The sequence below is a fragment of the Arthrobacter sp. Y3221160 genome (assembly GCF_059092585.1).
In genome coordinates this window covers 56,064-113,054 of sequence record NZ_JBNHHU010000002.1, presented here as the reverse complement: position 1 = coordinate 113,054, position 56,991 = coordinate 56,064, and the positions used below count along the sequence as shown (strand labels likewise).

At 69.6% G+C, this 56,991-nt stretch carries 55 protein-coding genes (2 of these 55 running past the window's edge); 43 read left to right on the top strand and 12 right to left on the bottom strand.

Features of this window, described 5'->3' with window-relative positions; all coding sequences use genetic code 11:
• Positions 1–844 carry the 5' portion of a sensor histidine kinase gene (locus tag AC5RWG_RS13550; RefSeq protein ID WP_494002460.1) on the bottom strand. Its footprint begins 374 nt before the window's first position, so 844 of the gene's 1,218 nt are visible here — the first part of the coding sequence; it begins with the start codon at positions 842–844; its stop codon lies off the left edge, out of view.
• A 178-nt stretch (positions 845–1,022) separates the two neighbouring features.
• On the opposite strand from AC5RWG_RS13550, the gene AC5RWG_RS13545 reads away from it, so the two are divergent.
• Entirely contained in the window at positions 1,023–1,391 is a 369-nt protein-coding gene (locus AC5RWG_RS13545) for a DUF485 domain-containing protein (RefSeq protein WP_494002459.1), read from the top strand.
• The gene (locus AC5RWG_RS13540) at positions 1,388–3,013 is read left to right on the top strand and encodes a monocarboxylic acid transporter (protein WP_494014212.1); all 1,626 of its coding nucleotides are present in this window, start codon (positions 1,388–1,390) and stop codon (positions 3,011–3,013) included. The genes AC5RWG_RS13545 and AC5RWG_RS13540 overlap by 4 nt, the downstream gene beginning before the upstream one ends.
• A 188-nt stretch (positions 3,014–3,201) precedes the next feature.
• Here AC5RWG_RS13540 and AC5RWG_RS13535 read toward each other — a convergent pair whose 3' ends face one another.
• Positions 3,202–3,678, bottom strand: coding sequence for an Lrp/AsnC family transcriptional regulator (locus tag AC5RWG_RS13535; protein WP_494023783.1), 477 nt, complete (start codon positions 3,676–3,678; stop codon positions 3,202–3,204).
• Positions 3,679–3,869: 191 nt separating this feature from the next.
• Here AC5RWG_RS13535 and pdhA point away from each other — a divergent pair, with 191 nt between their 5' ends.
• Genes pdhA through AC5RWG_RS13520 form a run of 3 tightly spaced genes read left to right on the top strand, consistent with a single transcriptional unit; the run spans position 3,870 to position 7,439 of the window.
• Complete coding sequence (gene pdhA / locus AC5RWG_RS13530; protein ID WP_494167148.1) at positions 3,870–4,991, top strand: pyruvate dehydrogenase (acetyl-transferring) E1 component subunit alpha; 1,122 nt, start codon at positions 3,870–3,872, stop codon at positions 4,989–4,991.
• Entirely contained in the window at positions 4,991–5,998 is a 1,008-nt protein-coding gene (locus AC5RWG_RS13525; protein WP_494026384.1) for an alpha-ketoacid dehydrogenase subunit beta, read from the top strand. Before pdhA ends, AC5RWG_RS13525 begins: the two co-directional genes overlap by 1 nt.
• 4 nt (positions 5,999–6,002) lie before the next feature.
• The gene (locus AC5RWG_RS13520) at positions 6,003–7,439 is read left to right on the top strand and encodes a dihydrolipoamide acetyltransferase family protein (RefSeq protein WP_494026383.1); all 1,437 of its coding nucleotides are present in this window, start codon (positions 6,003–6,005) and stop codon (positions 7,437–7,439) included.
• A gap of 50 nt (positions 7,440–7,489) precedes the next feature.
• Here AC5RWG_RS13520 and AC5RWG_RS13515 read toward each other — a convergent pair whose 3' ends face one another.
• Both AC5RWG_RS13515 and AC5RWG_RS13510 read right to left on the bottom strand, forming a co-directional pair.
• Positions 7,490–7,957 carry a GNAT family N-acetyltransferase gene (locus AC5RWG_RS13515; RefSeq protein WP_494002453.1) on the bottom strand — a complete coding sequence of 156 codons (468 nt, stop codon included), beginning with the start codon at positions 7,955–7,957 and terminating at the stop codon, positions 7,490–7,492.
• Positions 7,958–7,992: 35 nt separating this feature from the next.
• Entirely contained in the window at positions 7,993–8,613 is a 621-nt protein-coding gene (locus AC5RWG_RS13510; RefSeq protein ID WP_494014208.1) for an SACE_7040 family transcriptional regulator, read from the bottom strand.
• 167 nt (positions 8,614–8,780) lie between these two features.
• On the opposite strand from AC5RWG_RS13510, the gene AC5RWG_RS13505 reads away from it, so the two are divergent.
• The 7 genes from AC5RWG_RS13505 to AC5RWG_RS13475 are packed head-to-tail and all read left to right on the top strand — an operon-like array spanning position 8,781 to position 16,492.
• A complete protein-coding gene (locus AC5RWG_RS13505; RefSeq protein WP_494026382.1) occupies positions 8,781–10,385 on the top strand; it encodes a carboxyl transferase domain-containing protein in 1,605 nt (534 codons plus the stop codon).
• Positions 10,386–10,391: 6 nt separating this feature from the next.
• The gene (locus tag AC5RWG_RS13500; RefSeq protein WP_494026381.1) at positions 10,392–12,455 is read left to right on the top strand and encodes an acetyl/propionyl/methylcrotonyl-CoA carboxylase subunit alpha; all 2,064 of its coding nucleotides are present in this window, start codon (positions 10,392–10,394) and stop codon (positions 12,453–12,455) included.
• Positions 12,456–12,457: 2 nt separating this feature from the next.
• Complete coding sequence (locus AC5RWG_RS13495; protein WP_494014205.1) at positions 12,458–13,621, top strand: acyl-CoA dehydrogenase family protein; 1,164 nt, start codon at positions 12,458–12,460, stop codon at positions 13,619–13,621.
• Between the two features lie 25 nt (positions 13,622–13,646).
• Positions 13,647–14,423: a CoA transferase subunit A gene (locus tag AC5RWG_RS13490; protein ID WP_494026380.1), complete on the top strand. Its 777-nt coding sequence runs from the start codon at positions 13,647–13,649 to the stop codon at positions 14,421–14,423.
• 10 nt (positions 14,424–14,433) lie between these two features.
• Positions 14,434–15,087 carry a CoA transferase subunit B gene (locus AC5RWG_RS13485; protein WP_494026379.1) on the top strand — a complete coding sequence of 218 codons (654 nt, stop codon included), beginning with the start codon at positions 14,434–14,436 and terminating at the stop codon, positions 15,085–15,087.
• Positions 15,084–15,677 carry a MaoC family dehydratase gene (locus AC5RWG_RS13480; RefSeq protein WP_494002446.1) on the top strand — a complete coding sequence of 198 codons (594 nt, stop codon included), beginning with the start codon at positions 15,084–15,086 and terminating at the stop codon, positions 15,675–15,677. Before AC5RWG_RS13485 ends, AC5RWG_RS13480 begins: the two co-directional genes overlap by 4 nt.
• Positions 15,674–16,492, top strand: coding sequence for an HpcH/HpaI aldolase/citrate lyase family protein (locus tag AC5RWG_RS13475; RefSeq protein WP_494026378.1), 819 nt, complete (start codon positions 15,674–15,676; stop codon positions 16,490–16,492). The genes AC5RWG_RS13480 and AC5RWG_RS13475 overlap by 4 nt, the downstream gene beginning before the upstream one ends.
• Positions 16,493–16,548: 56 nt before the next feature.
• On the opposite strand, the gene AC5RWG_RS13470 is transcribed toward AC5RWG_RS13475, so the two are convergent.
• Positions 16,549–17,400, bottom strand: coding sequence for a response regulator (locus tag AC5RWG_RS13470; RefSeq protein WP_494026377.1), 852 nt, complete (start codon positions 17,398–17,400; stop codon positions 16,549–16,551).
• Complete coding sequence (locus AC5RWG_RS13465) at positions 17,397–18,992, bottom strand: ATP-binding protein (protein WP_494002443.1); 1,596 nt, start codon at positions 18,990–18,992, stop codon at positions 17,397–17,399. Before AC5RWG_RS13465 ends, AC5RWG_RS13470 begins: the two co-directional genes overlap by 4 nt.
• 195 nt (positions 18,993–19,187) lie before the next feature.
• Between AC5RWG_RS13465 and AC5RWG_RS13460 the strand changes: the two genes are divergently transcribed.
• From AC5RWG_RS13460 to AC5RWG_RS13415, 10 genes are all read left to right on the top strand, one after another.
• A complete protein-coding gene (locus tag AC5RWG_RS13460; RefSeq protein WP_494023794.1) occupies positions 19,188–20,195 on the top strand; it encodes a Bug family tripartite tricarboxylate transporter substrate binding protein in 1,008 nt (335 codons plus the stop codon).
• A 2-nt stretch (positions 20,196–20,197) separates the two neighbouring features.
• A complete protein-coding gene (locus tag AC5RWG_RS13455; RefSeq protein WP_494002441.1) occupies positions 20,198–20,737 on the top strand; it encodes a tripartite tricarboxylate transporter TctB family protein in 540 nt (179 codons plus the stop codon).
• Positions 20,730–22,280 (top strand): tripartite tricarboxylate transporter permease, encoded by a 1,551-nt coding sequence (locus AC5RWG_RS13450; RefSeq protein WP_494002440.1) that lies wholly within the window; start codon positions 20,730–20,732, stop codon positions 22,278–22,280. Before AC5RWG_RS13455 ends, AC5RWG_RS13450 begins: the two co-directional genes overlap by 8 nt.
• Positions 22,277–22,672, top strand: coding sequence for a universal stress protein (locus tag AC5RWG_RS13445; RefSeq protein WP_494023796.1), 396 nt, complete (start codon positions 22,277–22,279; stop codon positions 22,670–22,672). The genes AC5RWG_RS13450 and AC5RWG_RS13445 overlap by 4 nt, the downstream gene beginning before the upstream one ends.
• A 349-nt stretch (positions 22,673–23,021) precedes the next feature.
• Positions 23,022–24,236 carry a 1-deoxy-D-xylulose-5-phosphate reductoisomerase gene (dxr, locus tag AC5RWG_RS13440; RefSeq protein WP_494023797.1) on the top strand — a complete coding sequence of 405 codons (1,215 nt, stop codon included), beginning with the start codon at positions 23,022–23,024 and terminating at the stop codon, positions 24,234–24,236.
• Complete coding sequence (locus tag AC5RWG_RS13435; protein ID WP_494074796.1) at positions 24,233–25,645, top strand: M50 family metallopeptidase; 1,413 nt, start codon at positions 24,233–24,235, stop codon at positions 25,643–25,645. The genes dxr and AC5RWG_RS13435 overlap by 4 nt, the downstream gene beginning before the upstream one ends.
• 170 nt (positions 25,646–25,815) lie before the next feature.
• Positions 25,816–27,588, top strand: a complete 1,773-nt coding sequence (locus AC5RWG_RS13430; protein WP_494074797.1) for a hypothetical protein — start codon at positions 25,816–25,818, stop codon at positions 27,586–27,588.
• Between the two features lie 129 nt (positions 27,589–27,717).
• Entirely contained in the window at positions 27,718–28,008 is a 291-nt protein-coding gene (locus tag AC5RWG_RS13425) for a YciI family protein (protein WP_494014196.1), read from the top strand.
• Positions 28,009–28,100: 92 nt separating this feature from the next.
• The gene (gene ispG, locus AC5RWG_RS13420) at positions 28,101–29,267 is read left to right on the top strand and encodes a flavodoxin-dependent (E)-4-hydroxy-3-methylbut-2-enyl-diphosphate synthase (RefSeq protein ID WP_494002538.1); all 1,167 of its coding nucleotides are present in this window, start codon (positions 28,101–28,103) and stop codon (positions 29,265–29,267) included.
• Positions 29,268–29,295: 28 nt separating this feature from the next.
• Positions 29,296–30,144: a GNAT family N-acetyltransferase gene (locus AC5RWG_RS13415; protein ID WP_494026373.1), complete on the top strand. Its 849-nt coding sequence runs from the start codon at positions 29,296–29,298 to the stop codon at positions 30,142–30,144.
• 37 nt (positions 30,145–30,181) lie between these two features.
• On the opposite strand, the gene AC5RWG_RS13410 is transcribed toward AC5RWG_RS13415, so the two are convergent.
• Together AC5RWG_RS13410 and AC5RWG_RS13405 are read right to left on the bottom strand one after the other, a co-directional pair.
• Complete coding sequence (locus tag AC5RWG_RS13410; protein ID WP_494026372.1) at positions 30,182–30,937, bottom strand: ABC transporter permease; 756 nt, start codon at positions 30,935–30,937, stop codon at positions 30,182–30,184.
• On the bottom strand, positions 30,934–31,692 hold the full coding sequence (locus AC5RWG_RS13405; protein WP_494026371.1) for an ABC transporter ATP-binding protein: 759 nt from the start codon (positions 31,690–31,692) through the stop codon (positions 30,934–30,936). The genes AC5RWG_RS13410 and AC5RWG_RS13405 overlap by 4 nt, the downstream gene beginning before the upstream one ends.
• A 178-nt stretch (positions 31,693–31,870) precedes the next feature.
• On the opposite strand from AC5RWG_RS13405, the gene AC5RWG_RS13400 reads away from it, so the two are divergent.
• Entirely contained in the window at positions 31,871–33,670 is a 1,800-nt protein-coding gene (locus tag AC5RWG_RS13400; RefSeq protein WP_494002432.1) for a proline--tRNA ligase, read from the top strand.
• On the top strand, positions 33,667–34,467 hold the full coding sequence (locus AC5RWG_RS13395) for a sulfite exporter TauE/SafE family protein (RefSeq protein ID WP_494002431.1): 801 nt from the start codon (positions 33,667–33,669) through the stop codon (positions 34,465–34,467). Before AC5RWG_RS13400 ends, AC5RWG_RS13395 begins: the two co-directional genes overlap by 4 nt.
• Before the next feature lie 34 nt (positions 34,468–34,501).
• Here AC5RWG_RS13395 and AC5RWG_RS13390 read toward each other — a convergent pair whose 3' ends face one another.
• On the bottom strand, positions 34,502–35,563 hold the full coding sequence (locus AC5RWG_RS13390) for a DUF4439 domain-containing protein (RefSeq protein ID WP_494026370.1): 1,062 nt from the start codon (positions 35,561–35,563) through the stop codon (positions 34,502–34,504).
• Positions 35,564–35,692: 129 nt separating this feature from the next.
• On the opposite strand from AC5RWG_RS13390, the gene rimP reads away from it, so the two are divergent.
• The 5 genes from rimP (at position 35,693) to rbfA (ending at position 41,248) form a co-directional block, all read left to right on the top strand.
• Positions 35,693–36,307, top strand: coding sequence for a ribosome maturation factor RimP (gene rimP, locus AC5RWG_RS13385; protein ID WP_494014190.1), 615 nt, complete (start codon positions 35,693–35,695; stop codon positions 36,305–36,307).
• A 1-nt stretch (position 36,308) separates the two neighbouring features.
• Complete coding sequence (nusA, locus tag AC5RWG_RS13380) at positions 36,309–37,283, top strand: transcription termination factor NusA (protein WP_494014189.1); 975 nt, start codon at positions 36,309–36,311, stop codon at positions 37,281–37,283.
• Between the two features lie 85 nt (positions 37,284–37,368).
• A complete protein-coding gene (locus tag AC5RWG_RS13375; RefSeq protein WP_494002427.1) occupies positions 37,369–37,743 on the top strand; it encodes a YlxR family protein in 375 nt (124 codons plus the stop codon).
• Positions 37,744–37,886: 143 nt separating this feature from the next.
• Positions 37,887–40,703 (top strand): translation initiation factor IF-2, encoded by a 2,817-nt coding sequence (infB, locus tag AC5RWG_RS13370; protein WP_494109962.1) that lies wholly within the window; start codon positions 37,887–37,889, stop codon positions 40,701–40,703.
• Positions 40,704–40,786: 83 nt separating this feature from the next.
• Positions 40,787–41,248, top strand: coding sequence for a 30S ribosome-binding factor RbfA (gene rbfA, locus AC5RWG_RS13365; RefSeq protein WP_494074799.1), 462 nt, complete (start codon positions 40,787–40,789; stop codon positions 41,246–41,248).
• Between the two features lie 167 nt (positions 41,249–41,415).
• On the opposite strand, the gene AC5RWG_RS13360 is transcribed toward rbfA, so the two are convergent.
• Positions 41,416–42,543 carry a ScyD/ScyE family protein gene (locus AC5RWG_RS13360; RefSeq protein WP_494167147.1) on the bottom strand — a complete coding sequence of 376 codons (1,128 nt, stop codon included), beginning with the start codon at positions 42,541–42,543 and terminating at the stop codon, positions 41,416–41,418.
• A 241-nt stretch (positions 42,544–42,784) separates the two neighbouring features.
• Here AC5RWG_RS13360 and truB point away from each other — a divergent pair, with 241 nt between their 5' ends.
• The 7 genes from truB to AC5RWG_RS13325 all read left to right on the top strand — a co-directional run bounded on the left by truB (position 42,785) and on the right by AC5RWG_RS13325 (position 49,940).
• On the top strand, positions 42,785–43,693 hold the full coding sequence (gene truB, locus AC5RWG_RS13355; protein WP_494014185.1) for a tRNA pseudouridine(55) synthase TruB: 909 nt from the start codon (positions 42,785–42,787) through the stop codon (positions 43,691–43,693).
• Between the two features lie 2 nt (positions 43,694–43,695).
• Complete coding sequence (locus tag AC5RWG_RS13350; protein ID WP_494014384.1) at positions 43,696–44,064, top strand: hypothetical protein; 369 nt, start codon at positions 43,696–43,698, stop codon at positions 44,062–44,064.
• Positions 44,061–44,534 (top strand): hypothetical protein, encoded by a 474-nt coding sequence (locus tag AC5RWG_RS13345; protein ID WP_494167146.1) that lies wholly within the window; start codon positions 44,061–44,063, stop codon positions 44,532–44,534. The genes AC5RWG_RS13350 and AC5RWG_RS13345 overlap by 4 nt, the downstream gene beginning before the upstream one ends.
• 62 nt (positions 44,535–44,596) lie before the next feature.
• Positions 44,597–45,586, top strand: coding sequence for a bifunctional riboflavin kinase/FAD synthetase (locus tag AC5RWG_RS13340; RefSeq protein WP_494002536.1), 990 nt, complete (start codon positions 44,597–44,599; stop codon positions 45,584–45,586).
• A 148-nt stretch (positions 45,587–45,734) separates the two neighbouring features.
• A complete protein-coding gene (rpsO, locus tag AC5RWG_RS13335; protein WP_494002421.1) occupies positions 45,735–46,004 on the top strand; it encodes a 30S ribosomal protein S15 in 270 nt (89 codons plus the stop codon).
• A 316-nt stretch (positions 46,005–46,320) separates the two neighbouring features.
• On the top strand, positions 46,321–48,564 hold the full coding sequence (locus AC5RWG_RS13330; protein WP_494023859.1) for a polyribonucleotide nucleotidyltransferase: 2,244 nt from the start codon (positions 46,321–46,323) through the stop codon (positions 48,562–48,564).
• Between the two features lie 2 nt (positions 48,565–48,566).
• The gene (locus tag AC5RWG_RS13325; protein ID WP_494002420.1) at positions 48,567–49,940 is read left to right on the top strand and encodes a M16 family metallopeptidase; all 1,374 of its coding nucleotides are present in this window, start codon (positions 48,567–48,569) and stop codon (positions 49,938–49,940) included.
• 69 nt (positions 49,941–50,009) lie between these two features.
• Here the strand turns inward: AC5RWG_RS13325 and AC5RWG_RS13320 are convergent, their stop codons facing one another.
• Positions 50,010–50,354: a MoaD/ThiS family protein gene (locus tag AC5RWG_RS13320; protein ID WP_494050265.1), complete on the bottom strand. Its 345-nt coding sequence runs from the start codon at positions 50,352–50,354 to the stop codon at positions 50,010–50,012.
• A complete protein-coding gene (moaA, locus tag AC5RWG_RS13315) occupies positions 50,355–51,458 on the bottom strand; it encodes a GTP 3',8-cyclase MoaA (RefSeq protein WP_494167145.1) in 1,104 nt (367 codons plus the stop codon). It lies immediately after the preceding gene.
• 113 nt (positions 51,459–51,571) lie between these two features.
• Here moaA and AC5RWG_RS13310 point away from each other — a divergent pair, with 113 nt between their 5' ends.
• The 7 genes from AC5RWG_RS13310 to AC5RWG_RS13280 form a co-directional block, all read left to right on the top strand.
• Entirely contained in the window at positions 51,572–51,976 is a 405-nt protein-coding gene (locus AC5RWG_RS13310; protein WP_494002417.1) for a TOBE domain-containing protein, read from the top strand.
• Position 51,977: 1 nt separating this feature from the next.
• Positions 51,978–52,778: a molybdate ABC transporter substrate-binding protein gene (gene modA / locus AC5RWG_RS13305; RefSeq protein ID WP_494167144.1), complete on the top strand. Its 801-nt coding sequence runs from the start codon at positions 51,978–51,980 to the stop codon at positions 52,776–52,778.
• Positions 52,779–52,852: 74 nt separating this feature from the next.
• The gene (locus AC5RWG_RS13300; protein WP_494167143.1) at positions 52,853–53,665 is read left to right on the top strand and encodes an ABC transporter permease; all 813 of its coding nucleotides are present in this window, start codon (positions 52,853–52,855) and stop codon (positions 53,663–53,665) included.
• Complete coding sequence (locus AC5RWG_RS13295) at positions 53,662–54,714, top strand: sulfate/molybdate ABC transporter ATP-binding protein (protein WP_494023812.1); 1,053 nt, start codon at positions 53,662–53,664, stop codon at positions 54,712–54,714. The genes AC5RWG_RS13300 and AC5RWG_RS13295 overlap by 4 nt, the downstream gene beginning before the upstream one ends.
• Before the next feature lie 123 nt (positions 54,715–54,837).
• Positions 54,838–56,049, top strand: a complete 1,212-nt coding sequence (locus AC5RWG_RS13290; RefSeq protein ID WP_494167142.1) for a molybdopterin molybdotransferase MoeA — start codon at positions 54,838–54,840, stop codon at positions 56,047–56,049.
• Positions 56,046–56,522, top strand: a complete 477-nt coding sequence (gene moaC, locus AC5RWG_RS13285) for a cyclic pyranopterin monophosphate synthase MoaC (protein WP_494167141.1) — start codon at positions 56,046–56,048, stop codon at positions 56,520–56,522. Before AC5RWG_RS13290 ends, moaC begins: the two co-directional genes overlap by 4 nt.
• A protein-coding gene (locus AC5RWG_RS13280; RefSeq protein WP_494002411.1) for a MogA/MoaB family molybdenum cofactor biosynthesis protein crosses the window boundary here: on the top strand, positions 56,519–56,991 show its 5' portion. The gene runs 19 nt beyond the window's last position; only the first 473 of its 492 coding nucleotides appear in the window; it begins with the start codon at positions 56,519–56,521; its stop codon lies off the right edge, out of view. The genes moaC and AC5RWG_RS13280 overlap by 4 nt, the downstream gene beginning before the upstream one ends.

Here is a 56,991-nt window from a genome sequence, read left to right as displayed (position 1 = left end):
TGACCCTGAGCCGGTCGCCGAACCGGGCCCGTTCCAACAGCAGGTAGCGGTCGATCGATTTCAGTTCCTCCGCCAGGGTGGTGAAATCTCCGTGCCGTCGGAAGGAGTAGCGGGTGAAGTCGGCGAACTCGATCACCAGCTCCCGTGCCCGCGCCGGGTCGGTGAGGATGTAGGAGGCGATGGCGTTCAGGGCGTTGTAGATGAAGTGCGGGCTGATTTGGGCCCGGAGCGCGCGCACCTCGGCCTCCATCAGCAACGTCCGCGAAGTGTCCAGTTCGGCCAGTTCGATCTGCGTGGCCACCCAGGCCGCAACCTCGTTGGTGGCCCGCACGAGCGACGCCGCTACGTGTCCGGTGTAGGCGCCGACGGTGCCGACCACCCGGTCCCGGATCCGGATCGGGGCGAAGACCGCTTCCGTCGGGCCGCCGTCCCGGGCGGCGGCCCCCCGCGGGACCCGGCCCTCCGGCAGCAACTGGTCGCCGCGGAAAACCTGGGTGCGGCCCGATCCGATGGTCTTGCCAGCCAGGCGCAGGGCCGACTCCGGCGGCTGGCCGGCGCCGTCCCAGCCGAGCACGTCCTCCAACCCGGTCAACACCAGCACCTCGGAGCCCAACAGGCCGCGCAGGTGCTTGCTCGCCTTGCCCGCGCCGGCCGGCGTCAGGCCGGCACGCAGGTACTGGCCCGCGAGCCCCGCGGTATGCAGCGTGGCGTAGGTTGCGCGGTCGGCCTCGGAGCCAAGGTCCCGGTAGGACCGGGTCAGTTTGAAGCCCACCAGCGCGATCACCGCCACCGCCGCCGCGGCCAGGGCGGCGATGAGCGCGATGTCCACGGCCGGGCTGAGCATGCCCTCCAGCCTAGCCTCCGGGCCGACCGGCCGGGTGCAGCTCGGCGCAGGGGAGCGCCGTTCACCGCAGCCGGTGGACCGTTGGGCGACCCGACCCGCCCGGCTGCTGGCCTCCGTAACCGCGAGCTAGCAGAGTGATCGCAGTCACACCCCGCGTGTGCCCGATGAGGAGGAAAAAATGGGTAACGACCCCAACCCGGACGCCGGCACCGCCGCGGCCGTGGACTTCCAGGTGGTCCAGAGCAGTCCGGAGTTCACCGAACTCCGCAGGCGCCACCGTTCGTTCGTGTTCCCGATGGCAGTGGCCTTCCTGCTGTGGTACTTCGCCTATGTGCTGTTGGCCGACTATGCGCACGCATTCATGTCCACCAAGCTGTGGGGCAACATCAACGTCGGCCTGGTGCTGGGCCTGCTGCAGTTCGTGAGCACTTTCGCCATCACCACCTGGTACGTCCGCTACGCGAACAAGAAGCTGGACCCGATCGCCACTGACATCCGCCACAGCCTCGAAAACGAGGGCGTAGGCCTACCGGAGGACACCAAATGAGGCACGCCGTGAACATTCCGCTGGCCGTCACGGCGGACGACATCAAGGATTCCACCTGGATCAACATCCTGATCTTCGCCCTGTTTGTCGGCGTGACCTTGGTGGTGGTGCTGCGGGCCAGCCGGAACAACAAGACCGCGGCCGACTACTATGCGGCGGGCCGGTCCTTCAGCGGCGGTCAGAACGGTACCGCCATTGCCGGCGACTACCTCTCCGCGGCGTCGTTCCTGGGCATCTGCGGCGCGATCGCGATCAACGGGTACGACGGCTTCCTGTACTCGATCGGCTTCCTGGTGGCCTGGCTGGTGGCCTTGCTGCTGGTGGCCGAGCTGTTGCGCAACACCGGCAAGTTCACCATGGCCGATGTCCTGTCCTTCCGGCTGCGGCAGCGCCCGGTGCGGATTGCCGCGGCCATCACCACACTGGCCGTGTGCTTTTTCTACCTGCTGGCGCAGATGGCCGGAGCCGGCGCCCTGGTCTCGCTGCTGATCGGCATTGACTCCAGGCTGGGACAGTCTCTGGTGATCACCGTCGTCGGTGCACTGATGATCCTCTACGTACTCGTTGGCGGCATGAAGGGCACCACCTGGGTCCAGATCATCAAGGCCTGCCTGCTGATCGCCGGTGCGTTCATCATGACCGTGTGGGTGCTGGCACTGCACGGCTTCAACCTGTCCGAACTGCTGGGTGCCGCCGTGGAAACCGCCGGCAACCCCGAGCTGCTCAACCCGGGCCTGCAGTACGGCGTCTCGGAGGCGTCCAAGCTGGACTTCATCTCGCTGGCGCTGGCCCTGGTGCTGGGCACCGCGGCCCTGCCGCACGTTTTGATGCGCTTTTACACCGTGCCGACGGCCAAGGAGGCCCGCCGGTCCGTGGTCTGGGCCATTTGGCTGATCGGCGCGTTCTACCTGTTCACCCTGGTGCTGGGCTACGGCGCCGCGGCGCTGATCGGCCCGGAAGCCATCAAGAGCGCTCCGGGCGGGGTCAACTCCGCCGCACCGTTGCTGGCCTTCGCGCTCGGCGGCCCTGTGCTGCTGGGGCTGATCTCCGCAGTCGCCTTCGCCACCATCCTGGCGGTGGTGGCCGGCCTGACCATCACCGCGGCCGCCTCCTTCGCGCACGATATCTACGCGAACGTGGTGCGCAAGGGACAGGTCGACTCGGCCGGCGAGGTCAGGGTGGCCCGCCGCACCGTGGTGGTCATCGGCGTCGTGTCCATCCTCGGCGGCATCGGCGCCCAGGGCCAGAACGTGGCCTTCCTGGTGGCGCTGGCGTTCGCCGTGGCCGCCTCGGCCAACCTGCCCACCATCGTCTACTCGCTGTTCTGGAAGCGCTTTACCACCCAGGGTGCGGTCTGGAGCATGTACGGCGGCTTGGGCGCGGCCATCGTCCTGATCGTGTTCTCCCCGGTGGTCTCCGGAAAGGAGACGTCGATGATCCCCGGCGCGGACTTTGCCATCTTCGGCCTGAACAACCCGGGCATCGTCTCCATCCCGCTCGCGTTCTTCCTGGGCTGGCTGGGAACCGTGCTGGACAAGAACCGCGAGGACGCGTCCAAGCAGGCCGAAATGGAGGTCCGCTCGCTCACCGGCGTCGGCGCGGAGAAGGCCACGGTTCACTGAGACGACGACGGCGGCGCGCGCCTGCTGCAACGCGCCGCCACAGATAACACTGCGGGCCCGGCAGAAGGATGCCGGGCCCGCACTGTTGCGGGCGCTCGGGATCAGCGGGCATGAGCCAGGCGCACGGGTCCGGAAATGATCTTCCCATCCCGGGTGCTCAGCGCGGGCAGCAGCACCCGAGCTGACAGCTAGCCGGTCGCCCCGGCACCGCGGGAGAGCAGCGGTTCCATCCGGAACGGGATCAGTTCGTGCATGGCCAGCGACGTGTCGGTCCGCTCCACGCCGTCGATCGCCAGAATCTTGCCATTGACGCGGAACAGGTCCTCGGCGCCCTCGGAGACGACGCGGGCAAGGATATCCGCCTGGCCGGTGATGCCGATCGCTTCGAGTACTTCCGGAATGCGGGCCAGCTCGTCGGTGATCTGTTGCAGTTTCGGCTGGTGCACGTGGATGTGGATGAAGGCCGCGAGCGGATATCCCACGGCGGCGGGATTGATCCGCCGGTCGAAGGACAGGAACACCTGGTCCTTTTCCAGCCGGGCCATGCGCGCCTGCACCGTGTTGCGGGACAGGCCCAGGATCTGCGCCAGGGCCACGACCGTCCGGCGCGGATCCTGCGTCAGGGCTGCCAGTAACCGCAGGTCGGTGCCGTCCAGATTCCGCATAATGCGCAGACTAGCACGACCTGCCCGGCCCCGACAGGGCATTCTGCTCAGTTTTTGTCCGGATCATTGCGCCACTTGCCGGATGTGAGTAGTGTCACAATCAACCGCGGGCAAAGGTGCAGGCGGGGCTGTCCGGCGCCGGGAGGTCCACAAGAGTTCCCGGCCCTGAAGACGCAAAGGGAGTGTCGCAAGTGTCCTTACCAGGCACGGACCCGGCCGGTCCGCATAACCAGGAAAGCTACATCCAACTGCTCGCGCCGGACGGCACGCGGGCCCCCAGCGGGGAGTTCGACCCCTGGCTGGAGGATATCGACGGCGACCGACTCGCCGGCCTCTACCAGGACATGGTGGTGGTCCGCCGCCTGGACCAGGAAGCCACCGCCTTGCAGCGGCAGGGGGAGCTCGCCTTGTGGCCGCCTCTGCTGGGGCAGGAAGCGGCCCAGATCGGTTCCGGCCGCGCCCTGCGCAAGGACGACTTCGTCTTCTCCAGCTACCGGGAAAACGGCGTCGCGTACTGCCGCGGCGTGGACCTGACCGACATGATCCGCGTTTGGCGCGGCAACAGGCCCTCCGGCTGGGACCCCTACGAGATCAACATGGCCACCCCGCAGGTCATCATCGGCGCGCAAACGCTGCACGCCACCGGCTACGCCATGGCGGTCAAGTTCGACGGCGACGACGCCGTGGCGGTGACGTATTTCGGCGACGGCGCCACCAGCCAGGGCGACGTGAACGAGGCCATGGTGTTTGCCGCCAGCTTCCAGGCGCCGGTGATCTTCTTCTGCCAGAACAACCAGTGGGCGATCTCCGAACCGGTGTCACTGCAGGCCCAGGGCAAACTCTCCGACCGGGCGCCCGGATTCGGCATTCCCAGTTACCGGGTGGACGGCAACGATGTCCTGGCCTGCCTGGCGGTGACCCGCCGGGCGCTGGAGCACGCGCGCAGCGGCGGCGGCCCGTCCTTCATCGAAGCGGTCACCTACCGGATGGGACCGCACACGACGGCGGACGATCCCACCCGCTACCGCGACGCGAACGAGCTGGAGGACTGGAAGAGCCGGGATCCGATCGGCCGGCTGGCCGCCCACCTGGCGGCCGAGGGCTTGTTGGACGAGGGCCTGCAACAGCGGGTCCGGGACGCGGCCGACCAGGCAGCGGCCGAGATGCGGGCCGGGTGCACGAGCATGGCCGACCCGGCGGACTTGGAACTGTTCGAGAACGTCTACGTGGCGCCGCACCCCGTGCTGGCAGAACAGCGCGCGCACTACGAGCGCTATCTTGATTCGTTCGACGCTGCCGAGGGAGGCCGCTGATGACCACCATGACGTTTGGACGCGCCATCAACACCGGGCTGCGCAAGGCCCTGGAAAACGATCCCAGGGTGGTGATCATCGGCGAGGACATCGGAGCCTTGGGCGGGGTGTTCCGCATTACCGACGAACTGCAAAAGGACTTCGGCGCCCACCGGGTGATCGATGCCCCGCTGGCCGAGTCCGCGATCCTGGGCACCGCCGTCGGGATGGCCTACCGGGGCTACCGGCCCGTGTGCGAAATCCAGTTCGACGGCTTCATCTACCCGGCGTTCGACCAGATTGTCAGCCAGGTAGCCAAGCTGCACTACCGCACCCGCGGCCGGGTCAAGATGCCGCTGACCATCCGGGTGCCCTTCGGCGGCGGCATCGGCGCGGCCGAACACCACTCCGAATCCCCGGAGGCGTATTTCACCCACACGTCCGGTCTGCGGGTGGTGGCAGTGTCCAACCCGCAGGACGCCTGCACGATGATCCAGCAGGCCATCGCCGCCGACGATCCGGTGGTCTACTTCGAGCCGAAGCGGCGGTACCACACCAAGGGCGACGTGGACGAGAATGCGCTGGAGTCCGCGCTGCCGCTGGGCAGCGCCCGGGTGGAGGTGCCCGGGTCGGACGTGACCCTGGTGGCCTACGGCGCGCTGGTGCAGACGGCACGCGAGGCCGCGCAGGCCGCCGAGGACGACGGCGTGTCGGTGGAAGTCATTGACTTGCGCTCGCTGTCGCCGCTGGACTTTCCCACCGTGGAGGCCTCCGTGCGGAAAACGGGCCGACTGGTGGTCACCCACGAGGCGGCCCGGACCGGCGGGCTCGGTGCAGAGATCGCGGCCAGCCTGACCGAACGCTGCTTCTATCATCTGGAACACGCGCCGGTGCGGATCACCGGGATGGACATTCCGTACCCGCCGGCCAAGATGGAGCGGCATCATCTGCCGGACCTGGACCGCATCCTTGACGGCGTGGACCGGGTGCTCGGCCGGCCCAACTCCCTGACCGGACTGGAGGACTGAACCCGTGGGGATCAAGGTATTCAAACTGCCGGACCTGGGCGAAGGGCTCACCGAGTCGGAGATTGTCAGCTGGAGCGTGGCCGAGGGCGACGCGGTCCAGCTCAACCAGATCCTGGGCGAGGTGGAAACCGCCAAGGCCGTGGTCGAGCTGCCCTCGCCGTTCGCCGGCGTGGTCCGGACCCTGCATGAGGTACCCGGCACCACGGTCAGCGTGGGCGAGCCGATCGTCTCCATCGAGGTGGAAGACGCGGGGCAGGGCGACGACGGCGTCAAGGCCGCGGGAAGCCCGCCGGAACCGCGCCGCGAGGCGAACCTGGTGGGGTACGGTGCGGCGGCCGAAGGGAACGGGCGGCCGGCCCGGCGCCCGCGCAAGACCGGAGGGGCGGCCACCGCGGCGGTGCCGGCCACCTATCCGGCGACCCTGGACGGGCGCGCGCCGGACACGGAGCCCGCCGGAGCCGCGGATGTTGCGGCCGCCGGCCGGCCGGCCGGGGCGCCCGGTCAGGCCTTGGCCGAACCGTCCGGGACGATCCCGGAGCGGCCACGCTCCACCCCGCCGGTCCGCAAGCTGGCGAAGGACCTCGGAGTCGATCTGGCCCAGGTGGCCGGGACCGGAGAACGGGGCCTGATCACCCGCGACGACGTCCTCGCCGTCCACGAGGCGGCCGCAGCGGCCCCGGCGGTCGCGGCCCCGGACGCCGTGTCCGGGACGGCCGGCGGCTGGCTCGGCGGCGCCGCGGAGGCCGAGACGCGGATCCCGGTCAGGGGCGTACGGAAGCACACCGCCGCCGCCATGGTGGCCAGTGCTTTCACCGCCCCGCATGCGTCCTCGTTCCTTACCGTCGACGCGACGGAGAGCATGGAGTTGATCCGGCGGCTCAAGGCGGGCAAGGCGTTCGCCGCCCTGAAACTCACGCCGCTGACCATCACCGCCAAAGCCCTGTGCCTGGCGCTGGAGCGCCGCCCCGAGCTGAACTCCCGCTGGGACGGGGACGCCGGCGAGATCGTGCAGCAGAACTACGTGAACCTGGGCATCGCCGCGGCGACCCCGCGCGGACTGACCGTGCCGAACATCAAGGACGCGCACCGGATGGACCTGCACCGGCTGGCCGAGGCCCTGGGGGAGCTGACCGAGACGGCACGCGCCGGCAGGACCGCCCCGGCCGATCTGCGCGGGGGGACCATCTCCATCACCAACATCGGGGTGTTTGGCATCGACGCCGGAACGCCGATCCTGAACCCGGGGGAGTCGGCCATCCTTGCCCTCGGCGCGGTGCGCCGGCAGCCGTGGGAATACCGGGGGGAGGTGGCGCTGCGCGATGTGGTGACGCTCAGCCTGTCCTTCGACCACCGCGTGGTGGACGGGGAGCAGGCGGGACGCTTCCTCGCCGACGTGGGCACGATCCTGTCGGACCCGGCCATGGTGCTGGCCATGGTGTGATCAGCCCGGCCATGGTGCTGGCCATGGTGTGATCAGGGTGCAGAGGCGGCTCAGGCCAGTTCGAGGATCTCCTCGGTCACCACGGCGCCGCGGGCGTTGGCGAAGCCCTGGGCCTCGCCGACGGTCCGGAAGCCGAGCTTGTGCAGGACCTTGACCGACCCAAGGTTGTCCTTGACCACCCGCGCCCGGATGGGACGCGCGGAAAATTCCCGCAGGAAGGCCTCGACGGCCGCGGTGGTGACGCCCTTGCCCCACTGCGACTTCGCCGTCCAGTAGCTCAGTTCCGGGTACCCCTCGTTGGGGTAGGCCAGCACGCTGCCCACCACCTCGCCGTCGACGGTGACGGTGCGCACGGTGATGGACTCGTCGTTGAGCAGGCTCTGCCAGTGGAGATCAAACACGCCGCGGTCAGACGGATTCCGGGCGGCAAACGCCGCCATATGGTTGGCGTCGGGATCCTGCTGGTACTCGAAGAACTCGTCGAGGTCGGCAGGTTCTACAGGACGAAGCTCAATCACAGCAGACCTTTCGGCTAGTTGGTGTCTGATACACCCTACTCGGCTTTCAACGCGGCCCAAGCCATTTGTTCCAGCAGATTGCGGCGCCAGGCTTCCCGCGGCTGCCGGCTCCGGTGGGTCGAGTGCGGCGTGGAGTTGATCAGTCCGAAGACGGCGTGTGCGCGGACCCGCAACTGCGCCGCGTCCGCCTCCGGCAGCAGCCGCGCCAGCACGGAAACCCACACCTCCACATAGGTGCGCTGCAGCGTCCGGACCAGCGCCGAGTCCTCGGCGGGGAGGCTGTCCAGGTCCCTGTCGTGGACCCGGATGACGTCGGGATTCTTCAAGGCAAAGTCCACGTGGAAGGCGACCAGGCCGCGCAGCGCCTCCTCGGCGTCCTGCTGGCCGGCCGCCACGTCCTGGCCGCCGTCGAGCAGGTCCTGGCTGACGCCCGTGAGCAGTGCCGCCAGCACCGCATGTTTGCTCTCGAAATGCCGGTAGACGGCCGGCCCGCTGACGCCGGCCGCCGAGCCGAGGTCTTCGATGGACACGCCGTTGAAGCCGCGCTCGGCGAAGAGGCGGGCAGCGGCGTCCAGCAGTGCGGCCCTCCGGGTGGCCTTGGCCAGGCTGCGGCCGGTCTGGCGCGTCACGGCGGCGGCATGCGGTGCTGCGGGCATGGATCGGTTCCTTCGAGAAGGTGCCGAATAAGTGCTGGACAAGACACTTAACGGCCACTAGCCTGATTTCAGTTAGTACAGACTAACCAAAATGCGTCCTTCAGGCCAGTTGCCCCCCAGCGGGCGGCGGGCGTGGGCGCGCGACGGCTTCGGCCAGGAAGGTGTCGATGGAGACACTGGCTTCCCGGGTGGACACTACCAGTGACAGCTTCCGGGCCAACGACGAGCAGCAGCGCCGGCTGGCTGCCGAACTGCACGCCCGCCTGGCCTCGGTGGCGGCGGGCGGGCCGGAGGGCTCGCGCCGGCGCCACCTGGAGCGGGGCAAGCTGTTGCCGCGGGACAGGGTCGACACGCTGCTGGACGAGGGCAGCCCGTTCCTGGAAATCGCGCCGCTGGCCGCAGAGGGAATGTACGACGGCGATTCGCCGGGGGCGGGGATGATCGCCGGCATCGGCCTGGTGCACGGTCGCCACGTGCTGGTGGTCTGCAACGATGCGACCGTCAAGGGCGGCACCTACTATCCAATGACGGTTAAGAAACACCTGCGCGCCCAGGAGGTGGCGCTGGAGAACAACCTGCCGTGCATCTACCTGGTGGACTCGGGCGGCGCGTTCCTCCCCAAGCAGGACGACGTCTTCCCGGACCGCGAGCACTTCGGCCGCATCTTCTACAACCAGGCGCGGATGTCGGCGGCTAAAATCCCGCAGATCGCCGCGGTGCTCGGTTCCTGCACGGCCGGCGGCGCCTACGTTCCGGCGATGAGCGACGAAACCGTGATCGTTCGCGGCCAGGGCACCATCTTCCTGGGCGGCCCGCCGCTGGTGAAGGCGGCCATCGGCGAAGTTGTCACCGCGGAGGAACTCGGCGGCGGCGAACTGCATGCGCGGACCTCGGGGGTTACCGACCACCTGGCCGAGAACGATGTGCACGCGCTGGAGATTGTCCGCGACATCGTGGCCACGCTCCCGTGCCGGACACCGGCCTGGGAGACAGCGCCCGTGGAGGCTCCGGCGGCCGAACCGCAGGAAATTTACGGAGCCGTTCCGGTGGACGTCAACGCCGCCTACGACGTCCGCGAGGTCATCGCCCGGTTGGTGGACGGCAGCCGCTTCCACGAGTTCAAGCGGGAGTACGGCACCACGCTGGTCACCGGGTTCGCCCGGCTCCACGGGCATCAGGTGGGCATCGTGGCGAACAACGGGGTGCTCTTTTCCGAATCTGCCCTCAAGGGCGCGCACTTCATTGAACTCTGCGACCAGCGCGGCATCCCGCTGGTCTTCCTGCAGAACCTTTCCGGCTTCATGGTCGGCCGCGACTACGAGGCCGGCGGCATCGCCAAGCACGGCGCCAAGATGGTGACCGCCGTCGCGACCGCCCGGGTGCCGAAGCTGACCGTGGTGATCGGCGGGTCCTTCGGCGCCGGCAACTACTCCATGTGCGGCCGCGCCTACTCGCCGCGCTTCCTCTGGATGTGGCCGGCCGCTCGCATTTCGGTGATGGGCGGCAACCAGGCCTCCTCGGTCCTGGCCACCGTCAAACGCGACCAGTTGGAAGCCCGCGGGGAGGAGTGGAGCGCCGAGGCCGAGGAGGCGTTCAAGGCCCCCATCCGGGAGCAGTACGAAGCGCAGGGCAACCCGTATTACTCCACCGCCCGGCTCTGGGACGACGGGATCATCGACCCGGCGCAGACCCGGACCGTGCTCGGCCTCGCCCTTGACGTCTGCGCCAACAGTCCCTTGCCCGAGACCGCCTTCGGCCTGTTCAGGATGTGATCCAGAGTGTTTGAAACCGTCCTGGTTGCCAACCGCGGCGAAATCGCCTGCCGGGTCATCCGCACGCTGCGCGCCATGGGCATCCGGGCCGCGGCCGTCTATTCGGATGCCGACGCCGGGGCCCGCCACGTGCGCGAGGCCGACATCGCGGTGCGGATCGGGCCCGCCCCGGCCACCGAGAGCTACCTGCGCATCGACGCGGTGATCGAAGCCTGCAAGGCCACGGGCGCCGAGGCCGTCCACCCCGGCTACGGCTTTCTCAGCGAGAACGTGGCGTTCGCCCAAGCGCTGGAGGCGGCCGGCATCGTGTTCATCGGACCCAATGTCGGGGCGATCGGGATCATGGGGGACAAGATCCGCTCCAAGAACCACGTGGCATCGCATGGGGTCCCGGTCATTCCCGGGATCGCGGAACCGGGGCTGGACGACGACGGGCTGGTCCGGGCCGCCGAAGAGGTCGGCTACCCGCTGTTGATCAAGCCGTCGGCCGGCGGCGGCGGCAAGGGGATGATGGCCGTGCAGCGGCCCGGGGAACTGCGCGCCGCGCTCGCCGCCGGGCGCCGGGTGGCCGCCTCCGCCTTCGGCGACGACACGCTCTTCCTCGAGCGGCTGATCGCCCGGCCGCGGCACATCGAGGTTCAGGTGCTGTGCGACCGGCACGGCAACGCGATCCACCTGGGGGAGCGCGAATGCTCGCTGCAGCGCCGGCACCAGAAAGTCATCGAGGAGGCTCCGTCGTCGCTGCTCGACGCCGCCACCCGCGGCAGGATCGGCGAGGCCGCCTGCAATGCCGCCCGCTCGGTGGACTACACCGGGGCCGGAACGGTGGAGTTCCTGGTCTCCGACGACGCCCCCGACGAGTTTTTCTTCATGGAGATGAACACCCGGCTGCAGGTGGAACACCCGGTCACCGAGCTGGTGACCGGCCTGGACCTGGTGGAGTGGCAGGTGCGCATCGCCGCCGGTGAGGTGCTCGCGCCGGCGCAGTCCGACGTCGTACTCACGGGACATGCGGTGGAGGCGCGCGTCTATGCGGAGGATCCCTCGCAGCAGTTCCTGCCCTCGGCGGGCACGGTGCTGGCGCTGGAGGAAGCCGCCGGGGAGGGCATCCGGGTGGACAGTTCGCTGCTGCCCGGACTGGTCATCCCCTCCGACTACGACCCGCTGCTGTCCAAGGTCATCGCCTGGGGCGAAGACCGGCAGCAGGCCCTGGCACGGCTGGACGGTGCGCTCGCCGACACCATGGTGCTGGGCATCCATACCAACATCGAGCACCTCCGCAGCCTGCTGGCCGACGAGGACGTGCGGGCCGGGCGGCTGGACACCACGCTGATCGACCGAAAGATCGAACACCAGCAGTTCCGCCGGCCCGGTGACGCCGAACTGTGCGTGGCCGCCGTGGACTGGCTGCTCCGGCAACGGGACGCGCGCATCCAGGCATGTGCCGCCGGCGGCGCGGGGTCCGCCTGGCGGAGCGAGGGCTGGCGGTTGAGCGGGCCGCGCCCGGGCACGGTCAGCTTCGACCTCGGCGGCGGAGAACACCGCGACGTGACGGTGGCCTGGACGGGCGACGCGGCCGCCGACGCGCCCGCCGGCGCCCTGGTGACGGCCGGCGGCGGCAGCTACGCCGTCGTGCTGGACCGGACCGGGCACGCGGCGGAGGTCGACGGACTCCGCCGGCCGCTGCGCCACGCGTTCGGCGCAGACGGCACGATCTGGCTGGGCGACGCCGGCTGGTCGGCCCGGGTGACCGTCCGCGGCCGGGAGCGGCGGCTCGCCGACGCCCTCGCGGGGGTCCGCCAGGCCGAGGGGGAGACATCACCCGAGGTGCGCTCGCCGATGCCCGGGACGGTGACATCCGTGGCGGTGGCCAACGGTGAGCGGGTGGTGGCCGGCCAGCCGCTGTTGACGGTGGAAGCGATGAAGATGGAACACCAGCTGAGCGCCGCGATCGCCGGCGAGGCCAGCATCAACCTCAAACCCGGCGACCTGGTCAAGGCCGGCCAGATCGTCGCCGTCGTGCGGGCAGCGGATCCTGTCCCCGAAGAACCTGAACAGAAAGGGGCATGACCATGCCTGACTTTTCACTGAGCGAGGACTATCAGGACCTGGTGGGGACCGTGCGGGAATTTGCCCGCGAGGTGGTGGCCCCGGTGTCCGCCAAGCACGACGAGGAGCACAGCTTCCCGTACAAAGTGGTGGCACAGATGGGCGAGATGGGACTGTTCGGCCTCCCGTTCCCCGAGGAGTACGGCGGCATGGGCGGCGATTACTTTGCGCTCGCCCTGGCGCTGGAAGAACTCGGTGCGGTGGACCAATCGGTGGCGATCACCCTGGAGGCGGGGGTCTCCCTGGGGGCCATGCCCATCTACCGCTTCGGCAGCGAGGACCAGAAACAACAGTGGCTGCCCATGCTGGCCAGCGGCGAGGCGCTCGCCGGCTTCGGCCTGACCGAACCCGAAGCGGGCTCGGACGCGGGCGGCACGAAGACCCGGGCCGAGCTCGTGGACGGGCAGTGGGTGGTCAACGGGCACAAGGAATTCATCACGAATTCCGGCACCGACATCTCCCGGCTGGTCACCGTCACCGCGGTCACCGGCACCTCCGAGCGCGACGACGGCTCGCTGAAGAAGGAGATTTCCACCATCCTGGTTCCCACCGACACCCCGGGCTTCACCGCCGAGAAGGCGTACAACAAGGTGGGCTGGAATGCCTCCGACACGCATCCGCTCACCCTGGACAACGTCCGGGTCCCGGAGGAGAACCTGCTGGGCCGCCGCGGCCGGGGGTATGCCAACTTCCTGCAAATCCTGGACGAGGGCCGGATCGCCATCGCCGCGCTGGCCACGGGCGCGGCGCAGGGCTGCGTGGACGAGGCGGTGCGCTACGCCAAGGAGCGCCAGGCCTTCGGCACCAGCATCGGCTCCTTCCAGGCCATCCAGTTCAAGATCGCCCGGATGCAGGCCCGCGCGCACACGGCGCGGCTGGCGTATTACGACGCCGCCGCCCGGATGCTCGCCGGCCAACACTTCAAAACCCAGTCCGCGATTGCCAAGATGGTGGCAGGCGAAGCCGCCATGGACAACGCCCGCGACGCCACCCAGATTTTCGGCGGCTTCGGCTTCATCAACGAATTCCGGGTGGCCCGCCACTACCGCGACTCGAAGATCCTGGAGGTCGGGGAAGGGACCACCGAAGTGCAGCTGATGCTCATCGCCCGCGAACTGGGGCTTTGACAGACCGCAGGCAGAGGAGGACGCAGTGATCGACAAGGTAGTAGCTTCCGCCGCGGAGGCCGTGGCGGACATTCCCGACGGCGCCTCGCTGGCCGTGGGCGGCTTCGGCCTGTGCGGCATTCCGGTGGCGCTGATCCAGGCCCTGCACGACGCCGGCACCACCGACCTGGAGACCATCAGCAACAACTGCGGCGTGGACGACTGGGGGCTGGGCGTGCTGCTGGCCGACGGGCGCATCCGGCGCACCATCAGCTCCTACGTGGGTGAGAACAAGGAGTTCGCCCGGCAGTTCCTGGCCGGCGAGCTGGAAGTGGAGCTGACCCCGCAGGGGACGCTGGCGGAGAAGCTGCGCGCCGGCGGGGCCGGGATACCCGCGTTCTATACGGCTGCCGGTGTCGGCACCCAGGTCAGTGAGGGCGGGCTGCCGCGCAAATACGACGCCGACGGCGGGGTCGCCAAGGCGTCGGAACCGAAGGAGGTCCGCAGCTTCGGCGGGGCCGAGTACGTGCTGGAGGAGTCCCTGCGGCCCGACTTCGGCCTGGTGCACGCCTGGAAGGGCGACCGGCTGGGCAATCTGGTGTTCCACGTGACCGCCATGAATTTCAATCCGCTGTGCGCCATGGCCGGCAAGATCACGATCGCCGAGGTCGAGGAACTCGTGGAACCGGGCGAACTGGACCCCCAGCAGATCCACACCCCCGGCATCTTCGTCCAGCGGGTGGTGGTGGCGCCGGAGGTGGAAAAGCGGATCGAAAAACGCACGGTGCGGCTGGCCGGCCAAGACACCGCGACCGGGAAGTAAGGAGCACGCCATGGCGCTGACGCGCAACGAATTGGCCGCCCGGGTGGCCCGGGAACTGGAAAACGGGCAGTACGTGAACCTGGGCATCGGCATGCCCACCCTCGTCCCCAACTACATCCCCGACGGCGTGGAAGTCATCCTGCATTCGGAGAACGGGATCCTCGGCGTCGGCCCCTATCCGACCGAGGACAACATCGACCCGGACCTGATCAACGCGGGAAAGGAGACCGTGACGCTCAACCGGGGAGCGGCGATCTTCGACTCTTCCGCTTCCTTCGGCATGGTCCGCGGCGGGCACGTCGACGTCGCCGTTCTCGGCGCCATGCAGGTGTCCCGGACCGGGGACCTGGCCAACTGGATGATCCCCGGCAAGATGGTCAAGGGCATGGGCGGTGCCATGGACCTGGTCTTCGGCGCCAAACGGCTGATCGTCATGATGGAACACGTGGACAGGGACGGGAATCCCAAGATTTTGACCGAATGCACACTGCCGCTGACCGGCAGGGGCTGCGTGGACACCATCATCACCGACCTGGCGGTCATCGACGTCGGGGAGCAGGGACTGGTGCTGCGCGAGACGGCCCCCGGCGTCGACATGCGGGACGTCGTGGCGGCCACCGGAGCCGAGCTCCGGGTCGACCAGTACCAGGCGGGTGCCCGGTGAACACCGACGCCGGGGCAGCGGCGACGCCGTCGGAAGCGGCCGGGGCGCAGAAAGTGATCATCCAGCGCGGGCTCTACTTCGAGGAGATCGAGGCAGACGTCATCTACGCGCACCGGCCGGGCCGGACGGTCACCGAGGCGGACAATGTTTTCTTCACCACCGCCACCATGAACAACCAGGCCCTGCACCTCGACGCGGCGTGGGCGGCGGAGCAGCCGTTCGGCCAGCGGCTGATGAATTCCATGTTCACCCTCGCCACCGTGGTGGGCCAGTCGGTCGGCCAGCTCACCCAGTCCACGATCGTGGCTCAGCTGGGCATGACCGACGTGACGTTCCCGCACCCGCTCTACCACGGGGACACCCTGTACACGGAGACGGTGGTCACCGACAAGCGGCTGTCCCGGTCCCGGCCGGGGACCGGGGTGGTGACCATGCACCATACCGGCCGGAACCAACACGGGGATGTGGTCGCCACGGTGACGCGCAGCTGCCTGATGTGGACCAAGGATGGCCACGCGGACGCCATCGCGGGCTCGGAAACGGCCGACGCCGAACTGTGGGACGGCCGGCCCGGGGACGGAAGCCGATGACCGGCTTCGGCATGGGACCGGCCATCCTGTTTTGTCCGGCTGACCGCCCGGACCGGTACGGCAAGGCGGCCGCACGCGCCGACGCGGTGATCCTGGACCTGGAGGACGCCGTTGCTCCGGCCGACCGTGCGGCGGCCCGGGCAGCCATCATCGACAACCCGCTGGACCCCGAACGGACGATCGTCCGGGTCAACGCGGCCGGCACCGCCGACCACGCACCGGACCTGGATGCCGTCCGCCGGTCCGGCTACCGCACCATCATGCTGGCCAAGGCGGAGGACGCGGCGGCGGCCGGCGGACTGGGGGAGTACTCGGTGGTGGCCCTGTGCGAGACGGCCCTCGGCGTGCTGCGCGCCGCGGAACTGGCACGCTGCGCGAACGTCACCGCGCTGATGTGGGGAGCCGAGGACCTGGTCGCCTCACTGGGCGGCAGCTCCAGCCGGTTCGCGTCCGGAACCTATCGGGACGTGGCCCGGCAGGCGCGTTCGCAGGTCCTGCTCGCCGCCGGCGCCTACGGCAAGGCCGCCATCGACTCGGTCTACCTCGACATAGCGGACCTCGGCGGGCTCGCCGCCGAGGCTGAGGACGCCGTCGCCTCGGGGTTCGCGGCCAAGGCCATCATCCACCCCAGCCAGGCCGACGTGGTGCGGGCCGCTTATCGCCCGGGCGAGGAAGAAACCGACCATGCGGCCGCGCTGCTGGCCGCCGCCGCCACCGAATCCGGGGCCTTCCGGTTCCGCGGCCAAATGGTCGACGGGCCGGTCCTCAAGCACGCCGAGCAGATCCTGCGGCGGGCCGGGCAAACCCCGTCCTAACGTCTGGTCGGGACGCAGGCCCCGTCCTGACTTGTGAGCGGGACCGGAACACAGTCCTAGCGGCCTATCGGGACGTAAAACTTCTCCGGCCGGCCGGCTGCCCCGTACCGCGGGGTGATCCGTGCCTCGCCGCGCGACACCAGGTACTCCAGGTAGCGCCGCGCGCTGACCCGGGCCAGGCCCAGCCGCCCGGCGACCTCGGACGCAGAGGAGGCCGCGCCGGCCGCATGCAGGTCGGCGATCACCGCCTCCAGGGTGGGCAGGGACAGGCCCTTGGGCAGCGGAACCGCGGCCCCGGAGCCGGACAGCGCGACGGCGGAAAGCGCGGCGCGGCCGGCATCGCTTCCGGAGGCGGCGGCAGCGCGCGGCAACAGCCGGGGTGCGCCCGAGGCGCCGCGGGGCGCCGGGCCTTCGGCCGTTCCGTCCGCGTCCCGCCGGGCGGACTCCCTGCCGGCCTCGAGCTGCGGCGCGAGCAGCCGGTCGATGCCGTCCTGGTCCAGCACGGCGGAGTCGTCGCTGCCGCTGATGTGCCGGCGGTGTTCCACATAGGCGTCCAGCCGCTCCATCAGCACCCGCGCGTTGAACGGCTTGACGAGGTAGTGGAGCACGCCGCCGGCCATCGCGGCCCGCACCGTGTCCAGTTCGCGTGCCGCAGTTATCGCGATCACGTCGACAGGTTCGCCGGGAAGGTTCCGGACCGCGCGCAGCACTTCGATGCCGCTCATGTCCGGCAGGTGGATGTCCAGCAGCACCAGTTCGGGGCGTAGCGCCGCGACCATGGCCAGGCCCTCGGCCCCGGTGTATGCGGTACCCACGGCGTCGAAGGCGCCGTGGGCCAGCAGGAAGCCGGTATGCACGCCGGCAACTTCTTTGTCGTCGTCGATGACGACCGTGCGGATCTGGCTCATGGGACCGGAATTTCGTGCGCGCGGGCGTTGGGCGGGGTGGGCGAGAACGTGACCGTGAACTCGGCGCCGCCGGAGGCCGACGCCGCCACGCGGGCGCTGCCTCCGCGCCGCGCGGCGACGCGGCTGACCAGCGCGAGGCCGAACCCCCGGCTGCCCGGCAGCGCGGCCTCCTTGCCCGAGACGCCGGGCTCGAAGATGCGGTGGTATTCCTCCGCCGGGATGCCGGGGCCGTCGTCGGCGACCGTGATGGTGCAGCCGGCCGGGCCGCTGGCGATGGCGACGGTGATGGTTCCCTGCATCCCCACGGCTTCGATGGCGTTGTCGATCAGGTTCCCGAGCACCGTGACCGCATCGGTGGTGCCGTCCGGGGCGAGCTCGGATGCCGGATCGATGAGCAGCCTGATGTCCTTTTCGTCGCAGATGGTGGTCTTGGCCATCAGCAGGCTGGCCGCGTCCGGGTCCGTGATGCCCGGGGCCAGTTCGCCCGCCACCACCGACCCGCCGTGGCCGGAGCGCGAGATGAAGTCCACCGCCTGCTGCGCGCGGCCCAGTTCCAGCAGGCCGGAGATCACATGCATCTTGTTGGAAAATTCGTGTGCCTGGGCACGCAGGGCCTGAGTGACATCCCGTGCGCCGTCCAAATCCTGCAGCAGCTGGTGCAGTTCGGTGCGGTCACGCAGGATGAGGACGCTGCCCACGCGGCGCGAGTCCACGGTGGCCGCATTGGCCCGGGCCAGCAGCACCCGTTCGCCGGCGAGGACCGTTTCGTCGGCGCCGCCGGTGGCCGCGAGCATTGCTGCCAGCTCCGGTTCCAGGATGGTGGTGGCTGGCTGGCCCAAAGCGGCATCGGAGACCTCCAGGAGGCGTTTCGCCTCATCGTTGAGCAAGGCGATGCGCCCGCGGTCGTCGACGGCGACCACGCCCTCGCCGATGCCGTGCAGCATCGCGTCGCGCGTTTCGAGCAGGGCGGCGATCTCCTCCGGCTCGAGCTGATAGATCCGCCGCCACACCAGCCGCGAGATGTAGATCGCGCCAGCCGATCCGACCAGTGCCGCCGCGATGAGCCAGGCCAGCAGAACGGGCAAGTCGTCGTTGAGGTCATCGCGCAGCGTTGATTCCAAGGTGCCGACCGACGCCGTGCCGATCACGGTTCCGCCCGACCGGTCATAGACGGGCACCTTCACCCGCCACGACTCGCCCAGCGTGCCGGTCTGCCTGCCCACGAACGTCTCGCCGGACAACGGGATCGACGGGTCCGTGGAAACCATCTGCCCGATCAATGCCGGGTTCGGGTGTGAGTAGCGGATCCCGCGGTCGTCCGTGACCACCACATAGGTCACGCCCGTGGACTGCGCGATGAGCTCGGCGATCGGCTGGATGGTCTCGCTGGGGTCTTCGTCGTCGAAGGCGTCCACAATGGACGGCAGTTGCGCCACCGAGCGTGCCACGCCGATCATCCGTCCCTCGTAGGCGTCGCGGATCTGCTGCTCCTGCATCGAAATGGCGACCGAGCCGGCCACCAGCACGACGGCGAGCAGGATGGACAGCTGCAGCACAAACAGCTGGGTCCGCAGCGACAGGGATTGGAACACACCACCATTTTCTCATGCTGTTAGCTGCGCCACTTTGCAGCCGCCATCTGGTGCCTCGGCGCGGGGCGCGGTTGTGACCACAATGACCAATACGGCCACAATGACCGCATTCTTCCCGCGCGCCGGGCCGGCCCCTACGCTGGGGCGCACGGCATGGTGATGCCCATCACGCCGGTTGGAGGAGGAAGAACCTACATGAAGCTCGACCGTACGATGAGACGCCGTTCGGCCCTGGTGGCCGCCGCGGCAGCATCCGCCCTGGTCCTGGCAGCCTGCGGCTCCACTGGTGGCGGCGGGGGCGGTGCCGAAGAAGCCGGCATCGACAAGTTGAACATCATTGTCCCGGCAGACCCGGGCGGCGGCTGGGACCAGACCGGCCGCGCCATTCAGAAGGATCTGCAGGAAAACGACCTGGTTTCCAGCGCCTCGGTGGTCAACATCGGCGGCGCCGGCGGCACCAACGGGCTGGCGAAGCTGGCCACCGAACAGAACCCGGACACCCTGATGGTGATGGGGTACGTCATGGTCGGGGCCGTGGAAACCAACAAGTCGAAGAACCGGATCGAAGACACCACGCCGATCGCCCGGCTCACCGAAGAGCCGCTCGTCGTCGTCGTTCCCGCCGACTCGCCGTACCAGACGATCGACGACCTGATCGCCGACGTCAAGGCCAAGGGCAAGGGCGTCTCCATCACCGGCGGCTCCGCCGGCGGCGCCGACCACATCCTGGCCGGCCTCATGCTGAAGGAAGCCGGAATCGGCGCCGACAGCCTGAACTACATCCCGTACTCCGGTGGCGGGGAATCGCTGGCGGCGCTGCTGGGCAACAAGGTCTCGGCCGGCATCTCCGGCGTGGGGGAGTACGCGGAGCAGGTCAAGGCCGGCAAGCTGCGCGCCCTGGCGGTCTCCGGCCCGGAGGCGGCGCCGCAGTTGCCCGAGGTCAAGCCGCTGAAGGAGCAGGGCATGGACGTGGTGCTCACCAACTGGCGCGGCGTCGTGGCTCCCGGGTCTATCGACGATGCCCAGGCGGAGAAGCTCACGGCACTGATGACCGAGCTGCACGACACCGATGCGTGGAAGGAAACCCTGTCCACCAACAACTGGGGCGACGCGTTCCTGGCCGGCGAAGAATTTGAGAGCTTCCTGACGGAGGACATCAAGACAGTCACCGCGACCCTGACGGATATCGGTCTCGTGAAGTAACCATGGCCTCTTCCACTACTGGAGCGGTCCGGGGCGGCACTGCCGCCCCGGGCAAGCCGCTCGGAGAAATAATCTTCGCGGCCGTGATCCTGAGCATCGGGATCGTCGGGTTCGTGGCCGGGGCGGGGATCGAAACGCCCGACGCGGCCAGCGACATCGGGCCCCGGGCGCTGCCGTACATCGTCTCCGGCCTGCTGGTGGCCGTCGGTGCCGGCCTGATCGTGCAGTTGCTGCGCGGCGTCACCGGCGAGGCCGAAGAGGGCGAAGACATCGATCCGGATGTCAAGACGGACTGGCTGACCGTCGCCAAGATGGCGGGCGCCGTCGTCGTTCATATTTTCCTGATCGTGCCGCTGGGCTGGCCGGTTGCCGCGGCCGTGCTGTTCGTCGGCGCGGCGTGGGCGCTCGGCGCCAAGCCGCTGTGGCGTGCGGCCGTGGTCGGGGTAGTCATGGCGCTGCTGCTGCAGTTCGCGTTCGCCGGGCTCCTCGGCGTCTCGCTGCCTGCCGGCGTGCTCGAAGGGGTGCCGTTCCTGAATGGATAACTTCTACGCCCTCCTCGAGGGCTTCTCCGTGGCGATGCAGCCGATCTACCTGCTGTACGCCCTGGGCGGCGTCCTGGTCGGAACGGCGGTGGGGGTGCTGCCGGGTATCGGCCCGGCGATGACCGTTGCCCTGCTGATGCCGATCACCTACAGCCTCGAGCCGACGGCGGCGATCATCGTTTTCGCCGGCATTTACTACGGCGGCATGTACGGCGGCTCGACCACGTCGATCCTGCTGAACACGCCCGGTGAATCCGCCTCCATCGTCACCGCGCTCGAGGGCAACCGGATGGCGAAAGCCGGCCGCGGTGCCGCGGCGCTGGCGACGGCGGCAATCGGTTCCTTCATCGCCGGCACGGTGGCCACGGTGCTGCTGAGTTTCGTGGCGCCCTATGTGGCTGCGTTCGCCGTGCAAATCGGTCCGGTGGAGTACGTTGCCCTGATGGTCGTGGCGTTCCTGACCGTCGGCGCGCTGCTGGGCGCCTCGGTGCTGCGCGGCCTGGCCTCGCTGGGGCTGGGACTGTTCATGGCGTTCATGGGCGTGGACCTGATGACCGGCCAGCAGCGCTACACCTTCGGCAGCCCCTTCCTGGCGGACGGGATCGACGTGGTGCTGGTGGCCGTGGGGCTGTTCGCGCTGGGCGAGGCGCTGTACGTGGCGTCCCGGCTGCGGCACGGGCCCGTCAAGGTCATCCCGGTGACCGGCGGCTGGACGTCGTGGATGAAGAAGGAGGACTGGCGGCGGTCCTGGAAGCCGTGGCTGCGCGGGACCTTCATCGGCTTCCCGATCGGCACCATGCCGGCCGGCGGCGCCGACGTGGCCACCTTCCTGTCCTATGCGTCCGAGAAGAAACTGGCCAGGGGCGCGCGCAAGAAGCAATTCGGGCGCGGCGCCATCGAAGGCGTGGCCGGGCCGGAGTCGGCCAACAACGCGGCCGCGGCCGGCGTGCTGGTCCCGCTGCTGACGCTGGGCATTCCGACGACGGCGACGGCGGCGATGATGCTGGTGGCTTTCCAGCGCTACAACATCCAGCCCGGGCCGCTGCTGTTCGAGGTCGAGGGCGCCCTGGTCTGGGCACTGATCGCCAGCCTCTACGTGGGCAACCTGATGCTGCTGGTCCTGAACCTGCCGCTGGTCGGCATCTGGGTGAAGATCCTGCAGATCCCGCGGCCGTACCTCTACGCCGGCATCCTGGTCTTCGCAGCCATGGGTGCGTTTTCGGTGAACTTCACCCCGGTCGACGTGTTCGTGCTGCTGGTGGTGGGCGTGCTGGGCTTCTTCATGCGCCGGTACGGCTACCCGATCGCCCCGCTCGTGGTGGGCATGATCCTGGGCCCGATCTTCGAGAGCCAGCTGCGGCGTTCGCTGGCCATCTCCCAGGGTGATCCGATGGCGTTGGTTTCCACTCCGATCTCGGCGGGCATCTACATCGCCCTGGTCGTCATCTTCGCGCTGTCCTTCTGGATGAAGAAGCGGCAGCGCGTGATGGAATCGGCGATGCTCGACGACGAGAACCCTCAAGGCAAGGAGGTCAGCGCATGACGACGATAGTGGTGGGGTATGTTCCCAACGCACTGGGCGACGCCGCACTGGCCGCCGCCATCGACGAGGCCGGCCGCCGTTCGGCGAAGCTGCTGGTGGTCAACACCACCCGGGCCGACCGGTTGGTGGACCCAACCTATGCGGACGCCGCCGACGTCACCCGGCTGGAATCGGTCCTGACGGGGGCCGGCGTTGATTTCAGCATCAGGCACGGCATTTCGGACGGGCTGGCCGCCGACGACGTGCTCGACGCCGCCGAAGAGTCCGGGGCGGACCTGATTGTCATCGGGGTGCGTAACCGCACGCCGGTAGGCAAGCTGGTGATGGGTTCCACGGCGCAAACCATCCTGCTGGGCGCCTCCTGCAACGTGCTGGCGGTCAAGCAGGGGTAGCCGGTGGCGGCGATGGCTCGCCGTAGTCGGCAACGCCGCGCTCGCCGGGGGGCGCCAAGGCGCTGACATCGACGCCGGTGCAAGGTTCCGCTGCCGGTGCAGGGCCCACAAACCCTGCACTGGCAGATTTTCCCTGCACCGGTGCCGTGTCCCGCACGACCGGTGGAGCAGCCCGCGCGGCCAGGAGTGTCGTCGGGATTACGCGCCGTAGAGGATGATCTGCACACCAGGTCAGGGGATGGCTTCGAGATCACCCCGTACAACCGGTGATCTCGAAGCCAAGGGGTAACTTGGACGCCCCACAGCTGGCGCTCGGCGGGCGGACCGCCCGTGCTGGATAATTGAGCGCATGGAGTTCCGAGATCCGCCCCGCGCCGCACCGCTTCCCGCCCGACGCAAGGTAGTGCTGCTGGGTTCCACGGGTTCGATCGGCACGCAGGGGATCGACGTCGTGGACGCGGCCCCGGAACGCTTCGAGGTCACGGCGCTCGCAGCCGGCGGCAACGTGGAACTGGCCGCCCGGCAGGCGGTCCACACCCGGGCCCAGGCGGTCGGAACCGCCGCCGGGACGGTGGATGAACTGGCCACGGCCATCAAGGCCGCCGCGGCGGACGCCGGCGTGTCCGGCTACTCGCCGGAGCTCTTTGCCGGCCCCGACGCCGCGGCGCGGATCGCCGCGTGGCCGGACGCCGACGTCGTGCTTAACGGCATTACCGGGTCCATCGGCCTGGCCCCCACGCTGGCCGCGCTCGGCGCGGGCCACTTGTTGGCGCTGGCCAACAAGGAGTCCCTCATTGCCGGTGGGTCCCTGGTCAAGCAGGCCGCGCGGCCCGGGCAGATCGTGCCGGTGGATTCGGAACACTCGGCGCTGGCCCAGGCGCTCCGGTCGGGCACGGCCGCCGAAGTGGACCGGCTGATCGTCACCGCATCCGGCGGGCCGTTCCGCGGCTACAGCAGGGCCGAGCTGCGCGACGTCACTCCGGCGCAGGCGCTGGCCCACCCCACCTGGGACATGGGCCGGATGGTCACCACCAACTCGGCGACGATGGTGAACAAGGCGCTGGAAGTCATCGAAGCCCACCTGCTCTTCGACGTCCCGCTGGAGCGGATCGACGTGGTGGTGCACCCGCAGTCGGTGGTGCACTCGATGGTGCAGTTCACCGACGGATCCACCATCGCGCAGGCGTCGCCGCCGGACATGCGCCTGCCGATCGCCCTCGGCATGGGCTGGCCGGAGCGGGTACCGGGCGCCGCGCAGCCGTGTGACTGGAGCCGTGCCACCAGCTGGACCTTCGAGCCCTTGGACGAGGAGGTCTTCGGCGCGGTGCGGCTGGCCAAGGAGGCGGCCGGCCGCGGCGGGACCTTCATGGCCGTCTACAACGCGGCCAACGAAGAAGCCGTGGACGCCTTCCACGACGGCCGGATCCGCTTCGACGAGATTGTGGAGACGGTGGCTGCCGTGGTGGATGCGCACGCGCCGTCCGACGAACTGACCGTGGCGGCAGTGCTGGCCGCAGAGGACTGGGCACGCTCGCGGGCCCACGAACGTTTGGCTATGTTGTGACCATTCTGCTTTTCATTCTCGGCGTCCTCTTCGTGGCCGTCGGCATCGCCGTGTCCATCGCCCTGCACGAGGTGGGCCACCTGCTGCCCGCCAAGCTGTTCAAGGTGCGGGTCACCCAGTACATGGTCGGCTTCGGCAAGACCCTCTTCTCCCGACGGCGCGGCGAGACCGAATACGGCGTGAAGGCCATCCCGCTCGGCGGCTACGTGTCGATGATCGGCATGTACCCGCCGGCCAAGGACAGCGCCCGGGGCGGCAAGGACGGCGGCAGGGTCATGGACGGCGGAGGCGACGGGGGCGGCCGCGGCGTCGGCGGCGGCGCGGTCCGCCGGTCCAGCACCGGCATGTTCCAGCAACTGGCCAACGACGCCCGGCAGGCCGAAGCCGAGCGGCTGCAGCCCGGCGACGAAAACCGGATGTTCTACAAACTGCCGGTCTGGAAACGGATCATCATCATGCTCGGCGGTCCGTTCGTGAACCTGGTCATCGGCACGGTGCTCATCGGCATCGTGCTGGTCGGCTTCGGCACCGCCCAGGCCACCACCACCATTGCCCAGGTCAATAAATGCGTGGTCCCGGCGTCCCAGGCCGCCGAAACCGGACAGACCGACTGCCTGCCCAGCGATCCCGAGGCTCCCGCCACCGCGGCGGGCATCCGGCCCGGGGACACCGTCACCGCCTTCGACGGCAGGCCGGTCACCGACTGGTACCAGTTGACCGAATGGATCCGGGCCGCGGCGGGGGAGCAGACGCCGATCACCCTCCAGCGCGACGGCCGGGAAATCACTACGACCATCACCCCGATCCTCACCGAACGCCCGGTATTCGACGACGCCGGGCAACCGCTGCTCGACGGCGACGGCGAGCCGGTGACGGAGCAGGCGGGCTTCGTGGGGATGGGCGCCACCACCGCGCTGGTACCGCAGCCGGCCGCCGACGTGCTCCCGGCCGTGGGGGAGAACCTGCAGGCGATCACCGGCGTGGTGCTCCATCTGCCGCAGCGACTGGCGGACGTGGCCGAGGCCGCCTTCAGCGATGCTCCGCGCGACCCGAACGGGCCGATGAGCGTGGTGGGCGTGGGCCGGATTGCCGGCGAGATCAGCGCGATGGACGAGATTCCCTTCGAGGCGCGGGCAGCCTCGCTGATCGGGTTGGTCGGTTCGGTCAACCTGGCGCTGTTCGTGTTCAACCTGATCCCGCTGCTGCCGCTCGACGGAGGGCACGTGGCCGGCGCGCTTTGGGAGGCCATCCGCCGCGGCTTCGCCAAGCTGTTCCGCCGCCCGGATCCGGGGCCGGTGGACATCGCCAAGCTGCTCCCGCTGACCTACGTGGTGGCCGTGGTGATGATGGGCATGGGCGCGCTGCTGATTTACGCAGACATCGTCAAACCGGTCAATATCTTCGGCTGATCCGGCATGGCGGCGCCCTGGCGAAACCGCCACCTCCCCTGATCCGGCACGACGGCGGTGCATGCCCGTGTGCGCGGCAGTCCCTTGTGCGCGGCGCGCCCGCCGTTGGTTGGAACCCTGCCGGTCCCCGTGGTTAGACTGGCCGGAACCGGCGAAGGGAGCCACGACCTGTGAGCACGGCACCGCGTACAGCCCGCACCGCAGCGCGCCTTCGGGGCACCGCCCGGGCGGCGTCGATGGGCCGCAGGCCCCGGTTCAGGGCCGGCGCCGCCGCCGTCCTGGCGGCCGCTGTTGTACTTGCCGGTTGCACCGCGCCGGGCGAGGCCCAGGATCCGCCATCATCGGCAGCGTCAACGGAGGCTGCCCCGGATCGCGTGCAGTTGAGGGCTGGTGCCGCCGATCCGCAGGTGCTTGCCGGCTCCGACGCCGAAGCATCGCTCGCCGCCAGCCAGGCGTTGTTTGACTCCAGTCCCGTGGCGTTCGTCGCGCCTCCCGGCGACGCCGAGGCCATAGCTGCCGCGGCTGCCGAATCGGTACCGATGGGTGTGCCGCTGCTGTTGGCGGGAGACGGGCTGGCCGAAGAACTGGAGCGCCTCGGCGTCCGCCAAGTCAAGGCTTTCGGCCGGCCGCCCGCCGAGCCGGAGGGCTCCCCGAGCGCCGCGCCGGAAGCCAACTCCGCGGCCGGGCCCTCTGATTCGACCACGGCCGGCTCCGCGGCCGGGCCCGCCGCCTCGGCCGCTGCCGGGCCCGCCGCCTCGGCCGCTGCCGGCTCCGCGGCCTTGAAGACCGCATCGACGGTGTCCGGCGCCGACCCGGATCAAGGCATCGAGGCGTGGGCCCCGCTGCTGGCGGACGCGGAAATCCTGCCCCCGGACGGGGACATGGAGGCGCCCGAGCGTGCGGAGGAGCCCGCAGCCGTCTCGGTGTTGACGGACAAGGACGGCGGGCGGGACTATCCCGCGACCCTTGCGGTCGTGGAGGCGGCAGGCGCCCGGGTCTTCCAGGACCCGCACGCAGACCCGCGGCACGGCAGCGAGACCATCGAATTCCTGCGCCAAGAACCCGAGAACCGCGTGCTCGCCGTCGGCGAAGAGTTCGGCAGCGGCGACACCTTCGCGCGCCGGACCACGGCAGCACTGACCGTGCCGGAACTGCCCGGCGGGGGCCAGATGGCCTTCCCGTCCCGGCGGATGGTGGCGCTGTACGGGCATCCCTCCGGGCCCGCCCTCGGCGCGCTCGGCGAGCAGGTTCCCAAGGCGTCGGTGAAGCGCGTGAAGAAACTCGCCAAGCAGTACCAACCGCACAGCAAGGAACCGGTGGTCCCGGCCTTCGAGATCATTGCCACGGTTGCCAGCGCCTCGGCCGGCAAGGACGGCGACTATTCGGAGGAGACGGATCCAAACGAGTTGCGCCCGTGGATTGATGCCGCCGGCGAGGCCGGGGTGTACGTGGTGCTGGATTTGCAGCCGGGCCGGTCGGACTTCCTCAGCCAGGCCAAGATGTACGAGGATCTGCTGAAGGAACCGCATGTGGGCCTGGCCCTGGACCCGGAATGGCGGCTGGGCAAGGGACAGCGTCACATGGAGCAAATCGGCTCGGTGTCCGCAGCGGAGATCAACCGGGTCAGCGACTGGCTGGCGAAACTCACCCGGAAGAACTCCCTGCCCCAGAAGGTGCTGATCCTGCACCAGTTTCAGTACCAGATGATTTCGGACCGCCAGGAGCTGGAAACCGGCCACGAAGAGCTGGCCCTGGTGCTGCACGCCGACGGCCACGGCGGGCCCGACCAGAAACTGGACACCTGGCGGGTCCTCCGGGAGGACCTGCCGAAGAACATCTGGATGGGCTGGAAGAACTTCTACGACGAAGACACCCCGACCTTCAGCCCGGAACGCACCTACACCGGCGTGAAGCCGGCTCCCTGGTTCGTTTCGTACCAATAGCCCCGCACCAACCACACGCGTCCTGCCAATAGCCCCGCGCCAACCACCGGCGTCACCAATAGCCCCGCCCCATCCACACTCGTCCTGCCAATAGCCCGCCCACATCCACCGGCGGGTAAGGTGAAGACCATGAGTGTCTTTGCCGTCGAATATGTCTACGCCGCCGATTCCGAGCCCGGCCGGGACGAATACCGTCCCGCCCACCGCGCCTGGCTGGGCGGCTTCCTGGACCGGGGCCGCCTGCTGGCCTCCGGCCCCTACGCCGACGGCACCGGCGCGCTGCTGATCTTCACCGCCGAGGACGAAGCCAGCCTGCTGGAGGAGCTGAAGCAGGATCCGTTCAACGTCAACAACTTCGTCTCCGGCCTGAAAGTCACCGACTGGAAGCCCGTCACCGGGGCGTTCGCCCACCACGCATGATCCTTCCCACTCCCGCTGCATGTGCCAACGCCCGGCGGGAAGGGGATAATGAAACCTGATCAGCAACTGCCTATCGGCACATGGAGGACGTTTTGACCTCGGTCAATCTTGGAATGCCAGCTTCACCACCGCCAGTCCTGGCGCCGCGCCGCAAGACCCGGCAGATCAAGGTCGGCTCCGTCGGGGTCGGGTCGGACTCGCCCATCAGCGTGCAGTCGATGACCACCACGCCCACCACGGATATCAACGCGACGCTGCAGCAGATTGCCGAGCTGACGGCCTCCGGTTGCGACATTGTCCGAGTGGCCTGCCCCAGCGCCGACGACGCCGAGGCCCTGCCGATCATCGCCAAGAAGTCACAGATTCCGGTGATCGCGGACATCCACTTCCAGCCCAAGTACGTCTTCGCCGCCATCGATGCAGGCTGCGCTGCCGTCCGCGTCAATCCGGGCAACATCCGCAAATTCGACGACCAGGTCAAGGAGATCGCCGAGGCCGCAAAGGCCGCCGGCACCTCCATCCGGATCGGCGTCAATGCCGGCTCCCTGGACCCGCGGCTGATGCAGAAGTACGGCAAGGCGACCCCGGAGGCGCTGGTCGAATCCGCCGTCTGGGAGGCGTCGCTGTTCGAAGAACACGACTTCCACGACTTCAAGATCTCGGTCAAGCACAACGACCCGGTGGTCATGGTCCGCGCCTACGAACTGCTGGCCGAACGCGGCGACTGGCCGCTGCACCTCGGTGTCACCGAGGCCGGTCCGGCCTTCCAGGGCACCATCAAGTCGGCCACCGCCTTCGGGGCGCTGCTCTCGAAGGGGATCGGGGACACTATCCGTGTGTCCCTGTCCGCCCCGCCCGTGGAAGAGATCAAGGTCGGCCTGCAGATCCTGCAGTCGCTCAACCTGCGGGAACGCAAACTGGAAATCGTTTCCTGTCCCTCCTGCGGGCGAGCCCAGGTGGACGTGTACAAGCTGGCCGACGAAGTCACCGCCGGGCTCGAAGGCATGGAGGTGCCGCTGCGCGTCGCCGTGATGGGCTGCGTCGTGAACGGACCGGGCGAAGCCCGCGAAGCCGACCTGGGTGTGGCCTCCGGCAACGGGAAGGGCCAGATCTTCGTGAAGGGCCAGGTCATCAAGACGGTCCCCGAAGACCAGATTGTGGAAACGCTGATCGAAGAAGCATTGAGGATTGCCGAGGAGATGGGTGACTCCGATGGCGAGAATGCTGTCAAGGGTAGCCCCGTGGTTAACGTCAGCTAGCCGTGACGCGGCGGGTGCGGCCGGGGCCGTGCCCGCCGATCAGCATGCCGGAATACGGCCGCTGGCGGATGCGGATACCGCGGACCTTTGGGCGCTGGTGCGCGCGGATCCGGTGGCCAACGTCTTCCTCGCTGCCCACCTGGAGACCGCCGGGACCGCCGGCCCCACCCCGTCCGGTGCCCACATCCTGGGAATGTACGACGACGGCGTCCTCACCGGGGCCTGCTGGGCGGGCGTGAACGTGGTCCCGTCCGGGCTGGATGCCGAACAGGGCGCCAGGCTGGGCGCCCACCTGGCCGCCGGCGGGCGGCGCATGTCCTCCATCTTCGGGCCGGCCGAGGGGGTGCTCGGCATCTGGTCTTCGTACCGGACCGCCCATCCGCGGGCCTTCGACGTCCGGCCCAACCAGCCCCTGATGGAGCTGCGCGGAACTCCCGCCGTGCCCGCGGACCCGCAGGTACGGTTCTCCACCGACGACGACTTTGAGGTGCTGGTGCCCGCCTGCGTCGCGATGTTCGAGGAGGAAGTCGGGTACTCGCCGCTGATCGGCGGCGGCCAGCACTACCGGCAGCGCGTGGCCACCCTGATCGGGAAGGGACACTCGCTGATCCGCCGGGACGGCCAGGGGCAGGTCGTCTTCAAGGCAGAACTGGGCAACGTGAGCGCCGACGCGGTGCAGATCCAGGGCGTCTGGGTGAACCCCGCCTACCGCGGCCGCGGGCTGGCAGCCGGCTGCATGGCCGCCGTCGTCGAGTTGTCCCGCAAGTACGCGCCGGTCGCCAGCCTCTACGTCAACGATTACAACCACCGGGCCATGGCCGCCTACGCCGCGGTCGGCTTCCGGCAGGTCGGCACCTTCGCCACCGTCTTGTTTTAGGCGGGGGAGGTGCCCGGAAGCATGCCGTGTCCACCCTTCACGCGCTCCGCCGGCGCAGCGTCAGTGACGCGAGCAGCAGTCCCACGATGACGCAGCCGGCCGCAACCGCCACGTCGAACCACAGGTCCCCGGTGGCTTCGGCGTGGGCCGCGATCTGCTGCAGCGCATCCACGGTGTAGGTCAACGGCATGGCGTTCGCTATGGTTTCCAGCCAGTCGGACAGCTGCTCCCTGGGCACAAACAGGCCGCAGAGCAGGATCTGCGGGACCACCACTACCGGCATGAACTGCACCGCTTGGAACTCCGTACGGGCGAAGGCCGAACAAAAGAGTCCCAGCGCCACTCCCAGAACCGCGTTGACGACGGCGACCATCACCACCAGCGCCCCGTTGCCTTCGATGTCGAGACCGAAAACCAGGTAGGCCACCGCCGTCGTCACCGTGGCCTGGAGGGCGGCCATCAGCCCGAACGCCAGGGCATAGCCGAAGAGGAGGTCGGCCTTGTTAATCGGCGTCGACAGGACGCGTTCCAGGGTGCCGGTGGTCCGTTCGCGGAGCATGGTGATGGAGGTGATCAGGAACATGACGACAAACGGGAAGATCGCCAGCATCATCGGGCCCACCCGATCGAAGGTGCGCGGCGCACCGGGCGGCAGCGCCTCATTGTCGAACAACAGGTAGACCACGCCGAGCAGGATGCCGGGAACCACGACGATCAGCGCGATGCTGCGCGGATCGTGGCGCAGCTGGGCCAGCACCCGCCGCGCGGTGGCCAGCGTCATCGATGCGTTCATGCCGCCGCCTCCCGGCTCCGGATCATGTGGAGGAAAGCCTTTTCCAGGTCCACCGTGCCGCCGCGCTCGGCCAGCTCCGCCGGCGTGAGCTGGGCCAGGAGGGAGCCGTCGCGCAGCAGCAACAGATCATCGCAGTGAGAGGCCTCTTCCATGACGTGGCTCGAAACCAGCAGGGTGGTGCCCGCCGCAGCAAGGGCCGCGAAATGATCCCAGAGCTCCACGCGCAGGACGGGATCGAGGCCGACGGTCGGTTCGTCGAGCACCAGCAGGTCGGGCCTGCCCACCAAAGCGCATGCCAGCGACACCCGGCTGGACTGGCCGCCGGAGAGGTCCGCGGTCTTGCGCCCCGCCACCCCGGCAAGTCCCACGGAATCCAGGGCTTCGTCCACGTCGGACGCGGACCGGCCGTGCAGCGCGGCGAAGTAGCGGACGTTTTCGCGGACCGAAAGATCGGGATACACGCTCGGGTCTTGGGTGACGTAGCCGATCCGGTGCCTGAGCTCGCGGTGTCCCGCGGGCAGTCCCAGGACGGTGACCGTCCCGCCGGCCGTCTTCTGCACCCCGACGATGGCCCGCATCAGCGTGGTCTTGCCGCTGCCCGAAGGCCCCAGCAGGCCGGTGATGGTTCCGGCGGAGATTTCGCAGCTGACGTCGGACAGGACGGGCTTACGGGCACGGACCACCGTGAGCCCTGCGACGGATACGGCCGGCGCCACGGGCGCCGCCGGGTGCGGCATCGTCTCCGCCTCCCTCATTTACTGGTTAGGTGACATCAACCTAGACCCGACGCAAGGGTGCGTCCAGACGCTCTGGCGGCCGCCGCCGTCCCGCCCCCGCGGGCTGTCGCTGGCATGCGCGCGGAGCCAGTAGATTAGAAGGCAGTTGAATTTCGCGGGCCCTGCCGGCCCAACCCTTGAGAAACGGATTCCTGCAGTGGTTCTTCGCCTGTCCAGCATGTTCCTGCGCACCCTGCGCGATGACCCGGTCGACGCCGAAGTTGCCAGCCACAAGCTGCTGGTGCGCGCCGGCTACATCCGCCGCGCCGCCCCCGGTATCTACTCCTGGCTGCCGCTGGGCCTGAAGGTGCTGGCCAAGGTGGAGGCCGTGGTCCGCGAGGAGATGAACGCCATCGGCGCCCAGGAAGTCCATTTCCCGGCGCTGCTGCCGCGCGAACCGTACGAGGCGACCAATCGCTGGACCGAGTACGGCGACGGGTTGTTCCGCCTGCAGGACCGCAAGGGTGCCGACTACCTGTTGGCCCCCACGCACGAGGAAATGTTCACCCTGCTGGTCAAGGATTTGTACTCCTCGTACAAGGACCTGCCGGTGACGCTGTACCAAATCCAGAACAAGTACCGCGACGAGGCCCGCCCGCGCGCCGGGCTGCTGCGCGGCCGCGAATTCATCATGAAGGACTCCTACTCCTTCGACGTCGACGACGAGGGCCTGGACGTCAGCTATGACGCGCACCGGCGCGCCTACCTGCGGATCTTCAAGCGCCTGGGCTTGGAAGTGGTGACCGTCAAGGCCACGTCCGGCGCCATGGGCGGGTCGAAGAGCGAGGAGTTCCTGCATCCCACCGAGATCGGCGAGGACACCTTCGTGCGTTCGCCCGGCGGCTACGCCGCCAACGTGGAGGCCGTCACCACCGTCGCACCGGAGCCGGTGGACTACGCCGACGCCCCGGCCGCCGAAGTCAAGGACACCCCGGACACCCCCACGATCGACACCCTGGTGGCCGCGGCCAACCAGCTGGCACCGCGCGCGGACGGGGAATGGACCGCCGCGGACACGTTGAAGAACGTCGTCCTGGCCATCAAGCTGCCCACCGGAGAGCGGAGCCTGGTGGTCATTGGCGTACCGGGCGACCGCGCCGTCGACCTCAAGCGCGTCGAGGCGAACATCGGTGCCTTCCTCCCGGTGGGCGGCGAAGTCGAGGTCGAGGCGGCCACCGAGGAAGACCTGAAAAAGCATCCCGGCCTGGTCAGGGGCTACATCGGTCCCGGCGAGAGCCTGGACGCCGCGGTCCTCGGGACCGAGTCGGCCACCGGCCTGCTCTACCTCGTGGATCCCCGGGTGGTGCCCGGCACGCGCTGGATCACCGGCGCGAACGAGGACGGCAAGCACGTGTTCGGTCTGGTCGCCGGACGCGACTTCGGCTGGGACGGCGTCGTCGAGTCGGTCGAGGTCCGCGAAGGGGACCCCGCGCCGGACGGCTCCGGTCCGCTGGAGGCGGCCCGCGGCATCGAAATGGGCCACATCTTCCAGCTGGGCCGCAAATACGCCGAGGCACTGGGCCTGCAGGTGCTGGACCGCAACGGCAAGCTGGCCACGGTGACCATGGGCTCCTACGGCGTGGGCGTCACCCGTGCGGTGGCCGCACTCGCCGAGGCCTATCACGACGACAAGGGCCTGGCCTGGCCGCGCAACGTGGCCCCGGCCGACGTCCACATCGTCGCCACCGGGAAGGGCACGGAAATTTTTGAGGCAGCCAACAGGCTGGCCGAGGAACTGTCCGCCGCCGGCGTCGATGTCATCTACGACGACCGGCCCAAGGTCTCTCCGGGCGTGAAGTTCTCCGATGCCGAACTCATCGGCGTGCCCACCATCGTGGTGGTCGGCCGCGGCCTGGCCGACGGCGTGGTCGAAGTCAAGGACAGGGCCACCGGGCAGGCCGAAAACGTGCCGCTGGCCGAGGCCGCCGGGCAGTTGGCGGCCCTGGCCGGGAGGTGAGCTCCGGACTCGAGGAACTGCAGCTGGCCACCCTCGCCCTCGTGGTCGTGGGTGGCTTTGCCGCCGGCTGGGTGGACGCCGTGGTGGGCGGCGGCGGCCTGCTCCAGTTGCCCGTGCTGCTGCTGGTCCCCGGCATCAGCCCGGTGCAGGCACTGGCCACCAACAAGATGGGCTCCATCTTCGGCACCACCACCAGCGCAGTGACCTATTACCGCAGGGCGCACCCGGACCTGAAAACCGCGCTGCCAATGGCCGGCGTCGCGCTGGCGGGAAGCTTCGGCGGGGCGATCGTGGCCACCGTGCTGCCCGCCGAGGTGTTTAAGCCGATCATCGTCGTCGCCCTGATCGCGGTGGCCGTCTTTACCGCGCTGCGTCCGACGGCGGGATCGTTGACCCGGCTGCGGTACAAGGGCGCCCGGCACCTCGGTGCGGCCGCCGGAATCGGGCTGGTCATTGGCTTCTACGACGGCCTGATCGGTCCCGGCACCGGCTCGTTCCTGATCATCGCGATGGTGGCGCTGCTCGGCTACAACTTCCTGGCTGCCAGCGCGAAGGCCAAGATCGTGAACATGGCCACCAACCTGGGCGCCCTGGCCTTTTTCCTGCCCAGCGGGGCGCTGCTGTGGGGGCTCGGGCTGGTGCTCGGCGTCGCCAACATGGCCGGCGGTTACGTCGGTGCACGGATGGCCGTCTCCCAGGGCAGCAAGTTCATCCGCGTGGTCTTCCTGGCCGTGGTCGCGGCCCTGATCCTCAAGCTTGGCTACGACGTGTTGCAGGAGAACGTGCTGGGCCGCTGATCCGGACCGGAGGGGGCGGCCAGCTGCCCCCTCGTCACGAGCCGGTGGCGGGCGCGGCCAGCAGTTCGTCGTCCAGTCCCGGGGCGGGCGGCACGACGCCGGTCGAGGCCGCCAGGTCCGCCGTGGCGGTGGCGAGGCCGGACACCGCGTGCTCCCGCACCCTCCCGCTGCTGAGCGCGACCAGGTCGGCCAGCGGCCGGAGGGAAGCCTCCTCGGCGCCCTGCAGCGCCGGCAGCGGATCGGCCGCGAAGTCGCTGCCCAGGGCATACGCCGGCTCCGGCAGCGGCAGGGCCAGGCATTCGGCCGCCGCCACCGCCCGCCAGTCCCCGGCGGCGCCGGCATGCGCCGCGAGGCGCTCGGCGGCGACCGCGCGTTCGGCGCCCGCGAGGCGCGGCAGCACCGTTTCATAGGCGTAGGCCAGGCGCTCGTGGCTGCGGACGACGGCGGCCAAGGCCTCCTCCGTCGTCGGCGCGCCGGGCGTCGTCGACCGTGTCACGTCCCCGGCCGGAGCGGAAGGGGCGGCGCAGCCGGGGGAGGCGGGCGGTATCTCCGGGGCTTCCCACGGCGCAGCCACTTCCGAACCGCCGGCCAAAACCTGCGCCTGGGCGAACACCGCGGAGCCGATCGAGGCCAGCAGCCGGGCCAGCCCCGGGTCCGTCTCCTGGGCGTCGGCCAGCAGGTCGCCGGCCAGCCCGGCCAGCTCCCCGGGACCGGGTGGCCTTGCGGCCGGGGGCGGGCTGCCGGCCAAGCCGGCGGGGGACGACGGGGCCGCGGTGTCCGGCGCGGCAGGGGACCCGGACGGCCACGACGTGGTCAGCCGCAGCAGGTCCGCCTGGGTCCGGAGCAGGTCGGCGGTGGGGGAGGCGCCGTCGTCGTCGTGTTCCTCGAAGGCCGAGGCCAGGTTCTCCAGGCCGGCCAGAGCGTCGAGGCGGGCTTGCTCGGTGGTGCTGGGGGGCGGGGCGGGTTCGGTGATGCTCGCCACCACGGTGCCGGTGCTGACCACGATCGCCGCGGTGAGCAACAGCAGCGGCGCCCGGCGCCACGCCCGGGATGGCGCGGCCTGGTTGCCGCCGCGGCGCCTTGAAGTAGATCCCACAACTGAAGATGATGTCACGGCTTCGGCGTCCGCTGCACCGGCGTAGGCCGGGAACTGGCCGCCGGGAGGCCACCGGTGACGGTAAAGTCGCTAGTCTAGAAGCGAGACTTACCGAAACAGGGAGGCAGTATGGCCCAGCGGCGCGATCACAGCGGCGTGCCCACTACCGGAGGGACATCCGGTACCGACACGTCCGCGGAGGCCGCACGCCTGAAAGAGCTGCTGGAACCGTCCGTGGCCGCGCACGAGTTGTTCCTCGAGGATGTGGAAATCCGCCACGCCGGATCACAGCGCATCGTCCACGTCGTCGTGGACCTGCCCGAGGACCAGACCGGCGGCGTAGGGCTCGATGCCATCGCCGAGGTGTCGCAGGCCCTCTCCAAGACGCTGGATGAGGATCCGCGCGACGACGGCCGCGCCTACAGCCTGGAGGTATCCTCGCCGGGGCTCAGCCGGCCGCTCACCCAGCTGCGCCACTGGCGCCGGAACGTGGGCCGGCTGGTCAAGGTCAAGCTGGTCGCCGGCGACGACGTTGCCGGCCGCCTGCTGGAGGTCGGCGAGGCCGGCGTGACCGTGCGGCCGGAAGAAGCGCCGAAGAAGGGCATGAAGCCCCGTCCCGGCGAACCGGTCCACCTGGACTTTACGAACATCCGCTCCGGCAAGGTCGAAGTGGAGTTCGCCCCGGTAGACGACGACACGATTGCCGCCGCCGACGGCGAGCTGGAGAACGAGGAGGAGGCCTGAGATGGATATCGATATGAGCGCCCTGCGGCTGCTGGAGCGCGAACGCGAAATTCCGCTGGACCTGCTGATCCCCACGATCGAGCAGGCCCTGCTGGTGGCCTATCACAAGTCCCCCGGTTCCATCGACCAGGCCCGGGCCGAACTGGACCGCAAGAGCGGCCACGTCACCATCTGGGCGGCCGAAGTGGACGACGACGGCACCGTGATCGGCGAGTTTGACGACACGCCCAGCGGATTCGGCCGGATCGCGGCCAGCACGGCACGCCAGATCATCCTCCAGCGGCTGCGCGACGCCGAGGACGACAACGTCTTGGGCGCCTTCCGCGGCAAGGAGGGGGAGCTGGTGTCCGGCTTGATCCAGCAGGGGCACAACCCCCACATGGTCCAGGTGGACCTTGGCACGGTGGAGGCGCTGCTGCCGCCGCCCGAACAGGTCCCGGGGGAGAGCTACGTGCACGGCACGCGCCTGCGCGCCTATGTGGTGGACGTCCACCGCGGCATGAAGGGCCCCTCGATCACCCTGTCCCGTTCCCATCCCGGCCTGGTGCGCAAGCTCTTCGAACTGGAAGTACCCGAGATCGCGGACAAGAGCGTGGAGATTGTTGCCCTGGCGCGGGAGGCCGGCCACCGGACGAAGATCGCCGTCAAGGCCAACGTGCCCGGACTCAACGCCAAGGGTGCCTGCATCGGCGAAATGGGTTCCCGCGTGCGGGCCGTCATGACCGAGCTGCACGACGAAAAGATCGACATCGTCGACTTCAGCGAGGATCCGGCGACGTTCATCGCCAGCGCGCTCTCGCCGTCGCGGGTCAGCTCCGTGACCATCACCGACCCGGAGACGCGTTCCGCCCGGGTCGTGGTGCCGGATTACCAGCTGTCGCTGGCGATCGGCAAGGAAGGGCAAAACGCCCGGCTTGCGGCAAAACTGACGGGCTGGCGGATCGACATCGTGTCCGACGCGGCCATGGCCCAATAGCGCGCAAGAAGCAAAAACCACGCCCGGTTTCGGGCCTGCAACACGCCCGGTTCGTTGGCCGGGCACTGGAAGCGGTAGAATATCCATGGCCGGGTTTCCCGACAGTCAAAAGCCCTTGCAGGCGCACGCCCAGGCGGCCACGCCGCCCCAGCGGACCTGCATAGGCTGCCGGCGCCGGGAAGACCAGGCCGTTCTGCTGCGGCTGGCAGTCGAAGAAGTCGACGGTGTTCCCACCGTCGTCGTCGATCCGGGCCGCCGCAGGCCTGGACGCGGTGCCTGGATGCACCGCGGACCGGATTGCATGGAACTGGCTTTGAAACGGCATGCCTTCGGCAGGGCCTTCCGGGCCACTGTTGACAGCAGCACTGTTGCAGACCAGTTCCGTGCTGACGACGAGGCGGCCACCGCGGCCGGCCCCGTCACCCCAACCGTCCAACCTGAAAGCGGGTCAGAAAACTGATGGAAACCCGATGAGTGCCAAGTGATGAGTACTTCATTGTGCTCCGCCCGCGGCCTTTCAGCCCATTCTGCTGAAAGCCGCAGCAAGAATTAGACGGTTCGTGCCCGGCAGACCTGCCTCGTGCGGACCGAGACAGGAGAAATGTGGCCAAGGTCCGCGTACACGAGCTCGCAAAAGAGCTCGGTATTACCTCGAAAGATGCAGTATCCAAACTGCAGGAGCTGGGCGAATTCGTCCGCTCAGCGTCATCGACCATTGAGGCACCCGTCGTGAAGAAGCTTCGCGACGCGTTCCCCGCCGCCGCCCCGAAGGGGGAGCAGGCGGCCCCCAAGACAGCACCCAAGGCAGCAGCGCCCAAGCCGGGAGCGAAGCCCGCTCCCAGCGCTCCGGCCGCCCCGGCTCCGGCCGCGGAGGCCGCCAAGCCGTCGCCTGCCGCCCCGGCAGCACCGGCACCGGCACCGGCTCCTGCCGCTCCGGCAGCTCCGGCAGCGGAAGCGGCGCCGCAGCGTGCAGAAGCACCGGCTGCCAAGCCGGGATCGGCAGCTCCGCGCCCCGGCGGTCCCGCCCCGGCCCGCCCCGGTGCCCCGCGCCCCGGTGGCCCGCGCCCCGGCAACAACCCCTTCGCCACGTCCCAGGGCATGCCCCGCGGCCGCGGCGACCGTGACGCCGAGCGTGCTCCGCGTCCGGGCAACAACCCCTTTGCAACCTCGCAGGGCATGCCCCGTCCGGGCGGCCCGCGTCCTCCGGCAGCCGGTCAGGGCGGTCCCCGTCCTGCCGCACCGCGTCCCGGCGCTGCACCGCGTCCGGGGGCTCCCGCGCGGCCGGGCGCACCTCGTCCCGGCGCACCGCGTCCGGGCGGTGCCCGTCCTACGCCGGGCATGATGCCCAACCGCACCGAGCGCCCCGCTCCGGCCGGCCGCGGCGGCGGCGCTCCCGGACGTCCGGGAGCTCCGGCCCGCCCCGGAGCCGGGGGACCGGCGCCGGCCGGCGGCGGTTTCGGCAAGGGCGGCCGCGGACGCGGCGGTACCCAGGGTGCCTTCGGCAAGGGAGGCGCCGGCCGCGGCAAGCAGCGCAAGTCCAAGCGCGCCAAGCGCCAGGAACTGGAGCAGATGAGCGCACCGTCGCTGGGCGGCGTCTCGGTACCCCGCGGCGACGGCAGCACCGTTGTCCGGCTGCGCCGCGGCTCCTCCATCACCGACTTCGCCGACAAGATCGAGGCGAATCCGGCAGCGCTGGTGACCGTGCTGTTCCACCTCGGCGAGATGGCCACCGCCACGCAGTCGCTGGACGAGGACACCTTCGAGCTGCTCGGCGTTGAACTGGGCTACAAGATCCAGGTTGTCTCCCCGGAGGACGAAGAGCGCGAACTGCTTGACTCGTTCGACATCGACCTCGACGCCGAACTCGAGGCCGAGGGCGAAGCCGACCTCGAGCGGCGCCCCGCCGTCGTGACGGTCATGGGCCACGTGGACCACGGTAAGACCCGCCTGCTGGACGCCATCCGCAACACCCGGGTGGGCGAAGGCGAACACGGCGGCATTACCCAGCACATCGGCGCCTACCAGATCGACTTCCAGCACGATGACCGGGACCGGAAGATCACCTTCATCGACACCCCGGGCCACGAGGCGTTCACCGCCATGCGTGCCCGCGGCGCGAAGGTCACCGACATCGCCATCCTGGTGGTGGCCGCGGACGACGGCGTCATGCCGCAGACCGTGGAAGCGCTGAACCACGCGCAGGCTGCCGGCGTGCCCATCGTCGTCGCCGTGAACAAGATCGACAAGGAAGGCGCCAACCCGGAGAAGATCCGCGGCCAGCTGACCGAGTACGGCCTGGTTCCGGAGGAATACGGCGGCGACACCATGTTCGTGGACGTCTCGGCACGCGAGGGCCTGCACATCGAGGATCTCCTCTCGGCCGTGCTGCTGACCGCCGACGCCGCCCTGGACCTGCGGGCCAACCCGAACAAGGACGCCCGCGGCATCGCGATCGAGGCGAACCTGGACAAGGGCCGCGGCGCAGTGGCGACCGTGCTGGTCCAGTCCGGAACGCTGCGGGTGGGCGACGCCATCGTCACCGGCAGCGCGCACGGCCGCGTCCGTGCCATGTTCGATGAAGACGGCGCATCCGTCACCGAGGCCGAACCGTCGCGTCCGGTCCAGGTGCTGGGTCTGTCCACCGTCCCGCGCGCCGGCGACACCTTCCTGGTGACCGACGACGAGCGCACAGCCCGCCAGATCGCCGAGAAGCGTGAAGCCGCGGACCGCAACGCAGCCCTGGCCAAGCGCCGCAAGCGCATCAGCCTCGAGGACTTCGACAAGGCCGTGGCCGAGGGCAAGGTCGACACCCTCAACCTCATCCTCAAGGGCGACGTGTCCGGTGCCGTGGAGGCGCTGGAAGACTCGCTGCTCAAGATCGATGTGGGCGAGGATGTCCAGCTGCGCGTTATCCACCGCGGTGTCGGTGCCATCACGCAGAACGACGTCAACCTGGCCACCGTGGACAATGCCATCATCATCGGCTTCAACGTCAAGCCGGCCGAGCGGGTGGCCGAACTGGCCGACCGCGAGGGCGTGGACATGCGCTTCTACTCGGTCATCTACGCGGCGATCGATGATATCGAACTCGCGCTGAAGGGCATGCTGAAGCCGGAGTACGAAGAGGCACAGCTGGGCACGGCCGAAATCCGCGAGATCTTCCGTTCGTCCAAGTTCGGGAATATCGCCGGCTCCATCGTCCGCTCGGGCACGATCCGCCGCAATACCAAGGCGCGCGTCACCCGCGACGGCAAGGTCATCGGCGAGAACCTCACCGTTGACTCGCTCAAGCGGTTCAAGGACGACGCGACCGAGGTCCGCGAAGGATTCGAATGTGGCATCGGACTTGGGTCGTTCAACGACCTCAAGGAAGGCGACATCATCGAGACCTTCGAAATGCGCGAAAAGCCGCGCGTCTAGCAGTCGGCCTGCAGCGGGCGTCCGGTGGCATCGCCGCCGGGCGCCCGCTGTTCCGCCATCAACACGAGAATTGAGGAGGGGTCATGGCAGACCCAGCACGCGCCGCCAAGATGGCCGACCGGATCAAAGTTGTGGTCGCCCAGGCGCTTGAGCGCAGGGTCAAGGATCCCCGTTTGGGATTTGTGACCATCACGGACGCCCGGGTGACCAACGACCTGCAGCACGCCACCGTCTACTACACGGTGTTCGGCGACGCCGAAGAGCAGGACGGGACCCGCAAGGCACTGGAGTCCGCCAAGGGCGTCCTGCGGGCGGAAGTGGGCCGGAACATCACCGCCCGGCTCACGCCCACGCTGGAATTCGTCGCGGACGAGATTCCGGTGAACGCCAGCCACCTGGAGGAGCTGTTGCGGGCCGCGAAGGCCAAGGACGCCGAGGTCGCGGCCCTGGCCGAAGGCGCCGCCTTTGCCGGCGAAGAGGACCCGTACCGCAAGCCCGAAGACGAGGACCAGGACGACGCCGGCCGCGGAACGCGTCCGGAATAGCGGCTTCCGCGCCCACTGACGTCCCGCTGCGGCCCAGGGCCGTTGCTCCCGGGCGTGGGCCGCGCTGATCAACGACCGCTGCACGGCCCGACGGCCGTTGCACCAAAGGGCGGGCCACCTGCTGTGCGCAGGTGGCCCGCCCATTTTCCGGTCCCGGCAGCCGCGGATCAGTGCAGCCGGATCTTGATGACCTTGCCGTCGGGAGGTGTCTTGCCGGTGAAGTCAGGGAGCGCATTGGTTGTGGCGTAGAGCCGGTCGCCGCGGATCTCCAGCGCACCCGGGGCAGTGGTCTCGAAGAACGTCCGCACCTTGTCGTGGCCCTTCTTCAGCACGGAGATCTTGTTGCCGAACATCTCGGCAATGTAGATGTCGCCGCGTGAGCTGACCGCCAGGTTGGTGGCGCCGGACAGGCCCCCCGCCAGCTGCACGACCTTCCCGGTGTGGGCATGGACCTTGAAGACGCGGCCGAGCGCGCCGATGCTCCCGTCTTCGGGACCGCCCGGCAGCGAGGTGACGTACAGCCAGCCGTGCCGGCCAAACTCAACGTCCGTAGGCACCGGCTCCAGATAGTACTTCTGGCCGACCACGCAATCCGGCAGGCCCATGCCTGCCGCCAACGCAGCGGTGACCCGGAATGATGCCGGCGGCAGCACCGCAACCGTGCTGACCCGCTTGCTGTGCTTGTCGACCTTCAGGATGGCGTTGCCGCCGGCGTCGGCGACATAAATGCTGTGCCTGTTGGCGGCCGTGGCATAGGCGTTGGAGTCGACGTTGCCCTTGTACTTGGCCGGGATCCCCTCCGGAATCTTGTCCAGGCACTGCCGGTCCTTCACATGGCGGAAGCCGTAGGTGACGCGGCCATCCGGGTTGTGCTTCTTCTCATAGGCCGCCACGTCGGCGATCTTCTGAGGCGCGGCCTCGTCGTCGTGCAGGTCCAACGACTTGATCCACTGCACGTTCGGCAGCCCGTCCATGCCGCCGGCACCGGTGCCCTCGGAGAAGTAGACCGTGTGCCTGTAGAGGGAGGCGGACGCGACCTGGGGTCCGCCGGAGCGGTACAGGACTTCGGGATCGCCATGGCGCTTGATCCGGTTCAGGACGCCGGCGAAGTTCTGTGTCACAAACAGGCCGTGCCGGCCGGCCGCAAGACTCAGCGGCGATTGCAGCCCCTCGGCCAGCACGGTCGCCGACGGAGGCTCCGAGCTCTCCCGGTGGGCCGATGACGGTGCCAGGCCGGTGCCGAACGCAAGTCCGAGCGCCAAAGGAAGGGCGAGATACAGCGATGGTTTTTTCACGATGAAGCTCCTGAAGAGAGCCGCGGGGCACCCCGGACGACTCGCAGGCCGGCGGAGTGGCCGGAGAACAAGGGCAAGTGATGCCGAAGAGGCGACTGTGCCGCTGGCCTGCTGAAATCCCTTGGAGGCCGCATCCACGGCACGCAGTGTGCTCAAAATATTGCAGCCCCCGGAGGCTGTCAACGATGCACGCTTTAAGCCCCGACCGGCCGTATCCCCGGGACGCCATATACTGAAAGGCGTGACTTCTGGCCTGCTCCGATCCGGATTGATACTCGTCGACAAGCCGCAGGGGTGGACCAGCCACGACGTTGTCGGCCGCATGCGGCGCCTGGCCGGGACGCGGAAGGTTGGCCACGCCGGCACCCTGGACCCCATGGCCACGGGCGTGCTGGTGGTCGGCGTCAATAAGGCCACCAGGCTGCTGACCTACATCGTCGGCGCCCCCAAGACGTATGACGCGACCATCCGGCTCGGCCAGTCCACGGTGACCGACGACGCCGAGGGCGACGTCACCGCGGAAACCATCGCCGCTGCCGTGACGGAACAGCAGATCAGGGACGGCGTCGCCGAACTGACCGGGGAGATCCTGCAGGTGCCGAGCAGCGTCTCGGCCATCAAGGTCAACGGCCAGCGGTCCTACGCGCGCGTGCGCTCCGGACAGGACGTGGTGTTGGCCGCCCGGCCGGTCACGATCCACCGGTTCGAGGTCCACGGCATACGGCGCGGCCGGGGCGGGAAGGTGCAGGACGTGGACGTCACCGTCGAGTGCTCGTCGGGAACCTACATCCGGGCGCTGGCGCGCGATCTCGGGCAGCGGCTGGGCGTCGGCGGACACTTGACGGCCCTGCGCCGGACCCGGGTGGGTCCGTTCCGGATCGAAAACGCAGCCACGTTGGATGAACTGGCCGAAGACCTCCGGATGACGGGCCTCGACGAGGCCGCCCGCGTACTGTTCCCCGTCCGGGAACTCAGCGCCACCGAGGCCGACGACGTCTCACACGGCCGACGCATCCCGGCCGCCGGAGCACCCGGCGCGACGGCGGCGTTCGCCCCGGACGGATCGCTGGTGGCGCTGCTGGAAGACAACGATGCGCAAGCCAGGCCCCTGCTGGTGTTCGCACCGGGAAACGAGGCGGACGCACAGTGATCATCGACGGTTTTTTCATCGCGGGCACGGTGGTCACCCTGCTTGCCGCGGTCATCTGCGTGGTTGCCGCCCTCCTGAAACACGGTCCCAACGACGTCACGATTCTCTCCGTCGCCGCGGTGGAGCTGTTTCTGCTCGTCTACGGGGCGGCCGGTATCATCAGACAGGCTTCCGGTGAGCCCGTCAGCGGGGAAACCTGGGAATTTTGGGGCTACCTGATCACCGCCTTGCTGGTTCCGGTAGCAGCCTTCTGGTGGGCCATCATGGACCGCAGCCGGTGGAGCAACCTGGTGCTGGGGGCGGCGGGAATCACGGTATTCGTCATGCTGGTGAGAATGGAACAAATTTGGGACGGAGCGATCGCCGTATGAAACCCGGCCAGCAACAACAACGGGCAAGGCATACCCGGGACGTGAACGCCGCCGCCGGCCGCGCCACCGGTCCCGGGCGGCTCCTGGTGGCGGTCTACGGGGTCTTCGCGCTCTCCGCCACCGCCCGGGCGGGCTATCAGATAGCGACCAAGTTCTCGGAAGCGCCGGTGGCCTACCTGCTGTCCGCCTTCGCCGCCGTCGTGTACATCCTGGCGACCGTTACATTGGCCAGGTCCGGCACCCGCTCCTACTGGCTGTCGGTGGCCGCCGTGAGCATCGAACTCGTGGGAGTCCTGGCCGTCGGGCTGCTGAGCGTGCTGGATCCCCAGCTGCTTCCGCAGGACACGGTGTGGTCGGGCTTCGGCAAGGGATACGGATACGTCCCCCTGCTGCTGCCGGTCATCGGCCTGTGGTGGCTCTGGCGGCACCGGCCGGCGGCGGGCGCGAAGCCCCCCGGAGGTCGTCCATAATGGAAGGGGTCCCGGCGACGGGTCCGCACCCGCTGAAGGCCCCGATCGACGAGGAGTTTACTGTGCACTACTGGAAAGACCTGGCCGACGTACCCCGCGGCTATGGTCCGTCAGTGGTGACACTGGGAAATTTCGACGGCGTCCACCGCGGCCACCAGCAGGTGCTGCGCCGCCTGGTGGAGACCGCGTCCGCCCGCGGGACCCGCGCGGTGGCGATTTCTTTCGATCCGCATCCTTCCCAGGTCCATCGGCCGGACGCCGCCCCGCAGCTCATCATGGGACTGCAGGACCGGGTCGAGGCGCTGGAGGCCAGCGGCCTGGATGGGCTGCTGATGATGACCTACACGCTGGAACTGGCCGGCGAAACCCCCGAGGAGTTCGTCCGCAAAGTCTTCGTGGAGACCCTCGGCGCCACCGCGGTCGTGATCGGCCACGACACGCGGTTTGGGAAGAACAACGCGGGCGACCTGAACACCATGCAGGAACTGGGCCGGCAGTTCGGCTTCACCGTCGAGGTCGTCGACGAATATGAAACCGATGCGGACCTCGGCGCCGCGGGCAGCGGCCGGCGCTACTCGTCGTCCTGGGTCCGGGAAGCCCTCGCCGCGGGGGATGTCGCCACGGCGGCGGAGGTGCTCGGACGCACCCACCGGATGCGCGGCGAAGTCGTGCACGGCGACGCCCGCGGCCGGGAACTGGGTTTTCCCACCGCGAACCTGTCCAAGCATGCAACGGGCATGATCCCCGGCGACGGCGTCTACGCCGGCTGGCTGGTGGACCAGCACGGCACCAGGTGGCCGGCCGCCATCTCGGTGGGCTCGAATCCGACCTTCGAGGGCGCCAGCCGCCGGGTCGAGGCGCACGTCATCGACCGGCCGCAGGAGGACACGGACGACTTCGATCTCTACGGGCAGCAGGTGGTCGTCGAGTTCGTGGAACGCCTGCGCGGCATGGTGGCCTACACCGGCCCCGAGGCCCTGATCGCCCAAATGCGCGACGACGTGGTGCGTACCCGAAGCCTGCTTTCGACAGACCAAGCCCGCAACAGGTAAACTGGCCGATGGATTCGGCTGCGGTCCGTGGCGGCTGTATCCCTCCGTGCTCTGCTGCCGGCATGCCTCTGGCTGCCGGCGGAGACTGCGGAGCCCCCGGCAGTGAAGTGCTGACTCGGGCCTCACGGCACAACTTCTAGGAGTTACTGTGGCATTAGACGCCGCGCTCAAGCAGGAAATCATCAAGGAATACGCCACGCATGAGGGCGACACGGGTTCTCCCGAGGTTCAGATCGCTGTTCTGTCCCGTCGCATCTCCGACCTGACGGAACACCTGAAGATGCACAAGCACGACCACCACACCCGCCGGGGCCTCATGGCACTGGTCGGCCGCCGTCGTCGCATGCTCACCTACCTGCGTGACACCGACATCACGCGCTACCGTGCGCTCATCGAGCGCCTCGGCCTGCGCCGCTAGTCAGTGACGGAGGCGGCTCTTCCGTCCACTGCGAGACGGGGACAGGAGAGCCGCCTTTTTCCTACCGCGCCGGTTTGCGGCGCGGCAGGAGCACGGCCGCCGGGAGACTGTCGGCCGACAACTACATCAACTGGAGACTTTCGGTATCGCGGCATTCGCGGTCCTCGGTAGTGGCTTCCGGGACGCCCTCAAAGGGCTTGCCCGTAGGTCTCGATCGAAGACCGGGTGGCGTACAGGCAGGCTGGCCGTGAAGCGGCCTCGCAGGTTTGGGCAGATACCGGCGGCCTCCGCACTCGAAGAAACGGAGGTGGCTCTCTTGGAGGGTCCCGAAATTCAGTACTCAGAAGCTGTCATCGACAACGGCCGGTTTGGCCAGCGCGTGGTCCGGTTCGAAACCGGCCGCGTGGCCCAGCAGGCGGCCGGCTCGGCGATGGTCTACATCGACGAAGACACCGCACTGCTCTCCGCCACCACGGCGGGCAAGTCCCCGCGCGAAGGCTTCGACTTCTTCCCGCTGACCGTCGACGTGGAAGAGCGGATGTACGCCGCCGGCCGCATCCCGGGCTCGTTCTTCCGCCGCGAAGGCCGCCCGTCCACCGAAGCGATCCTGGCCTGCCGCCTGATGGACCGCCCGCTGCGCCCCGCCTTCGTCAAGGGGCTGCGCAACGAGGTCCAGGTAGTGGTGACCGTGTTGGCCATCAATCCCGACGTCATGTACGACGTCGTCGCGATCAACGCCTCCTCGATGTCCACCCAGCTGAGCGGCCTGCCGTTCTCCGGCCCGATCGGCGGCGTCCGCGTGGCGCTCGTGGACGGCCAGTGGGTGGCCTTCCCCAAGCACTCCGAACTGGAGCGCGCCGTGTTCAGCATGGTGGTGGCCGGCCGCATCGCCGCCGGCAACGACATCGCCATCATGATGGTCGAGGCCGAAGCCACCGACAACGCCTGGAACCTGATCAAGGAAGAGGGCGCCACCGCGCCCACCGAAGAGGTCGTGGCCGAGGGCCTCGAGGCCGCCAAGCCGTTCATCCGGGCGCTGTGCGAGGCCCAGTCCGACCTGGCCGCCCGCGCGGCCAAGCCGACGGTCGAATTCCCGATCTTCAAGGACTACGAGGACGATGCCTTCGCCGCCGTGGAGTCCGCCGCAGCTGCCAAGCTGACGGAAATCTTCTCGATCGGCGACAAGCAGCAGCGCAACGAGGCCGCAGACGCGTTCAAGGCCGAGATCCTGGCGCAGCTGGCCGGCACCGAGACGGCGGAATTCGCCGGTCGCGAGAAGGAAATTTCCGCGGCCTTCAACGCCGTGACCAAGAAGGTTGTCCGCCAGCGCATCCTCACCGAGCAGGTGCGCATCGACGGCCGCGGGCTGAGCGACATCCGCAAGCTGACCGCCGAGGTCGAGGTCCTGCCCCGCGTCCACGGCTCGGCCATCTTCGAGCGCGGCGAAACCCAGATCCTGGGCGTCACCACGCTGAACATGCTGAAGATGGAGCAGCAGATCGATTCGCTGTCGCCGGTGACGCGCAAGCGCTACATGCACAACTACAACTTCCCGCCGTACTCCACCGGTGAGACCGGCCGCGTGGGCTCGCCCAAGCGCCGCGAAATCGGCCACGGCGCGCTGGCCGAGCGCGCCCTGGTGCCGGTGCTGCCGTCGCGTGAAGAGTTCCCGTACGCCATCCGCCAGGTCTCCGAGGCGCTGAGCTCCAACGGCTCCACCTCCATGGGCTCGGTCTGCGCCTCCACCCTGTCCCTGCTCAACGCCGGCGTGCCGCTGAAGGCCCCGGTCGCCGGCATCGCCATGGGACTTGTCTCCGACCAGGTCGACGGTGAAACCCGCTACGCGGCGCTCACCGACATCCTGGGTGCCGAGGACGCCATGGGCGACATGGACTTCAAGGTCGCCGGTACCTCGGAGTTCGTCACCGCCATCCAGCTCGACACCAAGCTCGACGGCATCCCGGCGTCCGTGCTGGCCGCCGCCCTGAAGCAGGCCCGCGAGGCACGGCTTCACATTCTCGGCGTGATCAATGCCGCGATCGACCAGCCGGACGAGATGAGCGAATTCGCCCCGCGGATCATCTCGGTCAAGATCCCGGTGGACAAGATCGGCGAGGTCATCGGTCCCAAGGGCAAGATGATCAACCAGATTCAGGAAGACACCGGCGCGGACATCTCCATCGAGGACGACGGCACCGTGCTGATCGGCGCGACCGACGGTGCGGCCGCCGAAGCCGCCCGCGCCGCCGTCAACGCGATCGCCAACCCGCAGATCCCCGAGGTGGGCGAGCGCTACCTGGGCACGGTCGTGAAGACCACCACCTTCGGTGCCTTCGTGTCGCTGACCCCGGGCAAGGACGGCCTGCTGCACATCTCCGAGCTGCGCAAGCTGGCCGGCGGCAAGCGCGTGGACAACGTCGACGACGTGGTGTCGGTGGGCCAGAAGGTCCAGGTCGAGATCACCAAGATCGACGACCGCGGCAAGCTGTCCCTCGCCCCCGTGGTGGCCGAGGACGCCGCAGCCGACGAGGCGTCGGCCGAAGAGGCCGTGGCCGAGTAAGCATGACCGTCGTCGCCCTGCCGCTGGTCGGCAGCATGCAGCATGCCGACGCCACCGAGCTCGGCGGGTCGGACCCCACACTGGTCCACGGCGAACCGGGCGGCGCCATCGTGCGCCGCTCGGTGCTGCCCGGGGGAGTGCGGGTGCTGACCGAAGCTATGCCCGGCCAGCGGTCGGCGACGATCGGATTCTGGGTCGGTGTTGGCTCGCGGGATGAAGCCGCGGGCCAACACGGCTCGACCCATTTTCTGGAGCATCTGCTCTTCAAGGGCACCAGGCGCCGGACGGCACTGGACATTGCCTCCGCCTTCGATGAGGTCGGCGGCGAATCCAATGCGGCCACGGCCAAGGAAAGCACGTGCTACTACGCGCGCGTCCTGGATTCGGACCTGCCGATGGCCATCGACGTGATCGCCGACATGATCACCTCTGCGGTCCTTGACCCGCAGGAGCTGGAGCAGGAACGCGGAGTCATCCTCGAAGAGATCGCCATGGACAATGACGATCCCGCGGACGTGTGCCACGAAAAATTTGTTGAGGCGGTGCTCGGCGGGCACCCCCTGGGCCGGCCGATCGGCGGGACGCCGGAGGCGATCAAGGCGGTGGCCCGCGACTCGGTCTGGGCCCACTACCAGCGCTACTACCGGCCCGACGAGCTGGTGGTCACCGCGGCCGGCGGGCTGGACCACGACGCGGTGTGCGCGCAGGTGCTCGCCGCCCTGGAGTCGGCCGGCTGGCACCTCGAGGCCGGTGCGGTCCCGGTGCCGAGGCGGGAGACCGCGGCCGCGGCCATCGCCCCGGTCGCCGGCACCTACGTGCACCGCCGCCCGGTCGAGCAGGCCAACATCGTCATGGGCTGCCCGTCCATCAACGCCACCGACGAGCGCCGCTTCGTCATGAGCGTGCTCAATGCCGTGCTGGGCGGCGGCATGTCCTCCCGGCTCTTCCAGGAGATCCGGGAGAAACGGGGCCTGGCCTACGCCACGTATTCGTTCTCCGGCGCCTACGCCGATGCGGGCTACTTCGGCATGTATGCCGGTTGTTCGCCGGCCAAGACCGGCCAGGTCATCGACCTGCTCGGGGCCGAACTCGACCGGTTGGCGGCCGACGGCATCTCCGCCGACGAGCTGCGCCGGGCCGTCGGGCAGCTTTCCGGCGGCATCGTGATGGCCCTGGAAGACAGCGGCTCCCGGATGTCGCGGCTGGGCCGGGCCGAGCTGGTGTCGGGGGAGTTCTTGGACATCGACGAGTCGCTCGCCCGGATCGAGGCCGTGACCGCCGGGCAGGTCCGGGAGCTCGCCGTCGAACTGGCAGCGGCGCCGCGCGTGGTCACCGTCGTCGGCCCCTTCGACTCTGCGGCGGACTTCGGCCGGTAACCGGGCCCCTGCCCGCCGGGCGGCCGGGGACCGGCCGCCGTCCGCCTCCTTGGGGATGAGGGGGCGCGGTCAGCCGCCGGCGAACGGCGGCAGGATGTCAATCACGTCGTCTGCCGCCAGCGGTGCCTGCCGGTCCTTCCACGCCACCTCGTTGCGCAGGAAACTGCTCCGGGCGAGGACCGACTCCATGGAGGGAGCGGACGACCTGCCGGGTGCGGCAGGCATCGGACGCCCGCCTCCAGCCGAGGGGACGGCCCCGGCACCGGCGGGCACCGGTTCCTTCGCCGCCGCGGTGCTGTGCCGGGCGATGACCTCGCGCAGCACCGCCTCCAGCGTGCTGCCGTCGGGCAGCGGCAGGGATTCCTCCTCGACGCCGGCGGCGGCCTGCGCCGCCCCGAAATACCGGATGATCATCTATCCGCCTATCGCACTCATGGTCCGGTCCGGCTGGACGAAGTCCGTGCCGCCCAGACCCGCATGATCCATACCGTGGGCCTTGGGTTTGCCCCACATCGCATGCCGCCACCGTTCCGCCACCGCCTCGTCGTCCGCGCCGGAGCGCAGGAGGTCCAGCAGGTCAGTTTCCTCGTGCGAGAACAGGCAGGAGCGCACCTTGCCCTCGGCCGTGACCCGGGTGCGGCGGCAGTCGGCACAGAACGGCTCGGTTACGGAGGCGATGATTCCCACGGTGCCGGCGACGACGCCGGGGCGGTCCCGCCGCCGCACCTCCCACCGTTCCGCCGGGGCGCCGTCGCGTGAGCGCGGGTCCGGGGAGAGCAGGAAGACCGGCTCCAACAGGGCGCGGATCTCGGCGGCCGACAGCATGTTCTCCCGGGTCCAGCCATGGTCCGCGTCCAGCGGCATCTGTTCGATGAACCTCAGCTCGTAGCCCCGTTCCACCGCCCAGTCCAGCAGCGCGGGCGCCTCGGCGTCGTTGATGCCGCGCATCAGCACCGCGTTGATCTTCAGCAGGCCCAGGCCGGCCGCGTCGGCGGCTTCGATGCCGGCGAGCACCCGGTTCAGGAACGGGCGGCGGGTCAGCTGCGCAAACGTCTCCGGGTGCAGCGAGTCCAGCGAGACGTTGATCCGGGTCAGGCCGGCCGCCTTCAGGGCGGCCGCCTTCTTCTCCAGCCCGAGGGCATTGGTGGTCAGCGACACCGGCAGGTCGGGGTGGTTGTTCCGGACGGCAGCGATGATGTCCACCAGCCCGGCACGGACCAGGGGTTCGCCGCCGGTCAGGCGCAGCTCGCGCACGCCCAGCCGCCCGACGGCGATCCGGACCAGCCGGACCACCTCGTCGTCGCTGAGGACCTGTTCCTTGGCCAGCCAGTCCAAGCCTTCGGCCGGCATGCAATAGGTGCAGCGGAGATTGCACTTGTCGGTCAGCGAGATCCGCAGGTCGGTGGCCACCCGGCCAAAGCGGTCCACCAGCGCCGGGCCGGTCCCTGCGGGGCGCGCCGGGGCCGCGGCGGACGCGGTCCCGCCGGGAACCTGCGGCATTCCCAGATCAACGCTCATACCTCGAGGGTACCCGGCGGAGGGCGGCGGATGCGGGATGGTTCCGGCAGGGGCGACACCGGACGCATCCCGAACGTGTCCGGTTCCGCATTTGCGGAACTATACTGCTTTCCATGACGCAGATACGCATCTCGGATGCTGCGCGCTTCCTGGGGGTCAGCGACGATACCCTGCGCCGCTGGATCGACGCCGGAGCGCTGGCCAAGCACCGGGACGCCTCCGGCCGGGCGACCGTGGACGGCGCGGAGCTGGCCGCCCTGGCCCGGGAGCAGGCTGCCCTGCCCCAGGATCCCACCGGGATCGGCAGCTCGGCCCGCAACCGCTTCGTGGGGATCGTGACCGATGTCCGGCTGGACGCGGTGATGGCCCAGGTGGAGCTGCAGTGCGGTCCGCACCGGGTGGTGTCCTTGATGAGTGCCGAAGCCGTGCGGGACCTCGGCATCGAACCGGGGTCGGTGGCGGTGGCCTCGGTCAAGGCGACCATGGTCGCCGTCGAGACTCCGTCGGGGACGAGCTGAGGTGCGCCGCTGGCAGCGCCTGGCCGGCCCGGCGGCGGCCGCCGCCTGTATCCTCGCCGGCAGCGCGTGCGCGGCGCCGGGGCCGTCGGGAGCGGGCGCGGCCGGCCGGTCGGACGGTTCCGGGCCCGAGGGCACGGTGACCGTTTTCGCGGCGGCGTCGTTGCACTCCGTCTTCTCCGGGCTGGCCGACGAGTTCGAGGCCGGCCACCCCGGCGTGGACGTGCGCCTGAACAGCGGGGGTTCTTCCGACCTCGCCGCCCAGATCCTGGCCGGGGCCCCGGCGGACGTTTTCGCGACGGCCGACCAGGCGACCATGGACCTGGTTGCCGGCCACGGACTGAACGAGGGCCCGCCGGCGGTCTTTGCCACCAACGTGCTGCAGATCGCGGTGCCCGCCGCGAACCCCGCCGGGGTCTCGTCGCTGGACGACCTGGCCGAACCCGGGGTCAAAACCGTGCTGTGCGCACCCCAGGTTCCCTGCGGCGCCGCGGCCGCCGCCGTCCAGCGCGCCGCCGGCGTGCACATCCCGGCGGTCAGCGAAGAGCAGTCGGTCACCGACGTCCTGGGCAAGGTGCTCTCCGGCCAGGCCGACGCCGGCCTGGTGTATGCGACGGACGTGCAGGGCGCCGGAGGCAAGGCCCGCGGCATCTCCATCCCCGAAGCCGGGCAGGCGGTCAACGCCTACCCGATCGTCGGCCTGAAGGGGGCGGACAACCCGGCGGCAGCCGAGGCCTTCGTGGATCTCGTGACCGGGGACGCAGGCCGGAAGGCCCTGGCGGCGGCGGGATTCGGCCCGCCCTAAGCGCAGCGCGGCGCCCGGCCCCGGCCAGGGCGCCCGGATGGGATGCGGACAACCTTCGGAACGAACGGGAGAACATGACGACGACGACGGCGGTGCGCGCCCCGGTGCCCTACTGGGTGTATCCGCTGGCTGCGGCCGGCGCCGTCTTCGTCCTGCTGCCGCTGGCCGGGATGGCCGCGCGCGTGAACTGGCCGGAGTTCCCACGGCTCGTGACCTCCGAGCCGGCGCTGGCCGCGCTCGGACTGAGCCTGCGGACTGCCGCCGCCAGCACGGCCCTGTGCATCGTGCTGGGCGTCCCGATGGCGCTGGTGCTGGCGCGCAGCAGTTTCCCCGGCCAGCAGGTCGTCCGGTCGCTGGTGCTGTTGCCCCTGGTGCTGCCGCCCGTCGTCGGCGGCCTGGCCCTGCTGTATACGTTCGGCCGGCGCGGGCTGCTCGGCGGCACCTTCGAAATGATCGGCATAGAGATCGCGTTCTCCACCACGGCCGTGGTGCTCGCGCAGTCCTTCGTGGCGCTGCCGTTCCTCGTGTTGAGCCTGGAAGGTGCGCTGCGCACGGCGGGCACCAGGTATGAAACGGTTGCGGCGACGTTGGGCGCCAGGCCGTCCCGCGTCCTGCGCACGGTGACCCTGCCGCTGGTGCTGCCCGGGCTGCTCTCCGGGGCGGTGCTGTCCTTTGCCCGGTGCCTGGGCGAGTTCGGGGCCACGCTGACTTTTGCCGGAAGCCTGCAGGGAGTCACGCGCACGCTCCCGCTGGAGATCTACCTGCAGCGGGAAACCGATGCGGATGCCGCGGTGTCGCTGTCGCTCGTGTTGGTGGTGGTCGCCGTCGCGGTGGTGATGCTGGTCCACCGCAGGAGCGGCCCGGGCCGGGCGGCGGGTGTCCCATGAGCCTGGACCTGACCGCGCGGCTGCCGTCCCGCGGCTTCGAGGCGGACTTCAGCGTCGCGGACGGAGAAACCGTCGCCGTGCTCGGCCCGAACGGGGCCGGCAAGTCGACCCTGCTGGGTCTGGTTGCCGGGCTGCTCCGTCCCGCCTGGGGCCGGGCGGAACTGGACGGCAAGGTCCTGTTCAGCGCCGGGCAGCCACAGCCGGACCGCTGGGTGCCCGCCCATGCCCGCGGCGTCGGCCTGCTGGCGCAGGAACCGCTGTTGTTTCCGCATCTGCGCGTCGAGGCCAACGTTGCCTACGGGTTGCGCAGCCGGGGAGCTTCCCGGGCCGATGCCCGCAGGGCCGCCCGGCACTGGCTCGCGGAACTGGAAGCCTCCGGGCTGGCCGACCGCCGGCCGGGTGAGCTGTCCGGGGGCCAGGCGCAGCGCGTCGCGGTAGCCCGCGCGCTGGCGGCCGACCCCTCGCTGCTGCTGTTTGACGAGCCGATGTCCGCATTGGATATCACGGCCGCCCCGGCCCTGCGCAGGCTGCTCCGCCGGGTGCTGGCGGGGCGGAGCGCCGTCATCGTCACCCACGAGCCGCTGGATGCCCTGCTGCTGGCCGACCGGGTGGTGGTCATGGACGGCGGGCGGATCGTCGAGCAGGGGCCGGTGCGCGAGGTGTTTGCCCGGCCGCGCAGTGCCTTCGCCGCCGGGATGACCGGCTTGAACTTCGTCACCGGCACCGCCACGGAGACCGGACTGGCCGGCGCCGACGGGACGCACTGGAGCGGGGAAGCCGAAGCCGGGCTGCGTCCCGGGGACCCCGCGGCGGCGGTGTTCCGTCCTGCCTCGGTGGCGCTGTTCCCCGACCTGCCGGCCGGCAGCCCGCGCAACGCCGTGGCGGCCACCGTGACCGAACTGGTGCCGCACGGCGGCCTGGTCACGGTCAGGGCCGGCGCGCTGGCCGCCGAGGTCACGCCCGCCGCGGTTTCCGACCTGTCGCTGGCGCCGGGGGAACGCGTGCACTTTGTGGTCAAGGCGGCCGAGGTGTCGATCTACCCGCGCTGACGTCCCCGTCCGGGGAAGCTCCGCGGCGCCGCCCAAGGCCGTCCCCTAGGATGGCAGCAGAACATGCACGCGGCACCCTCTCCGGCACCCGGCCGTCGGTTCCGCCTGCGACAAGGAGGGCCAGTGGCACAGAGCGTTGCCGGGCATTGCGCCGTCGTCGAGGAATTGCTCCGTCACGCCGCACGGGACTGCCTCGCCGGGAGCGAGACGGTGGCGCTGGCGTCGGCCCTCGGGCGGGTGCTGGCCGCCGACGTGGCCGCGCCGATGAGCCTGCCGCCCTTCGCGAACTCGCAGATGGACGGCTACGCGGTCCGCAGCGCGGAGACAACCGGCGGGGCGGGGTTCGCCGTGGCCCCGGCGATTCCCGCGGGCTATGCCGCCCCGGCGCTGCCGCCGAACGCGGCCGCGCCGATCATGACGGGGGCGATGCTGCCCGCGGGGGCGGACGCCGTCGTGCCGATCGAGGAAGCGGTGCCGGACTCTTTCCCGGTCGAGGGCGAGGGAGGCACGGTAACCCTGCCGGAAACCGAGGCCGGCCGGTTCGTCCGCGCCGCCGGCAGCGACATCGCCGCCGGCGACCTCGCGCTGGCGGCCGGAACGTTGCTGAAGGCGCCGCAGCTGGGCCTGCTCGCCGCGCTCGGCCTGGCCTCCGCCGACGTGCGGCCGCGGCTGCGGGTGCTGCTGCTGAGCACGGGCGACGAGGTGGTGGCCGCCGGCGCCCGGCTGCGGGCCGGGCAGATCTACGATGCCAACAACACCCTGCTGGCGGCCTCGCTGCGGGAGGCCGGCTGCGAGGTGGTCTCCAGCCGCATCCTGGCCGACTCCGCGCCCGGGTTCCGCCGCCGGCTGGACGAGGACCTGCGCCGCCACGGCGCCGACCTGGTGCTGACCTCCGGCGGGATCTCCAAGGGCGCCTTCGAAGTGGTCCGGCAGGCGCTCGAGCCCGACGGGGTGGCCTTCGCCTCGGTGGCGATGCAGCCGGGCGGGCCGCAGGGCGCCGGCCGGATCGGCGACGCGGTCTTCCTCGCGTTCCCGGGCAACCCGGTCAGCTGCCTGGTCTCGTTCGAGATGTTCCTGCGGCCGGCGCTGACGGCGGTGCTGGGAGCCCCCGCTCCGCGGGCGGTGCTGCGCGCCCCGCTGGCGGAAGCCGCGGAGTCGCCGGCCGGCAAACACCAGGTGCGGCGCGGCCGCTACGACCGAGGACGGGTGCAGCTGGTCGGCGGAGCGGGGTCCCACCTGGTGCACGCGCTGGCGCAGTCCAACGCGCTGGTCCACCTGCCCGTGGGGATGGAACGCGCCGAAGCCGGCCAGGACGTGGAAATATGGCTGCTATGAGTGAAGCAGAACGCCTGACCCACGTCCGCGAGGACGGCACGGCGCACATGATCGATGTCAGCGGCAAGGACGAAACCACCCGGGAAGCCACGGCGCAGGCCGTGCTGACCACCCGCCCCGACGTGGTGGAACTCCTGGCCGCCGGCTCGCTGCCCAAGGGCGACGCGTTGGCCGTCAGCCGGGTCGCCGGGATCATGGCGGCCAAGCAGACGCCGCAGCTGATCCCGCTGTGCCACCCGCTGCCGATCAGCAAGGTCACGGTCGACTTTTTCCCGGCCGCGGAGTCCGTGCGGATCGAGGCGACGGTGAAGACCCGCTCGGTCACCGGCGTGGAAATGGAGGCGCTGACCTCCGCCTCGGTGGCGGCACTGAGCCTGTACGACATGGTCAAGGCCGTGGACAAGCACGCGGTCATCTCCGACATCAAGGTGCTGGCAAAATCCGGAGGCAAGAGCGGGGACTGGGCGCTGTGAGCGCCAGGACCGCCGGCATCATCGTCGCCTCCACCCGCGCCGCGGCCGGCGCCTACGAGGACGAATGCGCCCCCTTGATCTCCGAGTGGCTGGCCGGACACGGCCTGGCCGCCGGCGTCCCCCAGATCGTCGCCGACGGCGAACCCGTCCGCCAGGCGCTGCGGAAGATGCTCGCCGCCGGGCCCCGGGTGATCGTCACCAGCGGAGGCACCGGGCTGGCCGCCGACGACCGCACCCCGGAAATCACCGCCGTCGCGCTGGAACGGGAATTGCCCGGCGTGATGGAAGCCATCCGCGCGTACGGGCGGACCAAGACCCCGCTGGCCGCGCTGAGCCGGGGCGTGGCCGGGACCGCCGGGTCCACCTTTGTGGTCAACCTGCCCGGCTCTCCCGGGGGAGTGCGCGACGGCCTGGCCGCCCTGGATCCGCTGATCGGGCACATCTGCGCGCAGTTGGAAGGCGACACCGA

Bases quoted from the DNA above. Each gene is read 5' to 3' on its own strand.
- AC5RWG_RS13545 (WP_494002459.1), top strand. From the start codon at position 1,023: ATGGGTAACGACCCCAACCCGGACGCCGGCACCGCCGCGGCCGTGGAC.
- AC5RWG_RS13540 (WP_494014212.1), top strand. From the start codon at position 1,388: ATGAGGCACGCCGTGAACATTCCGCTGGCCGTCACGGCGGACGACATC.
- AC5RWG_RS13535 (WP_494023783.1), bottom strand. From the start codon at position 3,678: ATGCGGAATCTGGACGGCACCGACCTGCGGTTACTGGCAGCCCTGACG.
- AC5RWG_RS13525 (WP_494026384.1), top strand. From the start codon at position 4,991: ATGACCACCATGACGTTTGGACGCGCCATCAACACCGGGCTGCGCAAG.
- AC5RWG_RS13510 (WP_494014208.1), bottom strand. From the start codon at position 8,613: ATGCCCGCAGCACCGCATGCCGCCGCCGTGACGCGCCAGACCGGCCGC.
- AC5RWG_RS13505 (WP_494026382.1), top strand. From the start codon at position 8,781: ATGGAGACACTGGCTTCCCGGGTGGACACTACCAGTGACAGCTTCCGG.
- AC5RWG_RS13495 (WP_494014205.1), top strand. From the start codon at position 12,458: ATGCCTGACTTTTCACTGAGCGAGGACTATCAGGACCTGGTGGGGACC.
- AC5RWG_RS13485 (WP_494026379.1), top strand. From the start codon at position 14,434: ATGGCGCTGACGCGCAACGAATTGGCCGCCCGGGTGGCCCGGGAACTG.
- AC5RWG_RS13475 (WP_494026378.1), top strand. From the start codon at position 15,674: ATGACCGGCTTCGGCATGGGACCGGCCATCCTGTTTTGTCCGGCTGAC.
- AC5RWG_RS13470 (WP_494026377.1), bottom strand. From the start codon at position 17,400: ATGAGCCAGATCCGCACGGTCGTCATCGACGACGACAAAGAAGTTGCC.
- AC5RWG_RS13460 (WP_494023794.1), top strand. From the start codon at position 19,188: ATGAAGCTCGACCGTACGATGAGACGCCGTTCGGCCCTGGTGGCCGCC.
- AC5RWG_RS13455 (WP_494002441.1), top strand. From the start codon at position 20,198: ATGGCCTCTTCCACTACTGGAGCGGTCCGGGGCGGCACTGCCGCCCCG.
- AC5RWG_RS13450 (WP_494002440.1), top strand. From the start codon at position 20,730: ATGGATAACTTCTACGCCCTCCTCGAGGGCTTCTCCGTGGCGATGCAG.
- AC5RWG_RS13445 (WP_494023796.1), top strand. From the start codon at position 22,277: ATGACGACGATAGTGGTGGGGTATGTTCCCAACGCACTGGGCGACGCC.
- dxr (WP_494023797.1), top strand. From the start codon at position 23,022: ATGGAGTTCCGAGATCCGCCCCGCGCCGCACCGCTTCCCGCCCGACGC.
- AC5RWG_RS13425 (WP_494014196.1), top strand. From the start codon at position 27,718: ATGAGTGTCTTTGCCGTCGAATATGTCTACGCCGCCGATTCCGAGCCC.
- AC5RWG_RS13410 (WP_494026372.1), bottom strand. From the start codon at position 30,937: ATGAACGCATCGATGACGCTGGCCACCGCGCGGCGGGTGCTGGCCCAG.
- AC5RWG_RS13405 (WP_494026371.1), bottom strand. From the start codon at position 31,692: ATGAGGGAGGCGGAGACGATGCCGCACCCGGCGGCGCCCGTGGCGCCG.
- rimP (WP_494014190.1), top strand. From the start codon at position 35,693: ATGGCCCAGCGGCGCGATCACAGCGGCGTGCCCACTACCGGAGGGACA.
- nusA (WP_494014189.1), top strand. From the start codon at position 36,309: ATGGATATCGATATGAGCGCCCTGCGGCTGCTGGAGCGCGAACGCGAA.
- AC5RWG_RS13375 (WP_494002427.1), top strand. From the start codon at position 37,369: ATGGCCGGGTTTCCCGACAGTCAAAAGCCCTTGCAGGCGCACGCCCAG.
- rbfA (WP_494074799.1), top strand. From the start codon at position 40,787: ATGGCAGACCCAGCACGCGCCGCCAAGATGGCCGACCGGATCAAAGTT.
- AC5RWG_RS13345 (WP_494167146.1), top strand. From the start codon at position 44,061: ATGAAACCCGGCCAGCAACAACAACGGGCAAGGCATACCCGGGACGTG.
- AC5RWG_RS13325 (WP_494002420.1), top strand. From the start codon at position 48,567: ATGACCGTCGTCGCCCTGCCGCTGGTCGGCAGCATGCAGCATGCCGAC.
- AC5RWG_RS13320 (WP_494050265.1), bottom strand. From the start codon at position 50,354: ATGATCATCCGGTATTTCGGGGCGGCGCAGGCCGCCGCCGGCGTCGAG.
- moaA (WP_494167145.1), bottom strand. From the start codon at position 51,458: ATGAGCGTTGATCTGGGAATGCCGCAGGTTCCCGGCGGGACCGCGTCC.
- AC5RWG_RS13310 (WP_494002417.1), top strand. From the start codon at position 51,572: ATGACGCAGATACGCATCTCGGATGCTGCGCGCTTCCTGGGGGTCAGC.
- AC5RWG_RS13300 (WP_494167143.1), top strand. From the start codon at position 52,853: ATGACGACGACGACGGCGGTGCGCGCCCCGGTGCCCTACTGGGTGTAT.
- AC5RWG_RS13295 (WP_494023812.1), top strand. From the start codon at position 53,662: ATGAGCCTGGACCTGACCGCGCGGCTGCCGTCCCGCGGCTTCGAGGCG.
- moaC (WP_494167141.1), top strand. From the start codon at position 56,046: ATGAGTGAAGCAGAACGCCTGACCCACGTCCGCGAGGACGGCACGGCG.